Raw genomic sequence first — 57,671 nt, 5'->3', positions numbered from 1 at the left:
TTAGATTTTAGATTTTAGATTTTAGATTTTAGATTTTAGAATTGAAGCATTGACTTGCGCGAAATAAATTCGGGGGGCAAGTTTCTCGGATACAGGTTTTTTATTTCTGGGTCCTGAGTCTGCTTTCGGAATGAATCTGGGGGCTTGTATCCTGGATGCTTGATTGTCAAAAAAAAATTCAAAAAAAATTAGCTTTTCTTTGTGTATATCTCCGTTGGTATGGGTTTTCACCCTCGCAATTTACAGTCTTTTGAATCACTTTAATATCTGAAAAATAAGTAGATGGGCATCAATAAACGCAACTTATTTTTTTGCCGACGGGTACGAGAAAAGTTTAGTTTCACCCATCTACTTAGTGTTTGCCTATTTGTCGAAACTGGGGGAATTATCCGGTTGGTCTTCCGGGTATTCTACAGGTCGATACTCCACGTAGTCTGACGGCGGTGCTTCCACGTCGCGGTTGCTGGGGCGAGACCTGGATGATTCCGTAGGACGGGGTTTTTTGGTTCTCGGCGGCGTATCGGAACTGCGGTTTTCCGAAGCAGGGGGGCGACTGCTGCGGCTGCGGGTCGGTCTTTCTTCGGGGTTGTCTGAAACGTCCCAGTTGTCTGACTCTTGGGTTGGCGGGGCTTCTGGGCGAGAGGGACGTTTGCGCGAGGCTCGATCGCCCGAATCGGGCCGTCCGGTATTAACGCTGCCGTTGCGATTCGAGGGGCGGCGGCGGGGTTCGTCGTCGTAGGCTTCCCGAGAAGAACGGTAGTCTTGGCTGCCTCTGATGCGGGGACGCGGCGGATAGTCTTCCTCTGGTTCTAGCTGTTCCATGTCGGCATCGTAGCCGTCGTAACCGTAGGCGTTGCTGACCGGTCGGTCTTCATCTACGTATTGGGCGCGACTTTTGGCTTGGGCTGTGGTCGCTCCTCGCAGCTTAATGCTTTCTGCTGCAAAAAATATGGCGGAACCAGTCAACAGAAATTGACCGAATGCCAAAATTGGGTCAAGCCGCCATCCTTGAAATAACAGAATACCGCCGCACAGCAAGCCGACTGCTGCAAAAAAAATATCGTGGTCTCGGGCTAGTTTGGGACGCCACGATCGCAGAAAATACAGTCCTGCCCCTGCTACTGCTAGGATAATCCCTAACAGGCTGCTCCAGTTCAATCCTAAATTGACCATTAGCCTATCTCCTATGTCTTTCCTATGTTAGCGAGTTAGATTGTTTGAGTCGATGGAAGGTATTATCCTTCGCACCTCTCAGTTAGATCCGGACGTGCGATTTTCACCGCATCCGGCTCCCGATGTTCTTGGCTTGCGCCTTTGCTCATGTGGATATAATCGTGGCAGCTTTCGTGAACCGCTAGAAGGTTGTTAATTTTCGAGTTACTATGGTTTCCGTCTACATGATGTAGATGCACCTTTTCATCGCCTAGCATTTTTAAGCCACATTTTCCACATTTATGGTTTTGCCGTTTTAAAGCTTTAGAGGTTTCGCCGTTATAGAGTTTGCTGTTACGCTCACTCCAGTACGTTATATCTCCGTCGTAAGGTGATTTTTCCCCTTTGACATTGACAAATTTGTTTTCGGAGTAAGGAACCGCCGGGAACGCTTTTACCATCAGTTTCTTGACAGTGTAACGATTCTGTTTTGCTTCCTTGTTAAATACCTTGAAGGTTCTATTTCGGATGGAACTTAGCGAAAACCGTGACCCATCCAATTTACAGTAACGGTGGTAATTTCTCCAGCCTCTAATCACAGGGGCTAATTTCTCAGCTTTGGCTGTGGCACCATAATTCGAGTTATTGACGATGTGTTTTACCTTCTGACGGAATGCTTTAAAATTATCCACTGATGGAACGCATCTAAATTTCCCGTTGTTTTGCACTTTGAAATGCCAACCTAGGAAGTCAAACCCATCTGTCGTAGCTGTTAGCTTGGTTTTCTTTTCACTAACCTTCATCCCTCGTTCTGCCAGAAATTCGCTGACTTTATCAAGTATTGTTTTTGCATCATCTTTAGGTTTCAGAATTATTATCATGTCGTCCGCATAGCGAACTGATTGGTGTATTTCTTCAATCCCATTGAGAGCAATATTGGCTAGTAATGGACTTACCACGCCCCCTTGCGGGGTTCCTTGTTCTGGGAATTCTGGATTGACTCCTGATTTTAGACAGCGGAATATTCCGGTCTTGAGGCCCCTTGGGGCGATGAGTCGTTCCATTATGCTGGTGTGGCTTATCCTGTCGAAGCATTTTTCGATATCGAGTTCGATAACCCGTTTCTCTATTCCATAACACGTAGAGCGTAGATTCAGGAACAGAATTTTTTGTGCATCGTGCGCCGACCTTCCTGTTCTAAATCCATAACTCGTAGCGTGGAAAGTTGCTTCATGTGCTGGCTCTAGCGCGTATTTCGCGAGGCATTGCCACGCTCTGTCGGCGATAGTCGGTATCTTAAGGAGGCGGGTGCTCCCATCCTTTTTAGGGATTGGTATTGAACGTAACTTCTGGTGTTTCCAGTTGTTACTTTTGGCTCTGAGTTCTTCACTCAGGGCAAACCTTTCCTCAAATGTGAGTGAGGCTTTTCCGTCGATTCCCGCAGTCTTTTTGCCAGCATTTAGTTGAGTTACTTGACGTATTGCCAGCATTCTTGCAGCCCGAGATTTCAGAATTAGCTTTTGAAGGGACTTCGCTTTGGGCTTGTCTCCAACCTGAATCGCTTTAAACACTCGTTTTTGTAGGCGGAATAAGTCCCTTTGGAATTTCTTCCACGGTAACGTCTTCCAAGATTCACTAACATTGCTGTTGTGTCTAATCATGCTCTGCTCCAAATTGTGTTTTCTGAACACCTCAGACCAATTACGGTCTGTCCTACCCGAACTGAGGGGATTCCGCTGCTCGTCTAGCCTACGAAAGGGTTCGACTTCCCCTTGACCCTCAGTCCGTTTTTATTCGTTCCCTCGGTTAGATTGATTGTTTCTTTAGGTGGAGCCAATTTAACTACTGGATGCCCTAGACTCTTGCCGATATTATGTAAAGATTCGGCGGGAATTAACTCCAGTGGAGTCGGGATTTAGGTCTGCGTCCCGCTCTGACGATGAGTCACTTTTCTAGGCTCTATTTCACCATCGAAACCCCCCATTAGCACCAGTGCCACCCCGCATTGGATGTCTGTTTGTGCCCTGTTCCCAGCTTCACTCTCCAAGAATCGAGCTTGGTCGGTGTGGGCAGGTAGGGAGTCATACCTGAGTCTGGTAGAAGGGACTTGCACCCTTATCAGACCGAGAGTTCAGCCTTGTGGCTGGAAACGCTATGTACGGGCTTTCACCGTGATTCACGTTTCAACGAATCGCACTTACATCTATCATTAAGTCTGTCAGCCCGACGGTGCTTTCTGGGGCAGAGTCCGGTCAGGGTTTCAGCTTGGGAAGTCAGTATAATAATGAGTTTAACGGGAAAAAACCTCAGCTTGGCAGTCAACTGAAGGTTTTGCCTTGACAGTTGCTGGCAGCCGAGGTTTCTCGCATCGGGGAAATGCCCGACGTGTAGCCGAAAATTGACTTGCAGCGCCGGACTTAGAAACCCGCTGACTTTTTAGGTGCGCTTGATTTTGTCTTTTTGGCTGATGAAGATCAGGGCGATCGTTGCTGGAAGCACTACTACCACCACGCCCACCAGCAGGCTGTACAAAAAGTTCGCGAGAGAAGGAGTCATAGATTCCAAGCCTTTGTTACAACAATTTGATTTTTATTAATTTTATACTTTCGATCGCACCTGTGAAACGGTTAAAATTATGAATGGCAGACTTAACAAAACTTAAGATTTCGAGATAAGACCCATGACTGGTATTACCGTTGCAAGTTGGATTCTGGGCTCTGTCCTAGTCGTGATGACTTTGCTGTTTATTTTTCGGATCGTTCTGACTTGGTATCCCGAGGTGAACCTGAGCAAATTGCCGTTGAGTCTGATTGCTTGGCCCACGGAACCTTTTTTAGCCATAACTAGAAAGATTGTACCGCCGATCGGCGGGGTGGACATTACGCCGATTATTTGGGTGGGTATCTGTAGCTTGCTGCGAGAAATGATTCTCGGCCAGCAAGGGCTGCTGACAATGATGATGTAGAAGTTGGCGGTTGACTGTTGACTGTTGGGGGTTGACTGTTGACTGTTGACTGAAAGCAGGCTTGGTAAAAACCCCCGGATCGATCCGTGGGGTTGCTTTCTTCAATCTTTCAATCCAAAATCCAAAATCTAAAATCCAAAATCGATTGACTAATGACTATTTTGGTTCAAGAACTGTTCGACGAAATTCGTGTAAACTTCGCCGCTGAGAAACTCGGGGGAATCGAGGATTTTTTGGTGAAAGCCCAGGGTGGTAGGAACGCCGGTGATAGCGCATTCCCGCAATGCCCGTTTCATCCTGCGAATGGCTGTCGGTCGATCGCGCCCCCATACAATTACTTTACCGATTAAAGAATCGTAGTAAGCGGGTATTTCGTAATCGGTGTAAACGTGAGAGTCCATCCGCACGCCGGGGCCACCGGGAGGCAAATAACCGCTGATTATGCCGGGGTGGGGTCGGAAATTGCGATCGGGATCTTCGGCGTTGATGCGGCACTCGATCGCGTGGCCGTTGAGAATGACTTGGTTTTGCTTGATTTGCAGTTTTTCTCCTTGGGCGATGCGGATTTGTTCGGCTATCAAGTCGAGGCCTGTAATCATCTCGGTGACGGGATGTTCTACTTGGATGCGGGTGTTCATTTCCATGAAGTAGAACTTGCCCGATTTGTCAAGCAGAAATTCGACAGTGCCCGCACCCGTGTAGTTGATGGATTTGGCGGCGGCAATGGCGGCGTGACCCATTTGATCTCGCAGTTTCTGGCTGAGGGCGGGGCTGGGGGCTTCTTCGAGGAGTTTCTGGTGTCGGCGCTGAATCGAACAATCTCTCTCACCGAGGTGGATGACGTTACCGTAGTTGTCGGCAAGGATTTGGATTTCGATGTGCCGGGGTTTTTCGATGAATTTTTCGAGGTAAAGTCCGGGGTTGCCGAAGGCTGCGTCGGCTTCGCCTTGGGCTGCTGAGAATAGTTTGGGGAGTTCCGAGGGTTCTCTCACTAGCCTCATGCCGCGGCCTCCACCGCCGGCGGTGGCTTTGATCATCACAGGATAGCCGATGTCGCGGGCGATCGACAAAGCTTCGCGATCGTCCGCCAGCAATCCGTCGCTACCGGGAACTGTGGGGACTTTCACCCGCTGCATAGTTTCTTTGGCGGTGGATTTATCGCCCATCGCCCGCATTGCTGCCGGAGACGGCCCGATGAAGGTAATTTGATGGTCAGCGCAGATTTCGGCAAATCGGGCGTTTTCGGCGAGGAAGCCGTAACCGGGGTGAATGGCTGCGGCGTTGCGTGTCAGGGCTGCCGCGATGATGTTGGGGATGTTTAAATAGCTTTTGCTGCTGGTGGGGGGCCCGATGCAAACGGCTTCGTCTGCCAACTGGACGTGCAGGGCGTGTTTATCTACGGTGGAGTGTACGGCGACCGTGGCAATCCCCATTTCCTCGCAGGTCCGCAATATGCGGAGAGCTATTTCTCCCCGATTAGCGATTAAAATTTTCGAGAACCCCATCTTCGCTGCTTAATTCACTCAATATTCTGTACAATAATGCCTTTCGGTATGTTCTGGATAATCGTTTTCCAGAAATTGTTCACAAAAATTTATTTTACATTTTGCTGGTAGTGGTGCTATGATTGTAAATCGGCGGTGTCAAAGGGCAAGTTACGAGTTAAATGTCAGGAACCTCAACCTGTGAATCTTTAACTGGTAACGCAAAAATCCCGGAGATTGCCAGAAAGAGCGGATGTGGCGGAATTGGTATACGCGCACGCTTGAGGTGCGTGTGGCAATATGTCCTTGCGAGTTCGAGTCTCGCCATCCGCATTGAATATATAAAACAACTGTTGACGGTTTTGGCTGTCGGCAGTTGTTTTATTTTTGATGGGTGGGTGGGCAGAAACCGGGTTTTTGCGAGAATATTTGGTTACAGGCGAAGATTTGGTGAAAAACCCGGTTTCTTTGATTTGTGGGCGAGTACGGTAGGGTGCGGATTCATCAGATATCTTTAAGTGCGATCGAACTTCTGACAGATCCGCACCCTACAAAATACTGTTTAACTGTCGATCGACTATTGTGTTTGAATTAAAAACATAGATACAGCGGATTCCAGGTTTATAAAGTACACCCCAGAAACCGGGTTTCTTCTGGATTTCTCGCCAGAAACCGGTTTTATTAAAGAAACCCGGTTTCTCTGTACTTCACTTACCTGGAAAGTGCTGTAGTTATCGTTTGTCAAGTAGAATGGGGTTAGTTAGGTTCCGAATCCGAGAGTTGGCTGATGAAAAAGGATGGACGCTAAAGGATGTTGCCGATCGATCGGAGGTTCCGTACAGCACAGTCAGCCACTATGCTCGATCGGAAGGACTAGCAACGGTTGATATCACATCCATTCAAAAGATAGCTCGCACCCTCGATGTTTTGATTGAGGAGTTGATGGAAGTTGTTAAAGAATGAATTAATTTATCAGTTATAGTATGGGTAGAGAGCGAACACCCGCGCTCGCATGAAAATTCCTGCCGTCTGAACATCTATGGCTTACAGCAACAGCGAAGTTGAGGGAAAATCTTTCTATCAATCAGAACCTTTAATCGCCCGATTGAGGGGAATTATCCGAGATTATCCCGAAGGTGTGGGGATTCTCAAAGAATTAATTCAAAATGCTGACGATGCGAAAGCAGCGCGGGTAGAAATAACCCTTGATTGGCGGAACCATCACGTCAAATCATTGCCGGACGATCGCATGGTACTGCTAATGGGGCCGGCGATGTTAGTCTACAACGATAGCGTGTTTGCAGACAAAGATTTTGACAGCATTCGCAGCTTGGGACAAAGCGAAAAAGCGCGAGACTTGCAGAAAACGGGTAGGTTTGGTGTTGGGTTTAATGCAATTTATCACGTTACAGATTTTCCCAGTTTCGTGTCGCGCGATCGCATCATTTTTTTTGACCCTCACGGTGCAGCTATTCCCGGCACTTCTCGGCAAGAACCTGGGCGCGAGTGGAATTTGGCAGAGGCTAAATGGTACCAAAAATATCCCGATTTTATGCAAGTCTATGCAGCGGGAGGATTGCCCGTTGGAGATACAAACTTTCAAGGTACTCTATTTCGGCTGCCTCTGCGAACAACGGAAAGCGCAAAAAATAGCGAGATTCGCAAACAAGCTTTTACTGAATCAAACGTCAAGGAACTCCTAGACGAACTGAGACAGTCGGGTGAAGAACTTTTGCTATTTTTGAAATCTGTTCAGGAAATTAGAGTATACGAAATTCCTGCAAACAGTCAAGGAACTAGGCAAGAAATTCTAGCGATTGTTACCAAAAATCCGCAAGAAGTCCGCTCGGCGCGACAAAAAATCCTTGATGCAATTCCCGATAACCCCGACAAGTTGCTGGAATTGTGCCACCGCAATCATGACGGTTTAGTCTCAGTTTCTTACCGCCACGAGATAGAAACGATTAGTTGCGATCGTACTATCAAGTCAACTTGGAGAATAGTCAGTTTAATTCGCACAGACGAAGGCGGCGAATTGGCAAAAGTCATAGAAGCAATGCACCAAAGCCAAGAAAAAGTCGTGCCTTGGGCCGGTGCGGCTGCTAGAATTAATGCTGCCAGTACAGAGGGAAATCTGGCGCCTGTTTCGGGCAAAGTTTACTGTTTTTTGCCGCTTCCTCTCGAAACTGGTTGGCAGGTTCACATCAACGGTTTTTTCAACTTAAATAGTTCGCGGGATAATCTCAGTAGCGACAGCGGACAAACGGGAAAAGATAAGCCTAGAGCTATTTGGAATGGGCTACTAGCGCGCCACGTTTTGTCTCATGCTTGTGCTAACTTAATTGTCGATTTAGTGCAAGATATCGGAGTATTTGAATCAGATAAATTTTACCAAATTTGGCCGATTAGCAAAATTACTGCCAGCAAAGCTCTGGAAGAATTGCAGGGATTTGTGATGCAGTTATTGTACCACAAACCAGTTGTGCGATCGGCTGTCAAACAAATTGTATATGAGGGTAAAATTACCGGAGCAGTAATGTCACAGACAAGATGGGTGACACCTCCGACAGTCAAAAATTTACCATCTAAAAAGTGTTGGGACGAGTTATTAGCACCGCTGTGTGCCGATAATATCGATCTTCCAAATCCGCCATTGCCCGATTCGATTTTAACAGCTTTTAAAGATGCAGGTTTGCCTTTACCAACCTTCACTGCTGCCAACTTGCGAAAGCATTTAATCGAAAATAAATCCCTAGGGATTGCGCTGTCGGATGCACCGAAAGCAAGCCTGCGAAATCGGCAGTGGATTGGGAATATGCTGCGATATTGTCTCAGCGACAATTGTCAAGATTTGCGCGGTTTGCCACTTGCTATTCTGGCTGACAATACTTTGCAGGTATTTGGGTATAATGCGATCGGCACTATCTACATTGCAGATGAGGCGCAGAGGGAAATATTTGTCAGTTATCCCGAATGGTTTCTCCACCAAGATTTAACTAAATTATTGCCTGCATACAATCTAAAGGGCATCTCAGCCATGACTGCTGCGGAAGTAGCCAAGCAATTGGTTAAGTTGGTGGATTCAACTGCGTCAGAAATTGATTGGAATCCCGATGCAACGCATCCTCCTAATGCAGAATGGTTGACTCTAGTTTATGATTATTTTTACAAGATAAATCCGAGACATCTGTCGCAAGAAACAGTCGATGCCTTGACAAAAGTGCCACTGGTTCCGGGAAGTAATGGCAAGCTTTACAAAGCGAAAATTGCTGACACTCCTTTGTTGCGCGGGGATCGAATTGAGGCGGAAACAATTGCGGCGGTAGAATATTTTGGGGCAACACTTGTCAAAGCACCGGCAAAACTTGAGGGTGCGATCGCACAATTTGCCGATCGCCACAAAAATCAGTTAGTCTATTGTATCACGGGCCCGGATATCCTAGACATAGTATATTCGCGGTGCGATCGAGGTTTGCCACCTTACAACGAAAAGCATTATACATATCTGCTGAATTTCCTGGCAAGTCGAGAGCAAATAAATTACGATGAAAACCGGAAAAAGAAGCTGCGCCAACTGCCAATTTATCCAACAACTTCCGGCGAAATAGTTGACCTCTACAGTGAAAATGTCTACCTTCCGGGCGACGGATATGAACCGCCAGAAATTGCAGGTAGTTTGCGCCTTTTACGCTTAGGACAAAAACGAGAATGGCTGCCACTTTTCCAACTTTTGCAAGTACCAATACTCAACCGCGCCCGACTAATTCGTGACTGTTTGTTGCCAGAGTATGCCTCCTTTTCCCCAGAAGAACAGTTAATCGCACTAACTTGGATTAGGGATAACTTGACTAAAGCTAGCAAAGAGTTAGAAAATGCAGGAGAGAATGCTTTCGGATTCCAGGAAGAGCTTAAAAAGGCACGTCTGGTACGCTGTAGTGACAGGAGATTGAGAGCTGCCCAATTGATTTATAATCCTTTTAGTGAGGTAGTCCGAAACATTATCGGGAATGTAGCAGTGATTCCAGACATGGAATTTTACTCGCAGAATTCTGAAATTTGGCTGAAATTTTTCTCAGAGTTAGGAATGAGGCAAAATCCCGATGCTGATGACATTTTAGCCTGCGTTGACAATCTCATTCAAAGGGCAAATCGAGCGGGTGCAGAGGCTGTAGCCGATAGCTGCATTGCTATTTTTAACTACATCGTTGACAACTGGGATGCGATCAAAAATATCAGACTTGCCAACAGCAACAAGACACTACCAGAAGCACTTGTAGATAAACCTTGGCTTCCTGTCGAGGGAAATCCTCAAAAGTTAAGCCAATATTTCGGTGCTGCAAAACCTGAACCTAGATTGTACCGCGCTAAAGACTTGTGTTTCATTCAAGATGCTCCTTTAGTCGCCAGCCAAAAGTTTATATTTGCACGTCCTCAGCGGGATTTACTGAAGGTAGAAATCAAAAAGGCACTGGGTTTTGAGCCTGTAGACCCAAATACCGTTATCGACTACTTTGATGTTATCATAAAACTTTGGGAAAATGACAGTTCAAATTAAATTATCCAACAATCAAAATACACAACTGCAATCAGTCGAGGCGATTTACAAGTATTTTTACGATACTTTGGTAAAAGGCGGTATTTCGGCAGATCAAAAGCGGCAAATTCAAGAGCGTTTTGCTCATCGTCAATGTCTGTGGGATGAGTCTACGGGTAAGTTTTGGCAGCCCAAACACGTTTTTTTAGATGATGTTGGTTTTTTCGGAAATCGACGCACAACCATACCTAGTTCTAATTCTCATTGCGAAGTTTATCAGTTATTAGGACAAAGGATCTCGCCCACTGTACAAGACTACTTAGACTTCCTGGCAGAACTAGCAGCAGAGTACGGCAATAATGCTTTAAATGAAGCGGATAAAAACTGCGCGATTCAGGTACTCTACCGCCTGGAATCTCAACAGTTATTACAAGGAGTCGCAGTTAACAATATACCGATTCTTACCGCTAACAACACGCTTTGTTTGGCGGAAAAAGTTCTCATCCCTGACGCGCATTGGCGCAAGGATTATATTGACTCTAACCGGATACTGCACGATAGAGTTTCTGTCAAATTTGCTAAATCGGTTGGCTGTCTTTCTTTGTTGAAAGATGCTAGAGAACGCCCGAAAACAGTAAAAGTCGCCCGCAATACCAAAAGCTGCGATTGGTGTCTAGAATGGCAAAATACCTTAAATTCGGCAGAATTGCGATCGGGTTTGAAGCGGTTGATTTTTCACGAGTGCGAATCGGAACCAATTTTAGATTTAATCTGGTTGACCAAAGCTCAAGTTGCAGCGGCTAGTCAAATTAATGTAGATTTATTTTTGAGCGATGAAACCTGTATTGCCACAGATATACCGGGTACTCAACACTTTGACGAATTCAATAAAATTTTTCAGATTATCAGTAGTGCTAGCAGATATATTATGCTATCGTATTTAGCAGAAAGTATTAACGCTAGGCTTGGGGAATATGCCGTTAAAAATTTGCTACCCCTCGCCAGCATTATCGATGCGGAGCCATGTAATATTCACAGTTTGCTAAACGAGTTGCGAATTAGGTCTTTACCATCGCTTGTCACCGCTACCGAGCCTGAAAATCAAGAATCTAATATTAGTAAAGCGGCGACAAATTCCAAGGGCGAGTCTTCCATTTATTGGGGCGCGTTTTGAGCGGGTTTAATATTTCACACTCTCCAGATTAGACATCGGGGAATTTTGCTAATAGTTAAACTGTACTTCTATAGGAATTACGCATAAATACTAAAGAAACCGGGTTTTTGGCAGTTTATATGGGTTTTAACGAAGTATTCTCGCAAAAACCCGGTTTCTGACCACCCGTGCGTAAGTCCTAATTTTTCGCTAATTCCGGCGGCCGCCCCATCAAGCCTGTCATCAAGCGCAAGGCTAAAAACCTCACTGGGGGAATTGTCCGCAAACACCACAATCCAAAGCGGCGAAATGCTACAATTGGTAGCCAAGTATTGGAAAATAATCTGTCTAGAAAATCGGTAAATCCTAACACGATTAAATTCTCTTTTTTCCTCCAGTTGTGATACCGTTTCAATACTCGCAAGTCGCCGATGTCTTCGCCTTTTTGGTGCGCTTGCTGCAAGATTTGGCCGATCGCCCCAGCGTCTCGAATACCCATATTTAATCCCTGGCCGCCGACGGGATGGCAGCAGTGGGCGGCGTCGCCAATTAGTGCTAATCTGGGCAAAACGTAGCGATCGCTCTGCATTAACTGCACGGGAAACAAAAAGCGATCGCTTTCCAATTCCAAACGCCCCAACAGCCCGCCCGTGCGCTGTTCCAACAAAGTCAAAAACTCTTTTTCATCCATTTGTTGCAAAGCTTTAGCTTCCGCGTGAGGTGCTGTCCAAACTACTTGACAGCGGTTCCCCGGTAATGGTAAAACTCCCATCGGGCCGCTCGGCCAAAAGCGCTCAAAAGCGATATCATTGTGCGGTTTTTCTGCTTTAATAGTGATAGCAACGCAGGATTGCCAGTATTTCCACCCGCGAGTGCTGATGTTGGCTTCGGTGCGGATGCGCGATCGCGAACCGTCGGCGGCGACTAATAATTTGGTGCGAATTGTCCGAGTTTCGCCGTTTTGTTTGACTTCTATTTCGGCGCAATCGGTTAAATATTTTACCTCGACTACTTCCGCCGGACAAACCCAACTAAAATTCGGGTTTTTTGCCAAAGATTCTTGCAAAGCTGACAGCATGACTCCGTGCTCGCCAACGTAACCTAAAGCTGCTTTTGGTACGGGCAATTTGCCAGTATTTCCCAAATCCGGGCGGTGGAATTCGACCACACCGGGATAGTCGCCGTCGCAGAGGCTAATTTGCTCGAAGGTGGTGATTTGCGGCAAGATTTGCTGCCACACGCCGATACCTTCTAAGATCATTCCTGATAGCAAGGTAATTGCATAGGCTTGTTTTTTGGCTGCTGCGATTGCGGGGAGTTGGGTTTCAATTATTGCTATTTTCAATCCAGAATCTTTTAAGGCGCTGGCTAAGGTTGCCCCGACTATGCCCCCTCCGACGATGGCTATGTCAAAGTCGAGTGTCGGTGTTTGCGTCGAGGCTGTGGTTGGAGAAAGTTGGTTTACAGGCATTTTCAAGGGAATTTGTCAAGGTTAATTGGATTGTTACTTTTTTATTGTAAAGAATTATTTCGATTTAGGGCGATCGAGAAAGGGAGAGTACCGGCATTCGTGAAAATCCAGGTTTTCAGACTACGATATCCAAATGCAAGCCCAGGATGCACTCGCTACCTCAGAAACCCGGTTTCTTCCTATATTTCTCGTCACTCAACGCAAAACTCGTAGAAACCGGGTTTCTAGCCCCCCCGATGGATCAGCCCTGAAACTAATGACTAATGACTCATGACTAATGACTAATGACCGAAAGCATCCAGGATACCCGCCACGTGATTCATCCGTCCAGAAATAAAAAACCTGTATCCGAGAAACTTGCCCCTCGAATTTATCTCGCGCAAGTCAATGCTAAAATCTAAAATCTAAAATCTAAAATCTAAAATCTAAAATAGATTGACCATTTCCTTTGTGTTTTCGGTAGCCAGCGCTGATACTTCCTGGCAAATGGGAATCTCGATGACAAACTCTGCACCTTCCCCAGGCGTGGAAATACACCGCAATTTGCCTCGGTGTTTTTCAACTATAATCTGATAGCTGATTGACAGTCCCAAGCCTGTGCCTTTGCCGACTGGTTTAGTAGTAAAAAATGGGTCGAACAACTTGCCAATAACTTCTTGATTGATTCCCATCCCGTTGTCGGCAATCCGAATTGTTACTGTCTCGGAATTCGCACTGGTGCTAATCCGAATTCGGTTGTGGCGAGCATATATTTCTTTTGAAGAATGAGTGCTGTTGTACTCTTCGAGGGCGTCGATCGCATTTACTAAAAGATTCATAAATACTTGATTGAGCTGACCTACATAGCACTCTACTTTTGGAAAATTGCTGTATTCTTTGATAATCTCAATAGCGGGACGAAGTACATTAGCTTTGATCCGGTGCTGCAAAATTAGCAAAGTGCTTTCGATTCCTTCGTGAATATCTACTCGCTTCATCTGCGATTCGTCGAGTCGGGAAAAGTTGCGTAAGGATACAACTAAGTCGCGGATGCGATCGGCTCCAACTTTCATTGATTCCAAAATCTTCGTAAAGTCTTCCATTAAGTAATCAACTTCAATATCTTCGGCTGCTTCTACAATTTCTGGGACGGGATTTGGGTATTTCTCCTGGTAAAGATGGAGCAAACTGAGTAAGTCTGTGGCGTATTGGCTGGCGTGGGTAATGTTGCCGTAGATGAAGTTAATCGGATTGTTAATTTCGTGGGCGACGCCGGCGACTAGCTGGCCGAGAGAAGAGATTTTTTCGGTTTGGATTAGTTGAGTTTGAGCTTGGTGCAACTCGTGGACAGCTTTTTCGAGCTCGGCTGCTTGCACTCGATACTGTCCCTCCGACTGCTTGAGTGCTTCCAAAACTTGGACTCGATCGCTAATATCGGTGTGAGTTCCCACCCACTCGCGAACGCTGCCGTCGGCTGCCAAAAGGGGGACGGCCCGCACCCAGAAGTGTCTGTAGCTGCCGTCTGCAGCTCGCAAGCGGTGCTCGACTTCGTAGAGACTTTTTGTTTCTATGGCGCGCTTCCAAGCTTGTATTGTGCGATCGCGATCTTCTGGGTGCACTGATTTTATCCAGTAGTCCTTGTCTTCAGAACTCAAGCCCGTATAAGCTATCCAATCAGGCTGAGGCTTGTCGAAGATTCCGCTAGCGTTTGTCGTCCAAACCATCTGTGCGGTAGCCATGGCCAGCGATCGATATCTTTCCTCGCTCAGACGCACAGCTTCTTCGGCTTGGCGGCTGGCTGTCACGTCGCGCAAAATAGTTGTGAATATGATTTCGCCTGCCACTTCGAGTTTGGAAATAGAAGCTTCGGCGGGAAATTCCGTACCGTCTTGGCGGCGGGCGAAAATTTCTTTGCGGTGGCCCATTGTTCGGGCTTGTTTAACGCCTCCGCCGAAATTGCTGACGAGGTGACTGTGAGGGGTGGCAAAAGCTTCGGGCAACAGCAGGCTCAAGGATTGCCCGACCGCCTCAGCAGCAGTCCACCCAAAAATCCGTTCTGCACCTTGGTTGAACAGGATAATTTTTTGGTCAGCATCCACAGAAATAATCGCGTCCTCGGCAATTTCTAAAATGCCGGCGAAACGAGCTTGAGACAGTTGCAGCGCTTGTTCAGCTTGTTTGCGATCGCTGATGTCGCGGGCGATCGTCGAAATGTATGCGAGTTTGCCGCCCGGTGCGGAGTGGGAGATGAGGACTTGGCTGACGGGAAGTTCGAGTCCCGATGCTGACACGAAGGCTGTTTCTCCACTCCAAAAGCCCTCGGAAACAGCGGTGGCGATCGCTTGTTTCAAAGTGCTGCGGGCTGAGGCTGCCGTGAATTCTGCAACTTTTCGCTTGGATATATCTTCGTTTTCGCCTATACCCACCATTTTTCTGCCGGCTTTGTTAATGTAAATGGCGCGTCCTTCGAGGTTGTAGATACCTACAAAATCCGGGGTTGCTTCCAGAATTGCTGCTAAACTTCTGTTAGCGATTTCGGCTTGTTTGCTCTCAGTAATATCCCGCGCGATGCTAACTATACCGCTGATCTTTCCTAAGCCGTCCCGGTAAGCACTTTTTGTAGAAAGAAATATTCTCAAATTTCCTTTGACGGGCAGCTCTTCTTCGATCGCTTCCGTTGTTCCCGCTGCCATAATTGGGCGATCGGTTTTTATAATATTTTCCGCAATTTCCGGCGAAAACAACTCGCTGTCATCTCTGCCGATAATGTCGTCTACAGACTGGCCAATTATACTGGCTCCCGCAGCATTAAGCATTAGATAACGGCCCTGAATATCTTTGACAAATAGGGCTGCGGGCGTACTGTTGATTACTGTCATCAACAGATTGTAGTTTTTTTGAAGCGCCTGCTTTGTTGTTTGAGAGTCGAAAATTTGCTGTTGCAATTGCTCGTTGGTTATTTGCAGTTGGATAGTCCGTTTCTCAACTTGATTTTCTAAGTCTAATTTAGCTTTTCTCAGTCCCAGTTCCGCTCGATAGCGTTTCCGGTCTGCGCTGCAGAGAGTTTTGGCAGAATGCCAAATCAGAACTGTAAAAATAATCACGTTCAATACGCTTAACAGCGATATCCCTACCTCCGGCGTGTAGGCTTGTAACCGATCTCCCAATAGGATGAAATAACCGACTAAAGGTGGGATAATGATTGCCCGTGGCAACAAGCGCCGCGCCATGATGCCGCCCGCGCGATCGCTCGTCATTACTGCTATCAATCCTCGATCGGGACTGGCAAATAAAATGCCGCAGCTCAGCAACATAAATGCTGCGGATGTGTGCAAAGCCATCCCTGTATTATTGCCAATTTGGTAAAATAAAGCTTTGTCGTAGAAATAGCCTATCAAACCCGTAAATGCAATTAAAAATGCACAACAGCTTAAGATTTGAATCCGCAGGTATTTAGGCCGACGTTCTGACAGCAGCAGCAGCGCTGTTCCCAGCAATAAAAAAGCACCAGCAGTATTCGGTGCCATGCGTCCTGGTGTTCCGGTAATTGTCAATGTGTAACTTTCTTTAAATAGCAGTTGGTCCATGCCTAAGTCTAAATTAAAGCTATATTGAAGTAGGGTTAATAGGCTAATTAATATAATTAAAAATGAGGATAATAAAATCAATTTCTTATAATTTTTTTGAGGCTTTCTTGCTGTTAATTTGGTGCGCCTAGTCTGTTGGATGAATAGAGAAAACCCGCCCAAAATAAAGCATACCGCAGTATTGGCTTTCATGGTAACGAGTCCGGGCAGAATGCTTTTTAAGAGTTGCACATCGAATATCCAACCCAAAATGACTGTACAGCCGATCGCCATTACTGCAATACTCGCTTTTTTGCAAAAAGACTCGACTGCAGCCATTCGGGTTGAGGGCGTTTGCCGTTGTTGCGATCGTTCAAAAACTTCCAATTTCTCGCTCCCTCTAATTATTTGGTTTTTACGTATCAAAGGTAACAATAAACACTCTAGTGATATTGTTGCCTTAGATACAAAGCTGCTGAAGATTTGCTCAAAGCTGCTATGCATAAAATATGAATTATTTTACCTAACTTTAGATAGAGCGTCAAATGAAGGTGGAAGGCTCTTATGTAGAAGGCATTTGGGAGAATTGACTAATTTTTGTATGTGTAAATTTTAATAAAAAATTCCTTGTTCCTGGTTCGTTGTCCCTTCGATTTCGGAAATTGGCGCCCGATTCATCGGCAAGACGGAGTGTTTTTACTCAGTACATCGAGGGATAATGGTAGCGGATGAATCACTCTGCAACAAGATCGCTAGCATTGTCAATCGGCTGCTGTGGCTGTGGGAAATGCGATGGGCATAACAGATAAGACTCGGCGGTTGAAAACCGCTACTACATAAACTTTCGTCCCAGCAGAGAGGGACTAACCTGTGGAGCATTTAAACCACTAACGAAACCTGTAGGGTGCGTCGGCTCGATCGCTTCCACCGGCAAGGGAAACGCGGAGGCCCTCCTGCACCATACAATACTATTTTAAACGCTCCACAGCTTAACTGTTAACTGTTAATTCTTAATCTTGTTCACATAACCCCACAAACTGTAATCGCGACTCAGCCAACCCCGGAAAAAAGCCATTTGAGTCGGGTCTTCTTGTACCCGTTTGTAGCGGTAAATAATTCGTTCGTTAATCATTTGCAACGCGGTATTTCTATTATTCGCTCCTTTTAGCGCTTCCTTGGTGCGGGCATCAAAAACTCCCGTTTGCGGCAATCCTAATGCTTGCTGAAGAAAGGTAATAGAGTTATTAATACCGAAATTAACGGCAGTGTCAAACATGACGATCGCCAAAGCCGGCTGCATCGTGCCCGATAGGCTCGAATCCCAGTAATATTTATAAATTTCTAGGAGCTCTGCTTCCGACATCTGCGTCACGTCGAGGGGCGGAAGCCCACGACTGTAGCGGTAGGCGTTGTATTCCGTTTGCAAGACGCCCCGATAAGTTCTGCCGCCCTTATCGGCTGGGTGATTGCTGAATCCGCCCTCAAAATATAGGGTGAAATAAAGAGCAGTTTGAAATAATTTCTGCCGAAAGCTGGCTGTCTGCTGCTGCTGGGCGAAAGTCTTTTGGGCAAAGGGTAAGGGGATTGCTAAGGTTAACAAGAGTATCCCCAGCAGGAGGTTTGGTTTCCACTTGATGTTATGTTGGCGCTGTGTCGCTTGCTTGTCGCTCATAAATTCTCTGTGACGATCGCCCGTAGTTCCGCTAAAACTGCTACTCTGCAAAATAATATAGATTCAACCTTTAACTTGATAGCACAGATAGGCCGCCAAATGAATTCCGATTTTAGCAACCAATCCGAAACACCCCAATTTGAAGATGCTGCATCCCTGACAGTCGCTGCTGAAACCTATTACTCTCAAGGCAATTTAGCAGCAGCCGTCGCTGCTTGTCGCCGTGCTCTGGAATTGCAACCGGATTGGGCGGCGGCTTACGTGACAATGGGCAATGTGCAGCAAGCAAGCGGCCAAATTGAGGAAGCGATGCGGTTTTATTCCGAGGCGATCGCTCTGAATCCCGATTTTGCTGAGGCTTATGCTAATTTGGGCAGTATGCTCTACAAACAAGGACATTTGGTGGAGGCGGTTGTCAATTATGAAAAGGCGATCGAACTTAAACCGAATTTGGCTGCTGCTTACTGGAATTTGGCAGGGGCACTGAAGCAGCAGGGGCAGCAGGATGCAGCGGTAGCCTACGAGCAAAAAGCTCTCGAACTCAATCCCCACCTTGCTCAGGTAGATTTTCACTTAAATTTAGGAGATACATTAGCGCGGCAAGGGAAATTAGATGAGGCGGTGGCTGCATGGAAGCAGGCGATCGCATTTAAACCCGATTTAGCCGAAGCATACTGTCAAATTGGCCAAGTTTTGCGCCACCAGGGCAAATTTAAAGAGGCAATACCCAACCTTCAAAAAGCCCTAGAAATTAAACCGGATTTTATTTCTGCCCACCAACATTTGTGCGGCATCCTCAGAGATACTAGCGATTTAGCTGCCGCGCGGCAAGCCGTGCACCACTACAGCCAAATGTGTGCCGAAACAGATCCAATTATGACCGCGATTTACTTCATCAGCACCTATCAAGTGTCGGGATTAAATCAAATTGCGGGCGATCGATTTTTAGAGCTAGAGTCGTACTTGCAGCAAAACTTAGAAACCGCTAGCCCGGTGGAAATTAAATCGCTTTATGCAAACTTGTTATTCAGCACGCCCTATTTGCGAGATGACTTGGCGGCCAACTCAAAACTTTACAGATTAATTGCTCAAAAGTATATCGACCAATGTATTAAACCTAATTTTTCTCAACCCGCAAATTACAGTTTCAAACCAACGGTTCCATCCAGCCAGTTAAAAATCGGCTTTTTGTCCAATCACTTCAGCCGCCATTCTGTAGGTTGGTGCAGCGCTGACATCATTTGCGAATTGTCAAATATCACACCAAATGTGTATTTGTACGCTTCCGAAAGAATTGTTCCTGACGATCGCACTCAGCAATTTGAAAGTTTTGGCAAACTGACTTTTCCCACAACCTACCCGAACGGAATTGCAAACTCTGCCGAAATTATAGACCAAATTCAGCAAGATGAATTGGACGTTTTAGTTGATTTAGATTCTCTCAGCGTACCAGTTCACGCTGACATTCTCTACCAAAAACCCGCACCAGTTTGTGTTTCTTGGCTGGGATTTGACGCCCCTTACATATCGCCGAAAAATTACTTTCTTACAGACGGGCACTCGCACCCAGCAGACAGGGAAAAATATTATGACGAGCAGCTAATTAGGATGCCTGATTCCTTTGTAGCGGTGTCGGGTTTTCAGAGATATGGAGTCGATCCCGTTGCATTGAGAAGATCGCATCGGATCGGTTTGGATCAGATAGTTTACCTGTGCGTGGCTCCCGGCAGAAAATTTAATCGCGAGTTGGTAAAAGCACAAATTGCCATTCTCAAAGAAGTGCCGAACAGTATCTTAATTCACAAAGCTTTAGGCGATGCTGCGGTGTTTGAGGCTGCATATCACCAAGCTTGCGAAGCTGAGAAAGTGAGCAAGCACCGAATTAAGTTTTTGCCGAGGTTTGCTACTGAGGAAGAACACAGAATTATCTATTTGCTGGCAGATGTGTTGTTAGATTCTTATCCTTACAACGGAGGAACTCAAACTTTAGAGGCTTTGTGGTCTAATTTGCCGGTGGTGACTCGCACAGGAGAGCAATTTTTGTCGAGAATGGGTTATTCGTTTTTGCAGACTTTGGGAATTGAAACAGGTGTGGCTTTGTCTTTGTCGGAATATGTGGAAGTTGGTGTAAAATTGGGTAAAGAGCGTGAATTGAGAAATGCCATTAAATCACAGTTGGTGAAATCTAAAGATCCAGCCAATTTGTCGCCGCTGTGGAATCCGAAAAAGTTTGCGGGTGATATGTATGCGGTCTTGGAAAAATTATGTAAAATAGGATAACGCGCTAATTATAGGATAAGGTGCGTCAGGCCAAACAATCCGCAATGTGAGAAAACATCATAAGGAATGAGAATTAAATAACTTCCACAAGTTTGTGGGATGGGCGTCCCGCCCGTCATGAGTGGACGGGCTTTCAGGCCCATCCCACAATAACAATTAAAATTATAAGTTATTTAATTCGCGATCCTAACCTGACGCACCCTAAAATGACTAATCTAAAGTCTAAAATCTGAAATCTAAAATGGTATGACTTCAACACTGCCAACTATTAAGTTTTTAAAACAGCCGACTTCGGAAGCTTGGGTGGAACAGGCGATCGCCCATTTGGATACAATCTTATTAGACCATTCTCACTGCGAGCGGAAAGCGGCGGGAGTAGCGTTAAATTTAATGTTTCGCTACCCAGCAAAGGAAAAATTGGTGAGGATGCTAACGGGGATCGCCCGCGAAGAATTAGAGCATTTCGAGCAAGTCAACCAGCGGTTAGAACAGCGCAGCATTGCTTTGGGCCCTTTGGCTGCACCTCCCTATGGTGCCGGTTTGTCCGCCCAAATTCGCAAGCAGGAACCGGAGAGACTTTTGGATTCTTTGTTGGTTTCTGGTTTGATAGAAGCGCGCAGTCACGAACGGTTGGGGCTGCTGGGCGATCGCTGTCCCGACGCCCAATTAGCTAAGTTTTACCGCAGTTTGATGGCTTCGGAGGCGCGCCATTACGGGGTATATTGGATTTTAGCAACAACTTATTTCGATCGGGATATTGTGATGCAGAGGTTGGAGGAATTATCATTAGTAGAGAGCGAGTTGCTCGCAAGTCTTCATCCCGAACCGAGAATTCACAGTTAAAAGCTAGGTGCATTTAAAAACTGTAAAACACAAAAAATGAGTAAGTTTACAGTTGCTAAAGTCAAAAAATAAATATACGTTGCAATAACCAATGAAAACCCAACATCTGGATTTTTTAATTCGTTCATGGGAAACCCGCGATCGCGCTGAGGCGTTCTATTTAATTAGGGATGTTTTAGCAGAGTACGGTTTAAAATGCGAACCTCACGGGGCAGATCGAGATGTCTATGATGTAGAACTACATTATCATAATCAAGGTGGCGAATTTTGGGTAGTTGAGCGGCAGGATAAAATAGTCGGTACGGCGGCTTACTATCCGATTGAGCGCGGAAATAATGCTGTGGAAATTCGCAAAATGTATATTTTGCCAGCAGCAAGAGGACAGGGTTTGGGTAAATTTTTACTGCAAGAATTGGAAAGTAAAATTATCGCTCGCGGCTTTGATGAAATCTGGATAGAAACTGCTAGCATTCTCAAAGAAGCTGTAAAAATGTACGAAAATAGTGGATATCTACCGACAACTGGTGTGGAGACGCCAAGGTGCGATCGGGTTTACGTAAAATATCTAGGTTAGAAGCAAAGTCTAAGAAACCGGGTTTCTGAGAAAATGTCGGTTGGGTGGCAAAATATCTCGGAAGAAACCCGGTTTCTGGGAATTTTGCATTGGGTTTTAATTTATTTTTTGCTGCAGAGGAATCTCGATCGCAAATTCGGAACCTTCTCCCACTACAGAATTGCAAGAAAGCTTGCCGCCGTGTTTTTCTACTATAATAGAGTGCGAAATAGCCAATCCTAAGCCAGTTCCTTTGCCAATGGGTTTAGTAGTGAAAAACGGGTCAAACAAGCGCTTTTGCACATCTTCGCTCATCCCAGGGCCGCTGTCAGCTATCCAGATGGCAACGCTGTTATTGTCGGTTACTTGGGTGCGAATCGTAATTGCGAGATTTTTGTCGGTGCGATCGGATTTCTTCATCTCCATTTCCAATGCGTCTAGCGCATTGCTCAACAAATTCATAAATACTTGATTTAACTGACCGGGATAACATTCAACTAAAGGCAAATTACCGTATTCTTTAATCACATTAATTGTCGGGTAATCGGCTTTATGTTTCAGGCGGTTTTGCAAAATCAGCAGTGTGCTTTCAATGCCTTCGTGAATGTCAACTTGTTTCTTTTCGGCTTCGTCAAGTCTTGAAAAAGTTCGCAGGCTCAAAACTATGTCGCGGATGCGATCGGCTCCGACTTTCATAGATGCTAAAATTTTAGGTAAATCTTCAATGAGATAATCAATTTCTAAGTCATCCCTTGCATCTACAATTCTTGCGCTAGGCTGCGGGTATTCTTTCTGGTAAAGTCGCAGCATTTTTAGCAAGTTTTGAGTATATTCGCTGGTGTAGCTGAGATTGCCATAGATAAAATTAACCGGGTTGTTAATTTCGTGGGCGACACCTGCTACTAACTGTCCCAAACTCGACATTTTTTCACTTTGAATTAATTGAGTTTGGGTGCGTTGGAGTTCGCGCAAAGTTTCTTCTAGCTGTTGAGTTTGAGCTTGAGCTAGTCGGGCAGCTTGGCGGGTTTGGGTGTAAAGTTCAGCGTGGTCGATCGCGATCGCAATTTGAGCGACTACCGCTTGCATCAGTTCGACTTCCGATTCGCTCCAATTTCGCATGGAGATAGCCTGATAGCAGGTAATCACCCCAATATCGCCTGCTGCAGTATGAATTGGCAGCGACAGCACAGAGTTAAAATTTGAAGCCTGGAAAACTTCGCGCAATTCTACATCTTCAAAAGTGCTGACATCATCAATTCGCAGAATTTCTCGCCGCAAAATCTGTCGCACTGCGAGACTAGATTTGTCCTCTACAGGATAAGTGCCAAGCATACTTGGCAAATCTGCATTCTTCGCTTCGTAAGTTACTTCCCAAACCGGAGGATTGGTGTTGGGGCGATACCAAGTGAAGATGCACCAATCTAGGTGCATCAGATTGCGAATTTCTTCAACTGCGGTTGCTACAATTGTGTCTAAATCTAAAGAAGTGCGGATTTGGTTGGCAATTTGATTGAGCAGTAATTCTCGCTGAGCTTGCTGTCTGAGGGCTTGTTCCGATCGCACTAAAGTTTCTTCTGCAAGTTTGCGATCGGTTAAATCTTGGATCACTACTTGGATAATTTTTTCATTTCCCACCTCGATGACTGTCAGCACCACTTCTGCGGGAAAATCAGTACCGTCTAAGCGCTGGTGAACCCAATCAAAACGGTGCTTTCCCCGCTCAAAGGCGATCGCGATCATTTCGTGGGCCAAGCTCAAAGAATCTCTGCCGTTGGGTTGAAAAGGAGGCGAGAGTGTGCCAGGGTTTTGGCCGTACAACTCTTGCGGGGTAGTGCAGCCAAATAGTTTTAGGGTGGCTGTGTTGGCATCGGTGATGGCATTGTCACATAACATAAAAACAGGCAAACTGGTTAATTCGTAGAGCGATCGAAATTTGGCTTCCGACTGCTGCAATGCGGCTTCTGTTTGCTTGCGATCGGTAATGTCGGCAACCATTGCCAAAGCGCCCATATAGCGTCCCTGTTTATCTACCAAGGAATTAGTAGAAACCATCGCCCACAAGTCCCTGCCGTCTCGGCTACGGAACTTAAAATCGAGCTGTTCGCGAATTCCTTCACGGCGGCGTTCGAGGCTGATTTGTGCGATCGCGATGCCTTCTGCATCCATGAAAGCAAATAGCGACTTTCCGATCATTTCCTCTGGAGTGCAGCCGAGCATATTAGCCATTTTTTGGTTAACAAAAGTAGTTTTACCCTCCGTATCTATCATCCAAATTCCTTCGTCTGCTGTCTCGACAATGCACCTGTATTTTTCCTCGCTTTCTCTGAGCGCTTCTTCTGCTAACTGGCGAGCCGTAATATTTTGAGTCATTAGCAATCCGCCGATAATTTCTTGCCGTTCGTTTCTGACTGGCAAAGTATAACCGACGTAGACGCGATCGCTGTAAATAAATTCTGTAACAACTGTTTCTCCTGCCAGTGCCGCCCGATAATTTGGCTCGACAGCAGCGCAAAAATCTGGCTCGAATACTTCCCAGATTGTCTTGCCTTCCATCAATTCTTTTGCAAGTCCCACGGCGGCTAATTCTGTACCTTCTACCAGCGTGTAGCGCATTTCTGGATCGAACAACATCACCGCACCATTAGGAATGTTGCTTGCCATAGTGCGGTAAAGCTGTTCGCTTTTTTGCAGCGCAGCTTCTGCTTGTTTGCGATCGCTAATGTCAACTACAACTGCACCGATGCCGATCGCCTCGCCATCTTTGTCTAGCAAGGGAAAATAAGAGCCTGTTAGGTGTCGGACAAACCCAGGCTTTCTGGGGTTGTCACCACTCATCTCTATGTTAATTAATGGTTGTTTTGTCCTCAAAATTTTTTCGTACAAAGGCTCTATTATGGGAGCGATATTTGGCAATATTTCGCGTACAGTCTTGCCGATGTGAGCTGCTGGACTCAGGCAATTTATTTCTGCTAAAAATTGATTAATTTGCACGTAGCGCAACTGCGAGTCCAAAATACAAAGTCCCGCCGGAGCCTCCTTTAAAAACGCATCAAATAGTCCTTGTCTTTGTGCTAATTCTTGTTCTAAAGCTTTGCAAACGCTGAGATCGGTTAAAGATCCCATCATCCCCACAACTTCTCCCATTTTGTCTTTCAATAGCGAGAGCATCAGGTGCGAGTAAAATTTTTCTCCAGATTTACGGCGTGTTATAACTTCTATTTCATGCTCGCCTTTTTCTTGTAGCGGTTTGATGACTTGCTGTAACAAAAATTCGTGTTCTTCTGGCGGGTAAATTAGAGAAATGTGCTGTCCGATAGCCTCAGTTGCTTCATAGCCGTATAACTTTTGGCAGGCTTGATTCCACATGGTGATCGAGCCGTCCATATCTGTAGAAATTACCGCCTCGTGAATTTGGTCGATAATTTGACTTTGGAGACGCAATTTTTCTTGAGTTTGCTCCAGTTCGGCGATTTTTTCTTCGAGTAGTTTCTGAGTTTTTTCCAGTTCCGCAGTCTGCTTTGTCAGCAATTTTTCTAGATGTGAATTGCTGTGTGGCGACGCTGATTCTAGGGGAGCGCTATTTTGATCCCGATTATTAAAGATTTCTTCAACACTTAGCCAAATCGCGGACAGTCCCTCTGTTTCAATTGCCCGCTCGGAAACTCGCACGGGTACGAGATGCTGGTTTTTATGTTTGTATGCTGCTTCGCACAGGTGCGTGTGGCTATTTTTTGCTTGACATTCTAGATATTTTTCTGGGCCCGCGCACTGTGTTTGCTGAATTTCCCAGTAGTTGAGGTGGAGAGTTTCTGCAACTGTGCGGCCGATAATACTTGCAAAAGCTGGATTTACGTCGAGAAAAGTCCCGTCCGTCCGGCACAATGCCAGCCCTATCGGGCACAGTTCTAACAATTGGCAACGGGAGCGATTGCGCTTGGCTTTTCCTAACTGGCTTTGCATCTGACCTAGCTGGACTTGGTTTATTTAATTATATCTTTATTATCTTGTTTATTGCTGTGAGTTTTATCCTTAATTAAAAAAGAGGGAAGAAGGAAGTTCGGCAACGATCCCTCTACGGGATTTAACAAATGTAACGGATAGATGCTGAGCTTGGAGGGAAGAAGGAAGAGATTGGAGGTTCGAGGTTCGAGGGAAGTTCGGCAACGATCGCGCGATCGGGATTTAACGGATGGATGTTGAGGAAAAAGACAAGATGGGGAAACAAAAGTGAGTAATAATCACCGGGGAGGAGGAAAGAGGGAATGAGAAGAAACCCGAAAAATCACAAAAGAAGAAGTACAAAACTGGTACAAAGACCATTAATTTATACATGGTATCTTCCCTCCAACCTTCTTCCTTCTTCCCTCTTCCGACGGACATCCATTACATCCGTGACATCCGTGACATCCGTCGAGCGAATCCGTTGCCGAACTTCCTTCAATTAATCGCGGGCAATACCTTCGGATCGAGCGGCCAACTGTACTGCACCGGCGACAGCAATGGCAACTCTTTCGTCAAAAACCGAGGGTATAATGTGCTCTTTGTCAAGCTGAGAAGGACTGACTAAAGAGGCGATCGCATAAGCTGCTTCCAAGTACATAGTGGGCGTAATCGTGGTCGCTTTGCAGTCCAAAGCGCCTCGAAATATCCCCGGAAATGCCAAAACATTGTTAATTTGATTCGGGTAATCGCTGCGTCCGGTTGCTACGATCGCCGCATCTTCCATAATTAATTCTGGCTGAATTTCGGGAATGGGATTTGCCATTGCAAAAACAATGGGATTTTCGGCCATCGAACGCACCATAGATCGGGTGACTACGCCGGGGGCGCTGACGCCTAAAAATACATCGGCACCGGCGATCGCATCTTCCAAAGTACCGCTCGAAGCCACGGCAAATTCTAGTTTTTCTGGGTTCATATCCGTGCGGTCTTCGGAGAGGACGCCTTTGGAGTCGCACATGATGATGTTTTGGGCACCTGCTTTACGCAACAACCGGGCGATCGCGACTCCGGCCGCACCGGCTCCGTTTATCACGATACACACTTCTGAGATGGTTTTTTTGACGATTTTCAAGGCATTAATTAATGCTGCCAAACTAACAATCGCAGTGCCGTGCTGGTCGTCGTGAAAAATCGGAATATCTAAGGTTTCCCGCAATCTTGCTTCGATTTCAAAGCAGCGGGGAGAAGAAATATCTTCGAGATTAACGCCGCCAAAAACCGGGGCGATATTCTGCACTGTGCGAATAATTTCCTCAGTATCTTGGGTATTCAAACAGATAGGAAAGGCGTCAATACCTGCAAATTCTTTAAATAGCATGGCTTTGCCTTCCATAACTGGCAGTGCGGCGGCAGGGCCGAGGTTTCCCAGTCCCAAAACTGCGCTACCGTCGGTAACAATGGCAACAGTATTTTGTTTGATTGTGAGGTTATAAACTTGTTGCGGGTCATTGGCGATCGCCGTGCAGATGCGGCCCACTCCTGGAGTGTATGCCATAGCTAAATCCGACTGGCGTTTGAGGGAAATTTTGCTAACTACGCTGATTTTTCCGCCGCGGTGCAAGTTGAAAGTGCGATCGTACACGTCGATCACTCTGATATCTGGCAGTGCTTTCACTGCTTGCACTATTTCTTCGTTATGCTCGAGGCTGTAAGCATCGACGGTGATATCGCGAACGGTAGTGGCGCGGGTTTGCTCGATCAAGTCGATTTGGCCGAAGTTGCCGCCGACAGATGCGATCGCGCTGGTGACTCTTGCGAGCATTCCCGGCTGGTTCGGCAGAGCAACCCGAATTGTTAAACTAAAGCTGGGATTGGGTGTCAGTTTTACCATGATGTCTTGATTTCAGATTTGAGAATTTCAATCTTAGATTTTATCGCCAATGTTAGGCATAAAATTTAATAATTCAAATTTTCAACTGAAATTTTTAACAAATTCTATGAGCCTGTGGTGCGATCGCTCTGCACTGCCAGGGGTGTGGCTGGAAAACTAATCTTTTTTTGAGTAAATCTGTGCTCTGTTTCTAGCTTGTTACCAGGAATTTCTTCATGTGGTACCCGCCACGTGATTTATCCGTGGAATCAATCCAAAATCTAAAATCAAAAATCCTTGCGTCCCCCGCATTTATCTCGCGCAAGTCAACCTAAAATCTAAAATCTAAAATCTAAAATTGATTGACTCTCCCACAAATAGCCTATTTTTTGTCAATTTCCCCGCGAACCGCGAATATGAAGCGCGGATGTAAAAACCTGGTTTATGAGGTCAATCGATTTTAGATTTTAGATTTTAGATTTTAGATTAAAGAATTGAAGCATTGACCCCAGGGATAAATTCGGGGACTTCTTTATCGGATACAGGTTTTTTATTTCGGGACGGATGAATCCGGGGGCTTGTATCCGGGATGCTTTCGGTCAACCTGCGGAACTATTATCTATTTTTGAGAATATTTCTGCTTATTCTGAACATCAGCAGATATTTCGCAAAAATCTATTTTCTAGCGATACCGCCTAATTCCTGCTGCTGTCTTTTGAAGCGAGACACCCAGGAGAGTTGATGCGGCTTTTTGGTGGCCTTTATGGGGAATGTAAAAAGTAGATGCACGGCTGTTTGAGCCGGCAGGTAAAAATCTGAGCGACTGACAAGCGGGTCTTTGATATATATTTTGTCTGGTTTAACACTTGCCAAAGATTGCGACTGCAACCTTGCAAACGCTCTAAATTACCTGCACGCTTTGCCCGATAATTCCAGGGAGTGTAACTAACAGACAATCTACCCCGCGCCGACACAGGCACAGCTTGGGCCGAACCCTGTTGAGTAGGTGGTTGCTAACTGTCAATTTTACCGATCGGCTGCAGCATCGGCCCATATAATTGTAAAGAATTTGCAAGCCAGACAATCTGGGGGAACTTTTTCTAAGTCTTGCATATCTACCGGTTGCTCTGCTTCGCTGCCGGGGGGAACTATGCACAGAGCAACTTGTCCGACTCCAGCCATGAGTTCGGCAACTCGCTCCAAAATACTGTCGATTTTTTCCATTAGTTGCTCTGCTGCATCGAGACTTGGCGCGATGATGAAAAAGGTTTTGACTCCATCGGGACAAGGAGCGAAGCCAAGGGTACACTCTCGTAATAGTGCTTGGGTGGAGAGACTGAAACCGTCGTAGAATCGAGCGATTACTGCTTGATAAAAGGCGATTGTCAGAGAGCGATCGCCAAAAATAGGTTGAGGTAACATAACTACTTCCTTTCGTAGGATTTTTGGGAGCATTGAAAAAATTTTAACATACCTTAATGTAAGCGATTTAACAAATGATCTAGCGATCGAGATCATTGACTAGATGTGACATTTTTTAATGTGTGTAGCGATCGCAAATGTGATAAAATGTACTGTGTGTTAGCGTTGCCAGTGATTTTGATCCGATCGGCAGCTCAAAGCTAAGTACAAAATTTCCTAGTAGGTGGTCCGATGGTCCGAGGGAGAGGCTCCGAGGGAGAGGGTCCGATGGGGAAATTACCTAAGTAGTAAGTATTATTGGCAAAAAGTGCTTAATCTAGAGTTGAAAATAAACATCCAATCAAAATATTTAAGATGAACTCGATCGCCCAACAGTTAAAAGCAAAATTTGAAAAAGCATTCACCGCTGCATTCGGCGAAAGTTATGCAGGTGCAGATCCGATGCTAGCCGCCGCCAGCAATCCCAACTTTGGGGACTTTCAGTGCAACGCGGCGATGAGTTTGGGGAAAAAGTTAGGAAAGCCGCCACGGGCGATCGCCTCGACAATTATCGAAAACCTAGATATTACTGACATCTGCGAAACCCCAGAAATCGCCGGGCCCGGTTTTATCAATTTGAAGCTGAAACCGGCTTATTTGGAAGCGCAAATTAGTGCGTTAGCGAAGCCCTCGAAGAGGATCGCCGCCGACTCGCGTTTGGGGATTGAACCCGCGAAAACGCCTCAGACAATCGCGATCGACTTTTCCAGTCCGAATATAGCCAAAGAAATGCACGTCGGACACTTGCGATCGACAATCATCGGAGATGCGATCGCCCGCATCCTCGAATTTCAAGGCCACGACGTACTCAGAATCAACCACATCGGCGACTGGGGCACCCAATTCGGAATGCTGATCGCATACTTGCGCGAAGTTCACCCCGAAGCCCTCACAACCGCTGACGCCCTAGACTTAGGCGATTTAGTCGCATTTTACCGCCAAGCAAAACAGCGCTTCGACGCAGACGAAACCTTCAAAGAAACCGCCCGCCAAGAAGTAGTAAAACTGCAAGCAGGCGCCGAAGACACCCGCCGCGCTTGGAAATTGCTGTGCGATCAATCGCGCCGCGAATTCCAAGTAATCTACGACTTGCTCGATATCAAATTAACCGAACGCGGCGAATCGTTTTACAATCCATTATTGCCCGCAGTAGTCGAAGATTTAACCAATCTAGGTTTGCTAGTAGAAAGTGACGGCGCGAAATGCGTTTTTGTAGACGGTTTCACCAACAAAGAAGGCGAACCACTGCCGCTAATTGTCCAGAAAACCGACGGCGCCTACAATTACGCCACAACAGATTTAGCAGCAGTGCGCTACCGCATCCAAAAAGACAATGCAAAGCGCATAATTTACGTCACCGATTCAGGACAAGCAAACCATTTTGCCCAAGTATTTGCAGTAGCCCGAAAAGCCGGTTGGATTCCTGAAGATGTCGAAATTGTCCACATTCCCTTCGGTTTGGTATTGGGAGAAGACGGCAAAAAACTCAAAACTCGTTCTGGGGAAACAGTGCGGTTGCAGGATTTGTTAGATGAGGCGATCGTCCGCACGCGCCAAGATTTAGAAGAGAGATTAAAAGTCGAAGAAAGACAAGAAACTGAGGAATTTATTGCTAACGTATCTCGAACAGTTGGTTTGAGTGCCGTTAAGTATGCCGATTTAAGTCAAAATCGCGCCAGCAACTATATTTTCAGTTACGACAAAATGCTCGCATTGCAAGGAAATACCGCTCCTTATATGCTGTATGCTTATGTGCGCGTGCAGGGAATTCGCCGCAAAGGTGAGATTGATTTCGAGAATTTAGATGCTGGTGCAAAAGTAATTTTGCAGTCTGATGCAGAGTTGGTTTTAGCCAAACATTTATTGCAGTTTAGTGAAGTAATAAATGCGGTTGAGGGCGATTTGTTGCCGAATCGAATTTGTCAGTATTTGTTTGAATTGAGTCAAAAGTACAATCAATTTTTTGAGCAGTGTCAGGTGTTGAAATCTGAGGAACCGTTGCGGACTTCGCGGTTGATTTTGTGCGATTTGACGGCGAGGACTTTGAAGTTGGGTTTGGAGTTGTTGGGGATTAAAGTATTGGAAAGAATGTAAGCGGTAAGGGTTGCGGGGCGCGCACCCTACATTATTTAGTTGCGGTGCTCCGTGCGCTACATTATTTAGTTGCGGTGCGCCGAAGCGCACCCTACATATTTAATTCGCTAGCCCATTTCTCCAATTAAGTTTAGCGCATTATTTCCAACTTTCTAAGATGTCTTGAAACATCTTTTTAGCCATCGGGTGATCGTTGCGAGTTCTCACAAAAATTTCCAAGTTGCGCGCAGATTTTAGTTAAGTTTAATATTTTTTAAACACAACTATTGCATCGGTAACAAACTTATAGTAAATTTACAATTTATCGGGGAATGCACAGCCATTACCTATTAAGGCATCCTCGATAAAAATTAAAAACATGAACGAAACAAAAGTTTTCGGAATGCCAGCAGAAAAAGGCCGCTGGTTGTTCGTTCCGCTGGGAATCACGGTCTTGCTTTGTCTGGGTACAGTTTATTCTTGGAGTATCTTTAGAAAGCCGCTAGAAAAGCAGCTCGATATCGGTGCAACGGATAGTTTATTGCCGTTTACCGTATTGTTAGTAGTTTTTGCCGTACTGATGCCAATTACCGGCTTTTTTATCGATCGCTACGGTTCTCGCACCGTGACCGCAGTCGGCGGCGTCGTGACGGGAATCGGCTATATTTTATCGGCATTTGCACCTAATATTACTGTCCTGGTACTCACCTATGGAGTTATCGCCGGTGCCGGGGTGGGAATTGCTTACGGCGTACCGCTAGCAGTAGCAGCCAAGTGGTTTCCCGATAAAAAAGGATTGGCAGTTGGGCTAACAGTAATTGGGTTTGGTTTGTCGCCTTTAATTACCGCACCGATTGCCAAATATTTAATCGATACCTATCAAATAGCGCAAACATTTCTGATTTTAGGCATCGCTTTTACCGTCATTATTTTGGCAATTTCGACCGTTTTGAAAATGCCGCCAACTGGATGGACGCCTGCGGGATTTGCGGCCGCCCGATCGCGAACAGCGGTAAATAGCCAGAGCGCACCGATGATGAAATCTCCCGCATTTTACGGGCTGTGGGTGTGCTACACAATTGGCACGCTGGTGGGATTGGGCGCGATCGGAATTTCTTCTTCCGTGGCGCAGGAAATTATTAAATTAGACGCGGGAACGGCTGCGGCAACGGTTTCTCTGTTTGCCATATTTAACGGTATGGGGCGTCCGATGTTTGGTTGGATAACCGATCGATTTAAGCCAAAATATGCCGCAATCGCCAACTACATTCTCATCTTAATCGCATCGATTATGATGACTCAGGCGGGCGTTGGACAAGTCGCAACTTATATCATTGCGTTTTGTTTGTTCTGGCTGTCGTTAGGAGGATGGCTGGCGATCGCGCCCACGGCAACTTTAACTTTATTCGACCCCACAGACTACGCGAAAAACTACGGCATTGTGTATACAGCCTACGGAGTTGGAGCGTTTTTCGGTACAATTGCTGCGGGGAAAATTCGCGATACTTTTGGCAGCTATACCAACGCTTTTTACATTACGGCAATTCTTGCGGTTGTTGGCATCATCACCGCCGTGTTTGCGCTGAAGGGAGGGGTTAAAATTGCAGCCGAAGCCGATGTTTCTTAATCGGGACTTGCACACCCCCGATCGCAGAAACCGGGTTTTTTAGGAAAATATGGGATTTGAGCCGTGAAGATCGGTGAACAACCCAGTTTCTCGGCTTTTCCAATTTTCTAAAATATCTTTAAACATCTTTACAGCAATTTGGCGATCGTTATCTCTCACAAATATATCGTAATTGGGGCTTGAGTTAATTTCAATCAACCAATATGCTCCTTTTGTATCTAGCGCGATGTCAAACCCAGCATAATTAATCGCAATTTCTGCAAAAACAGGTTTAACAAAATCTTCAATCTCCGACATGAGATTGGGGTTAATTATATGTTTAGCTTTTGCACCTTCCCAGTGCAGCGGGCTTAAATTGCCCGCAAATTTAGCCTGAGATTTGTCTTTCTCGTACAGCAAAACTAGCTTTTCTTTGCAGAATACAGCCCGATATTCGTGGGCAATTTCGATATATTCTTGAGCTATGGCCACGTGGTCATAATCTTTGCTGTTGACATTAAATATAATTTCTAGGGCTTCTTTAATTTGCTCTCTAGTTTCACACAAAAAAACATTGTTGCCACCAGCACCGCGATTTCTTTTGAGAATCACCGGGAAAGCGAATTTTTTGTTTACTTCTAAAACTATTGATTCAATATCTGGGAAACTCAAATACTTTTTATACTTCTCCTCGCAGTGAGGCGAGACAAAACCGAGAGTTCTGGGAGTATTTATTTTGCCGTTTAATAGTTGATAGGTATATTCTTTGTCTTTAAAAATCTCTGCTACTGACGCGCTGTTAAATGCCGTCATGTAATTGACAAAATAATATTCTTCGCCGCCCTGTTTGAGTCTAATCAAGTTTTGGGAAGGATGCAGGATTTCGTAAGGGATATTTAATTCCTCACAAGCCGCCAGCAGGATTTCAATATTGGTTAGCATAAAATGTAATTTAACTTGTGACTTTTAATTTTTTCTGTACGCTCAGTCAATATCTCGCCAGTGACGAGCATCCACAAATCGCGACAAATGCCCCACATTTGTTGTAGCAATAACAACCGCTTCTCCACCGCCACGAAGCAGCAAAGCTTGAGCTGCTAAAATCACATCTCCATCAAGTTCTTTGGGATCTGCTGTCGGCATTCCTGCCTGACGCGATGCCGCCCACAAATCGGCCGCTTTGAGAATTACTGGCGTTGTTATCGGCAAGTATTCCAGCCAGCGAGATTTGCATTCGTTAAGGCGTTTGATACCTGCCAACTTATTTGCCCGCAATAACTCGCGCCGCACTTCATAATCTGCTATTTCAGGTAAAATCATCCTGTAGCCTTTAAATAGCAAAGATTCTACCCAAAGTTGGCACTCTACAGTCACAGGTGGCCCCTTGGGATTTGTTAATATTCCCAGAGGCCCAGAATCCAATAAAACTATCATTTTTGTTGCACAAATAACGGTCGGTTCGACGAAAGCCTGTCTTCGTCTAATACTTTTTGCAAATATTCAAATGTCTCTGTTTGTTCCTCGGCGTCTCCTTCTTCTCGCCACTTTTGCAACCACTCTATTGCTGCTAAATTCCTCTGCATTTGTTCTTCCTTCGTCCTTTGCGGAACTAGGGGCAAGGTATTGCTATTGAAAGGATTTATCCATTGGCTTAACCGCATATCGATCGCTTCCGCAATTATCGCTTTCAATTCTCCAACGGTCAAGTCTGATACTCGTTTGGTTTCGAGAATTATCGCTTGCAGTTCTTCAACTGTCAGGTCTGCTACTCGTTTGGTTTCCATTTTGCAACCTCATTCTTTCAAACTTATCTGAAAAAGTTGAGATTCGAGAATCTCTCTCAAACCTCAAATTCTATCAAATTCTATCCAAACAATCGCTGCTGCCCGTTTGCAGCATCTTTCCCGGCATAAATCTCGCGCGTTCCCTTGGGAATGTAAATCCAATCGAATTCTTGCAAGCGGTTTGTCAAATTGGAAATGCTCACTCCCAATTCATCTCTCATTTTATATAAATGCGACCACTTAGTTAAATCCCGTCCCTGTCTTTTTTCCTCCAAAATACACCGAGGCATCAACAAACAGCTTGCAAAATATTGCGCTTGCCATTCGATCGACAAAACCTTATTCTCAGCACTCGCACCCCGACAAACAAACGGTTCCTCGACATCAGACGCCGTTTTTCCTTCATTCCCTAAGTTTAATTCCAACTGTTCCACAGTGCCGTCTGCTTCGTCTTGATTGACGTGTAGCACCCAGTGGCCGATTTCGTGGGCGATCGTCGATTCGATGAAGCCTGGGGGTTTTTCGAGAATCTGTTCGTTGATTTCGATTAACCGCTGCTGCGGCAAAATCCTCGCCGCGATCGCACCTTCTTCATCCGGCTCAATGCACTCCCAAACTACGCCCAAATCCAGAAAATCAGCAACCGTTGTCGCATCAAAAGGCCATCTCGGAGCAAAATTTTGCGTTTTCTGCATCTGCATCAAGATGTCCGAAGCCAAACGCTCGATCGTTTCTTTGGGATAGAAGCAATACGGCTTAAAAATACTCACTATGAGGGGCCTCTCTTACGCTTCAAAAGACTGTTTGAGCCAATCGGGATTTTCTTGCATCCGGCGGAAAAGAGCCTGCATTTCCTTCGGATTCTGCTTCAGCAGCGCTTCGTACTGCTGCGGCAGCCTCCCCGCCAAGAAAATCAATTCCTCTTCGTTTATGTCTAGATTCCGCGCTAATGCTCGGATTACCTCCTCTTTTGGCGCATAATCCGCTCGATCGTTCTCCAACTTCGACAAATAAGTAAAGTCCACACTTAGCATAGCTGCTAGCTCACGTTGTGAGTAAGCTTTGTCCTTGCGAGCTTGACGGATCAGTCTTCCAAATGTTTGTTCCACGGTTTTTTGCCTCCTGACAAGCATTCTAGCCTGTTTTGATGAAAAGTTCAACAAAATACTTGACGGGAAAATCAACCCGCGCTACCATGAGGTTAGTTGACGGTTTAATCAACCAATTAACCCGGACTGGTAGGGTTAAGGGTGCAAATTAGCCTAGCTCACACGCTACATATAGCGTCGTCAACTTCAGAGGAGTGAGAAGCGCTGGGCGTCAAAACGCTTGTACGCAGCAAATAAGGAGGAGCAGATCGCAAATGCTGAGAACCTGGACAGACACGCATTACAAGCTCGAAGACGATGACTGGCTATACATCGCCACCCACGAAGAACAAAGCTCAGCCTCACTGGTTTGTCCCGGGTACGCGCGGGATGGTGAAGGCTTCAGCATCCACTTCACCCCAGCGCACCTAGAAACGTTAGAGCATTTGCTCGCCGCGCTGCGGATTATCAAAGCTCAACAAGAGGCGAGGCTTGAGTATACCTATCCAGAACCAAAAGCGACAACACATCTCATTAGGTAATCGAAGTTCAGCCGCGAGCAATGTACGAGATTTAACGGATTACCAATTCCCCGTAAAACAATAAAGAACTAAGGAAAAACGAACAATGACTAAAACACAAGAAAGACCGACATTTTCAGTATTTGGTGCCAAACCGAGCAATGCTTTGCTAGTACCGGAAATCCCGATCGCCGTCCGCAATAATTGCCAAAGTGGCCAGTGGGCGATCGGCGATACAGACTACGGTTCCAAGTGTTCCATGACCATCCTCAAATTCTCCAAATTCTTCGGTTCCCTCGGTCAAACTTCGCACACATTGTGGGGTCAACTCTGGTTTGTCGCAGAAAGTGGTGAATTGCCGCAAGGAGTTGTCATGGTGACATACATCAAAAACCGCAGCTTGAACGATTTTAACCGCTTGGTAGCATCAGTTCAATCTCGCGGCGTAGAACCTGCAACCGGGATTTTCATCCCCGAATTTGTCAAACATTCCGGTCAGAAACCAGATGACAGCGGAGTAGTAAAACCGATAAACTACTACAGCTTGAAATGGTCTTGGAACGAGCGGAAAGATTGGGCGGTTATCGACCAAGCCGCAGCAGTTTTGTCCGATTCTAGCAATCAATCGCGGATGATTGACTTAGAAGGAACAAGGGCTATGGTGTGTTTAGATAACCTGCCGGCGCAGCAAGTTGCCTGCTTGATGGCCGCTCACGCTGGCGGTGAAAGCGATGCTATGGCTTTGAATTCCAACGGCGGTATTTCGCTACCGCCAGCCGAAGAGCAATTAACGGCTGACTTGTTCTAATTTTGTTGTAAAGGCGCGATTAAATCGCGCCTTTACCATAACTGTTACAACAGACTGAAATGAAGAAATTAACCAAGCTAAAAACCAAACCAAACCTGCAAGAAAGCCGTTTGAGAGAGAATCTTGAGCTGCTAGACCAAATTCGGACAGACGCAGTTAACGACATCGAAAGTCTCACCGAAGACTTCCAGCACATGACTTTAGTTGCCGAATCAGTCCAGCGGAATTACCGAGCTTTGTTAGCCGAAAATCAATTGCTAAAAGGCGCACTTTTGAGTATAATTGATGAGTGCGCCTGCTGGGAAGGAAATCGGTGCGATCGCTGCTGGAAAATTCTCAGAACTCTAGCCAGCGCCAATCCCGAAGAAAAACCCGACGCAGCCAGAAAATACCAAGCTATTCTCAGCCAACTCCGCAACTTTGAATAACTGAAAACGTTTCACTAAAAAATCTCGAAAAATTAGAATCAGGAGAAGCAAACATTATGACAATAGCAACTGCCAAGGATAGCAAAGCCCAAATTTTGCAAAACTTTCAGCAGATTTTAGCAGACAAAAAAAAGATCGAATCCAAAGTCGAAACCAAAGAACAGTCAGCCGAAAAAGCCAAAAACAAACAACTCCTCGAAGTCGCTTCCACCTACACAATTGACAGCATCGTCAAAGGCTTGGCCGACTTGCAATTAGATTTCGGCAGCATCATCAGCGGACTTTCCGAAAAACTAAAGGCGGAATCTTCCAAATTAGACGAATTAAAACGCGCGATCGAAATCGAAGCCCAACAATTGCAAGAGTTGCAGCAAATCAGAGTTGTAGCAGACGCCCTCCACATTTTAACTCAAGAGCACCGAGAAAAATTGACACTGCTCGAACAAAACGCTGCTAACCAACGCGAAATTATCGAAAAAGACACCACCCAAAAACGCAAAAATTGGGAAAAAGAACAGCAAGAATTTGATGCAGCAGTTCAAGAAGAAACTGCACTCCTGACTAAAAAGCGCCAAGAAGAAACAGCAGATTATCAATACGAATTACAGCGCACTCGCAAAATCGAAACCGACGAATACGAAGAAACGAAGCGCAAACTAGAACGGGACTTGCAAGAATCTACCCGCGAAAAAGAGAAAAATTGGGTGGAACGGGAAAAAGTCCTCAGCGACAATCAAGCGGAGTTTGAAGAGAATCAAAGAAAAGCCGCCGGATTTGAGGAAGAACTCAAACAGGCTTATGTCAAAGCCAAAGAAGAAGCAATTCAAGAAGTTTCCCGCGAAGCTAAAGTCAAGGCAGATTTAGTGGATAAAGAATGGGAAAGCACTAAGCAAGGATATGAATTGAAAACGCAATCTTTGCAGCAGACAATTGAGCGACAAACCGAACAAATTGCCGAAATTTCCGCGCAACTGCAAGCCACGATGAAGCAAGCGCAAGATTTGGCAATGAAAGCTTTTGCCAGCAAAGCTTAAAACCCAGTAAGGTGTGCAATGCCCACCTTACGAAAAAATGACAGAAATTTTCCCAACAATTAAGGAATGAAAAGTCATGAACAAAAAAGTTAGCGACAAAAGCACCAAGGCTGAAATTTTAGAAGCGTACAAGGAAGCAGCGCAAGAAAAAGCGCAGCTAGAATCGCAAATCCAACAGCTAAACGCTTCCCAAAAGCAAAAACCCGCCCCAGAAAAACCTATTGTGGAGGCACACAAACCAATGGCTTTAACTCAAAATCCACAAAAAATGCAGTCTACAATCGACAATTTAATCTTACTGCAATTTGGCTTTGGTGGGGCTGTCAGCGAGTTGTCGGAAAAATTAACTTCAGAAGCTGCTAAAGTCGAAGAATTGCGGCGCACTGTGGGCGAGGAAATTCAACAACTGCAAGAGTTGCACAGTTTAGAAGATGTTGCAGAAGATACGCTGGACAATTTAATTCAACAGTACGAAGAAAGCGCGAAAACTTTTGCTGGCGAACTCAGCGAACAGCGCGAAACTGTTGAACAGGAATTGTTGGAACGCCGGCAAGCTTGGGAAAAAGAGCAGGAACTGCAAAAGTTGGCCGTTAAAGAACGCAATGAGAATCACCAAAAAGCTCGCGATCGGGATGAAGAGTTGTATGATTATGATTTGAATCTTCAGCGAAATCTAGACATCGAAGAATACGAACAGCGCCAGAAAAGGCTGTATCAAGAAATCGAAGAGTTTCAGCAAGAACAGGAGAAACAGTGGGCGGAACGCGAAAAATCTATTTCGGAACGGGAAAAGCTGTATGCTGAGGTGAAAGCGAAGGTAGAAGCTTTCCCGAAAGAACTGGAAACTACTATCAAGAACGGGAAAGATAACGGCCGCAATATTGGCAATTATCAAGCTAAAGTTAAGGCTGATTTGTCTGCTAAAGATATCGAAGGGCAAAAGCAAAATTATGAACTGCAAATTCAAGGGATGTTGCAGACTATTCAAAATCAAGATGCGCGCCTTGCTAGCTTGTCGAAACAACTGGATTCTGCTTTGAAACAGGTGCAAGATTTGGCGGTAAAAGCGATTGAAGGTGCGTCGAATTTGAATTCGTTCCAAGCAGTGAGGGAAATTGCGATCGAACAAGCGAAGACTCAGCAGAAAAATAAGTAGATAAGTAAGATAAGTAGAAAAGCTGTTGTGCGTTTAAATGGAATATTCCGGGCGGGCTAGAAGCCCACCCCACAATAGTTTCAATAAACAGTTCAAATTAAATGCACAACAGCTTAAGATAAGTCGGCGGTTGAAACCGATCCTAGACAAACTTTCGTCCGCGCAACACGAGACTAGGAGAAGCTTACTACACAGGTCGTCTCCTGTGCGTACTGGGTGCATTACGCTATTTTGAGAAAAAACAAGCTTTCCTTAGTCCTGTTTTAAAACTGTCCACTCGCTGCGAGTCTTCCTTGAGGCTCAAACCCTATCTACAGCGTTTTAATTTTTAGTAAAAAGTTCGATCGCACTGTTCACTTATCGAAACTGTCCCCTGCTCTCCTGACCGCTTCACTCACGCTTTCTATGCTTTAAGTTAATCCACCAAAAGATATATTTGACTTAGAGGCACTATGCAGAAACAAATCATACGCCAAAAAGATACTAATGCTTGGATACTTCAGTGCTGGGTTTCTTTTATTCTTGCGCTTTCCGCCACTACTGTAGGTATCATTTATTTAGAGGTAGACCCCTGGCAAAAAGCTTTTATGGGTATGGGTTTAACTTTTTCAGTCGGCTCGTCTTTTACTTTAGCAAAAACCATTCGGGATAACAACGAGGCAACAACATTAACTGCCAGAATCGACGAAGCTAGAGTTGAGAAAATTCTCGCTGAGCACCATCCTCTCAAATAAATTTGACTATACAATGTATACAAAAAACAGCCCGCGCGGGCTGTTTTTGTTGTTTGAGCCACAGGTTTCAAGCTGCGGATGTGAATTGGGGATTTCAATGGCTACCTTTGAACTTACGATCGCCCAACTTATTCTTTTGTCGCTGGCGAATACCAGCCTTAACTGTCGCCATATCCACCGGAAAGCCAACGACAGGAATCACCTGATCCTTGCGTTCCTCTTCCAGATTCTTGAGTTCGGTGTAATCAACCCAGTGAATGCAATTCACCGGACAAGTATCGATCGCCTCAGCAATCAACTCTTCAGAATCCCCGTCTTGTCGAACTACGCGCGATCGACCGTAATCCGGTTCAATATAAAAAGTATTGCGAGCAACATGAGCGCAGTGCTTGCAGCCAATGCAGGTAATCTCATCAACATAGACACCTTTTTGGCGCAACACCCCGCCCAACTCCGGTTCCAAACCAGAGCGATCGGGCGCATCCCGCAAAAAACCCCCCAACTCCGGCTCTAAACCAGAGCGATCGATTGCTGTATCTATTCCGAGTCCAGAAAGCTCAGACATTTAGACCCCCACAATAGTAAATAAGTCCGCGCAGGCGGACTTTGATGAAACAAGATTGCAAAAATCTCGAAAAATTATTAAGCGCACCAGCGTTGCACCACCAAGCGGAGCGAACCGTCTTGATTTTGCTTTTGCTCAGAAATTTGGAAACCCTGCTTAGCGCTTTCATTCACCACAGTATGGTAAGCGTAGCGCTGAGTCACCTTATTGAGAAAACGGTCTACAGACCAAGCTTGCTGCCAAAACTGCAAGTCAGCCACCAATTCATACTCAGTCCCGTTCCAGCTAAAACCTACGTCGTAGCCGTTTGTTTGCTCAATCACGACCTCAGCGGTGCTGGTTAGGCCGCGATAGCCACGCACCTCAGTCGGGCCAGACTTCCAGTCAATACCCAAGTCAGTTAAAGCAGCTTCCAAAGAATTCAAATTGCGGATCTGGGTCTTAATTTGGCTAAAGTGTGACATGGTGATTCCAAAAAAATTTAAGTGAACTCAACAAAAAAAATTACCAATCGCTAAAAGCCACTTGGGCCGTCGCTTCGGCTGACTGATGCAGCGCTTGCGTGAAATATTCAGATGTTGACTCTTGGTGAAGCACCACGCCGAGCTGAGCTTCAATTGCAGCCGTTACCTCAGCACAGGAAGCACCGACAATGCCGGTGACTGTTTCCTGTACGCGGCCATCTGGATAGATCACAAACTCTAGTGTTTCCATAATGCGGGCTGACTGAATAGGAATATTGAGAACAGACACCGACACCAGCAAGCCAGGGACGATGCCTCCTGAAGTAGCTTCTTGAGAGTTGGCTGACTGACAAAGCGCTATATCAATTTTGACTAATTGATAGGTTTTGAGTCACAACTTAACAGAAGTTATTAATATGTAGAAGCAATACATCAGTTGTATGTAAAGTTTCGCGTAGATCGTGACAGCAGTCAAGTCGGTCGATTTTAGATTTGAGATTTTAGATTTTAGAGGGAGGAGGAAGGAAGAGGGCATGAACCGCAGAGGGCGCAGAGGGCGCAGAGGGCAGAAGGCAGAAGGTAAAAGGCAGAAGTATAAATTCCCCACTTCCCCTCTAATTCCCTCTGGGGTCTAAAACGTCTCGCAGGCCATCTCCCAAAAGGTTGAAACCAAGAACAGTCAAGGTAATCAGCAAACCTGGAAACACGATCGTCCAAGGAGAAGAAAGAGCGTATCCGCCCTTAAAAGCATCAGAAAGCATTGTCCCCAACTCAGGAACCGGCGGCTGTGCGCCCAAACCCAAAAAACCTAAACCGGCAGATTCTAGTGTCGCCGTACCAGTCGAAAGAGTTGCTTGTACAACTAGAGGCGCGAGACTTCCCGGCAAAATGTGGCGAAAAATAATCCGCAAGTCGCTGGCGCCCAAGGCTTTGACAGCCAAAACAAATTCTTGTTCCCGCAGAGACAGCACCATACTGCGAGTTAAGCGGATGTAAATTGGAATTTGCACGAGGCTGACGGCGATAATTACGCTTTGCAGGCTCGGCCCGGTGACGGTAACAACGCCGATCGCCAGTAAAATCGAAGGAAAAGCTAACAAAATATCCGCCAAAGTGCCGATCGCCATTTCCAGCAACCCCCGAAAATACCCGGCCACCAGCCCCAAAAGCGCTCCCACAATTAAACCCGCACCCACAGAAACCAGGCTGACGAGTAAAGATATCCCCAATCCGTGCCACACCCGCACCAACAAATCTCGCCCCAAACTGTCGGTGCCAAACCAATGTTTAGCGCTAGGAGCCACTAAGCGCGACAAATAATCTCGATCGACCGCCGGATCGTAAGGGGAAAGTAGGGGGGCCAACAGTGCCGCGATCGTCAGCGCTACAGTCAAAATTAAGCCGATTTTCCCCGAAGTCGATCGCCAAAATCGTTGAAAAGCCGGCTGTGGAAATATTAAGTTTTTATGCAATTTTAGATTTTCCATCGAATGCTGTCACAAAAAAAACTCAGGACTTATTGCCAAACCTTTCAGGACTGAGATGCCTGTGGTGCCCATAAACTGATTAATTCATTGACAAGGGCGAGCAATTCAGATACAGACTCATTGGCTTCGGGCGCTTCAAATCCATGAATAAATCGGTTTCTTACGCTTAAAAGTAGCATGGCTCGATCGTACTCTTCGATTGAAAGTTCTCCTTGGGAATACATATGTTTGATCAGAGATACAGTTGGAAATCTTTCAATGGGAATAGTAACTTCCTCAGCTCGTTTACGCAGGAGTGCTTCAATTGTTCCCCAAAGTGATAAAAACGCGCCTTCATTTTCTCCTAATGAAATTAGACGTTCACCCTGTGTTTTTCTACTAAAAATCTGTTGCCAAGATAATAGATTTACTTCCTTGGCGTTCTCTTTCAGTAAAGCATCTTCTTCAGTAATCAATAAAAAACGCCAGCCTATATTTTCAGAAACAATTTCAGCAATTTCTTTCAACCTGTCTATGGATGTTTGTCTGGCAGAACGTTTGAATTCGATTATGTAACCTTCGGCTTCGTTCTTTTTTACAATCAAATTTGGACGATATGTCCCTAAATCGAAAGGGATGTCTTCTGGTTCAGGGTCAACCAATACTGTATAGCCTTCTTGTCGGTATTTTTCGGCAATTTGAGATACGGATTTGTCGTGTATTAATTTAGCGGTCATAGATAACTCTCTAATGCTTTTGCTGAATTTATTCTAACGTAAACGCACTCACTGCCAGATATTATGCCACGGACCAACAATGACGGACATAAAGCAACGTCAAACGTGTCACTAAGCGAGCGACGATGCGACTCCACATCTGTGACAAGTGAATCATCCTCATAAACTAACCCAATTAGTGCATCCTGTATGGGCTTTATGATATTGTCAGTGTCAACTGGGTCAGCATCATAAAGGTATACTAAAGTTAAATGAACGTTTCCTGAATAAGGAGTTACTACCCAAGTTTTTGACGCTTCTGTACGCACAAATGCTTGCCAATCCTGTAGCTTGCTTCTCTGCCTCGTTTGCAAAGATACAGGGCGTTTTGGAATCAGAAACTCAAATTGCATTTGCAACTCCGAAAATTGAATGCGAAAAGAAGGGATTAAAGGCTAAATTCAAACTAGACTATAACTTGCAACTTTTAACAAATCAACTTTTGTTTTGTCGATCGCACAGATTTCTCATAACCCTCACGCCCTCAGCGCTCTCGCATTTCGCGTGAAGCGAAGCTATCCCGTTCGCGAAGCGTTCCCGAAGGGTAGGGAATCGCCCCCGACAACATCCCCAGCAACCATCAGCCGTGGGATCAATCTAAAATCTAAAATCTAAAATCTAAAATCGGATGACCCTTTAAGATATAAAGAACAAGATAAATTTAAAAGCACAATGACATCCACCCTACTCAAAACCTCCGCTCGATCGCCCCTCAACGCCCCAACAATCCGCCATTTCCCCAACGGCCTCACCGTTATAGCCGAACACTTGCCGGTCGATGCTGTTAACCTCAGCGTGTGGCTCAATTTAGGCTCAGCCGTCGAACCAGACGACATTAACGGCATGGCTCACTTTTTAGAACACATGATTTTTAAGGGAACTCCCAGCATTCCCAGTGGCGAATTTGAGCGCGCGATCGAGCAACGCGGCGCTGTCACCAATGCTGCCACCAGCCAAGATTACACTAACTATTACATCACCACAGCTCCTAAAGATTTTGCCGAACTAGCTCCTCTGCAAGTCGATGTGTTGCTCAACGCCAGCATTCCCGACGACGCCTTCGATCGCGAACGGCTGGTAGTCTTAGAAGAAATTAGACGATCGGAAGACAATCCTCGCCGCCGCACCTATCAGCGATCGATGGAATTAGCCTTTGAAGTCCTGCCCTACAAGCGACCGGTACTCGGCCCGACTGCGGTAATCGAACAGTTGACAGCGCAACAAATGCGGGATTTCCACAGCAGCAGATATCACCCAGGGGCCATGACAGCCGTAGCTGTCGGCAATTTGCCAGTCGATCGACTAATAGAAATTGTCGCAGACAGTTTTGCAGCAAAAAGTACAGCACACAACAACAAAATAAATGTGCCCGCTGTCGGCAACTTTCACCCAGAATCCCAAACCCTGAACTACGGTCAAGAATCGCCATTTACAGAAACAGTCCGCCGCGAATTTGTAGACTCTTCCCTTCAGCAAGCCCGACTGATCGTGATGTGGCGAGTGCCAGGTTTCATGGAAATGTCCGAAACTTATGCCCTCGACGTTTTGGCGACAATTTTGGGACACGGCCGCACAACTCGCTTGGTTCAGGATTTGCGCGAAGAAAAAGGGCTAGTTTCGTCAATTTCGGTCAGCAACATGACTCAGCGACTCGGCGGTGTATTCTCAATTTCCGCTCAACTACCGACAGAAAACTTGGCAGCAGTGGAAGCTGCGATCGTCCAACACATCCGCACTCTCCAAACCGAACTGGTGACAGATGCCGAAATTTCCCGCATTCGCACCCAAGTAGCCAATCGGTTTATCTTTGGTAACGAAACTCCGAGCGATCGAGCAAGTTTGTACGGTTACTATCAGTCGATGGTAGGAGATATCGCTCCCGCCCTCAACTATGCCGCCTGCATCCAAGCTCAGACTGCCGAGGATCTCCGAGAAGCCGCTGTCAAATATCTGTCTCCCGACGCAATGGGTGTTGTGGTAATTCGCCCGGACGAAGCATAAATCGGACTTCGCCTCAACAGGGCAATTCTGCTATCCTTCTGCTTTTGAGTCATCCAACAGCATTCGGAATTCGGCAGAAACAATGTCAACGCGCACGAGGGATTTTTAGTCAATAGTGCGTGAAATTCGATCGGCTCTCGCCTTGAAGGTTTTGTATCCAATAATTAGTATGAAGCCTTTAAGGTACGGGCGATCGGCAAAATTACCGTAATTTTATGAGACGATAAACTGGGAATTATTGACGAGCCAGCAATTTAGTCTAGGAAAACCGGGTTTATTGGCGATCGTAATTCTAAAATCTAAAATTTAAAATCTAAAATTTAAAATCGATTGAGCGACAAAATTACCGTAATTTTATGAGACGATAAACTGGGAATTATTGACAATCAAGCAATTTAGTCTAGGGAAACCGGATTTATCGGCGATCGTAATTCTAAAATCTAAAATCTAAAATCGATCGATCGGTAAAATCACCGTAATTTTATGAGACGATAAACAGGGAATTATTGACAATCAAGCAATTTAGTCTGGGGCCACCTGATTTATCTGCGGTCGTAATTGTCAAATCTAAAATCTAAAATCTAAAATCTAAAATCGACTGACAGGGCACGCAAGCATGAAATTACAAAACTTTCTCAACTCAAACATTAGGTACGATGCCAAAGCAATCGCTGCAGACGACGAACTCAGTGGCCAAATTCAAAGTCGCCTCATTGACCTAGGTTTACTGAAACCTCCCGTAGACGGAATTTTTGGCCCTCTCTCTACCGCCACCCTCCACCGATTTCAAACTCTGATGAAGTGCGGCGAAGCGGGTTTTTTGGGAGCAGTCACAGCCAAAAAGCTGATCGAAACCAAACCAGAGGACATTCCCACACAGCCCCTGATCCTGAAAACGCTCAGAGACACCATTTTTAAATCAAAACCGGTCGCGTCTTCTCAACTTCAGGACTCAGAAAAACAAGTAATACCAGCCGGAAAAGAGTTGGAGATCCTGGCTTTTGCTCCGGCTCGCTGTCACATCAGAGTTGCTCTCCGCAACGAGTCTTTCAAAGGTTCAGGGGTTTGGTATGTTTTCGGAGGACACGCTCAAATTACTCAAGACAGCATTCTGCTTTTTCCGAAACCGAATCCCCCAACTGTCAGGCTGGGCATTCCTTATCTATCGCAAATGGATAACTTGAATAATCCTACAGGTTCTTGCAATGTAACTTCATTAGCGATGTGTCTGGACTTTTTGAAGGTGCCACGGCGCAAACAAACCGGGCAATATGAAGACGAACTTTACGAATATGCGATCGCCAAAGGTTACAGTCGCTGGGACCCCTACGATTTAGCAAAGATTGTTAGAGATTACGGCGCTCAAGATTTCTTTACCGAGAATGCAACTATTGATGACGTTCAAGATTGGCTAGCCAGCGGAAATCCCGCTGTCATCCACGGATACTTCACGTCTTTCGGTCACATTATAGTTGCATCAGGCTACGACAGCGAGGGATTCTTCGTCCACGATCCCTATGGCGAGTGGTTCCGAACTGGCTACGATACAAGTGTCAGCGGTGCTTACTTGCACTATACTTACCGCTTAATCCGCAGCCTCTGTATACCTGACGGGCATTTTTGGGTTCATTTTATCTCTAAGTAGTAATTTGTTAGTAGTTAGTGGTTATTGGTTATTGGTTATTGGTAATAACTAACCAATAGTTAACAGTTGACTCTCAGCAAGGTCGGACACGGCCTTGCCCATTGGTATCAACTTCAGCCGAAATATCGATCGGGCCCCAAATACCGCCAGGGGTTTAAACCCCTGGCTCATAGCGAAAGTCCTCTAAAAGAGGACTGAATAATTCATTAGACTTCTCCCGAAATTAGATTTTAGCTTAGGCTTGACTTGGGTTTCAAGTTCTTTTTTGGAGATGTCTATTAGTCCTCTTTTAGAGGACTTCAGCTTTGAGGCAGGGGTTTAAACCCCTGCCGGACTGCGGGTATTACTATTAATTTTCATACTCAAATCCAGCCAAGTCGATCGCGTAATCGGAGCACTGGTAGAAATATAGTCAACTCCGGTTTCGGCTACACTTCTAATTGTTTCTAAAGTAACATTGCCGGAAGCTTCAATTTTTACCCGATCGCTCTTTTGGCGAATTATTGCCACAGCCTGCCGCATCAAATCAAAGGACATATTATCTAACATGATAATATCGGCTTTGTGCTGCAAAGCTGTCTCTACTTCGGCGAGAGTTTCTGTTTCGACTTCGATCGTCAGCGGATAGGGGATAGAATTGCGAATTAGGGCGATCGCCTCTGCAATTCCCCCAGCCGCCGCAATGTGATTGTCTTTAATCATCACCGCGTCATCTAAGCCCATCCGGTGATTGCTAGCACCACCGACTTGAGTCGCGTATTTTTCCAACAATCTCAATCCCGGCGTCGTCTTGCGGGTATCCACTAATTGCACGGACAAATCGGCAATTTTGTCAACATATTTCTGAGTTAAAGTAGCGATGCCACTTAAACGCATTGCCAAGTTTAATGCTACTCTTTCTCCGGTTAGCAGCGCATCGAAATTGCCGGAAATCTCGGCAATTACTTCTCCTTTTTCGCACAGTTTCCCTTCTGGTACTTGGGGGATGAAACTGAGGCTGCTGTCTAAAAGTTTAAATGTGCGATCGGCAATTGGCAATCCAGCAATGACTCCAGCTTCTTTGACAATCCATTTAGCCGTACCCTGGATGCTGTTTGCGGGAAATAAGGCCGATGTTGTGCGATCGCCCCTACCGATATCTTCTAGTAGCCAGTTGTGCAATAGGGAGTCTAAAACTATCCAAGGCGGTAATATTGCTGTCATGTTTTTGTTGGTTGTTATATCAAGATGATATCTACTAGGAAGAATAGTCGATCGGGTAATTTTAGGCAAGTTGCAAAATAATCTGGCCACGCGGATGTCCTTGTTGGCTTAATTACAGTTTGCTAAACAGGCGCAGTTTTGTAGTCAAGCACCTGTTGACAAAGTTGGGTGTCGGTGATTTAATAGAGTGAGTTTGCTTTGTCGCAAGGAAAATTGGCGCCAAAGAAACAAGCTCATCTGATTTATGAGCAAGCAGAGGCTTTGGGGTGGGCCACTAGGGCTAAGGGTAAGTTTGCTAGTAAATTTGGAAGTAACGAAATTGATAAATTAGAGTTCGGATTTGATTATTTCGCCTAAAAACTACATTCAAGCTACAAATACTCAGTTATGACTCACCTAAATATTTCTCCTCTCAACCGTCGCTCTTTTCTTAGTTATGTTGCTTTAGGTACTTTGGGTTTATTGACAAAAGACTTGCTTGATCCAGCTAGCGCTATGGCTGATAGCGAGGGATTAGGCAAAAATTTCTCTACCTTGGAGAACTATCATATTTTTGTTCCTTATACCACAGCTCGAGTAGGAGGAAAGCAAACTTTTACTTTGCGATCGGGAGAACCTTGCCCGGTGGAAATTCCCTCCAAAGCTCAAGATAGCCAAGAGATTACCATCAAAGGGCGCGGTCAAGACGGTAAAGATATTACTGTAGTTTTGCATACCTTATACGATAGACAACTCGGAATAAAAGAGGAAATTTATCAAGAAATTGACAAAAAGACGCAATTTGTCGAAGAAGCAAGCAAAGCGAAATGCAAATTTGTTTATGAGCAAGTTGAAGATGGTGAGTACATTGATGATCTGATCGCCTTGGATTTTCTGGATTATGTTATATATTCTTCCAAACTGGGCAGCCAAATTCAAGAGCGTTACCAAATCGCCAGTACCAATTCACGCCTGGTCGGAATTTGGCAAGCCATTGAATCGACATTGGCTCAATCTAAACTGACTGAGGCAGAGAAGAAACTAATCAGAGGAACTTTTGCATACGTCCGCGCCGGCGAACCTGTTCCTGACTTTAAAGCACTCACAGATATTGACTCAATCGTGGCAAGTTCGGCGCTGCCTTTAGAAATAAAACAGAGTTACTCTTTGTCCAGTGCCAATTCAAGAGGCTTAACAGTTGATTTTATTCTGGTCAAACAAATTAATGACAGCCAATTGAGTGCTGAACAAAAGCAAAATTACCAGTCAATATATCAGCAGGTGCGCGACGGCAAGAAAGTGGAAGATGCAGCAACTTTGAACTCGCTAGACTCCTTCATTAACAAAGCCAAAATCCCAGAAAATGCTAAAGCTGTTTACTCAATAGCAAGGAAACAAAATTTAGAGAATCAAATTGCTTCTGGTGAAAAAGCCGATGCTTTTGTCCAAACTGCTCAAGCATTTAAAGAGCAACTGACGGATGCTAAAGACAAAGGAGCAGCAATTGTTCCACAAGCTACGAGAATGTTGAGTACACTTGGAGCAGAAACAGCAACGGGTGTTAGTATTAGCAGTTTATCTGGGGCGGCTGCAACCAATGCGACTTTAGCTGTTTTAGGTGGTGGTTCTGTCGCGGCTGGTGGTTTAGGAATGCTGGGTGGTTTAGCAGTAGCAACAGGAGGAGCCGCGCTAATTGGAGCTGCAGGATTGCTGTCTATTGCGTTAGTCTCGGAAATGGACAGGGAAGACCAAAAAAATCTGGGAATTGCAATTGGTACAGGAACAGTCGCCGGTACTGCAACTATTTTAGCTGCTTGGACTGCTGCGAGTGCTTTGGGAGCAGCAGGTACATTGTCCGGTGCTGCTGCTATCACTGCTACCATCTCGACTATTGGTGGACTCAGTGTAATGACTGGCGGCGCTGCTCTCGTTGCATCAGGTACAGCATTTTTAATTTGGTCATTACTCAAAGGTGGAAAGAATCGCGATTCATCCGTGCTGCACCAATTAGAAACTCGAACCTACACCTATACTGAAAATATCATTGCGGATGATTTCGGAAAATTTTTACAAAAGAATGTAAGTCAAACAAATGGTATTAAAGATGGATTTTCTGCTCCTAATATTCCATTAGATAAACTATCCAAAGCGCTGTCTTCATGGCTATCTCTTGACTCTGGAGAAAAAGTAATTGCTTTGATAGACAACAGTGTTTTTAAGGATGCAAAAGAGGGGGTTGTATTTACAAACGCAAAAATGGCTTGGAAAATAATTCTTTCAGAAGCTGATGCCATTAACTATGAAAATTTAGCAAAATTTGTCAAGACGGAAAGCAAATTAACTTCACTGCTATCTGACGCGAAGCAGAAACAGGAGTTGTCTAAGTTGAAAAAGGTAGTAGATATTTTGTCAGACGAGAAATACTCTACCAATTTATCTAAGTTGCAAGAGTTAGTAACTATAGTGGGGAGTGACAAAAACTTATCGGATCTGGTTTCTAATGAGAAGTATAAAAACAAGTTGCCACAATTAAAATATGCAGTAGCTATTTTATCAGACGAGAAGTACAGTCAGAACTTGTCTAAGTTGAAAGATGTTGTAGATGTCTTATCTAATGAACCTGATTTAGTAAAATTTTTCTCGTCGCAATTAGTGTCACAGCTATCTGACAAAAACTATACCAATGACTTGTCTAGGTTAAAAGAGGTAGTAGATAGGTTTTTAACTGAATCTGACAAGGACAATTTCACTAAATTGCTTCGCCAAATTAGCCAAAAATATAGCACAGTTTAGGCAGCAACTTTTGCCCGCGATTGGGGCTATGAGGAAGGCGGAAGGCGATCGCCCACTCTTGACTGCTAAAATAAGGGCGATCGCTGGTTATGATTGTATTAAATGGTTCGATTCCCCCGCAATTCTAGCTTATTTGAAAACAGTCATTCAAACATCACATAACCATCATGCAAACCAAAACGATCGCAATTCGCGTTAATGCTGAAGTTGCTAAGATATTTGAGGCTGCTTCTGAAGAACAGCGTCGTAAATTAGAGGCATTACTTAGCCTGAAACTTAGTGATGCAATTCGACGCAAAAGACCCCTAGAGGAGGTAATGAGTGAGATTAGTCGGAATGCTCAAGCGCGAGGATTGACCCCAGAAATTTTGGATTCAATTCTTTTTGAGGAGTGAGATGCGCTACGTTTTTGATACAAATACAATCATCAGTGCGATTCTGTTTGATAACAGTAAACCCGATCGCGCCCTTCGATATGCTTTAGCAAACGGAGAGATATTACTATCACTTGAACTGCTAGAAGAATTGAATGAGGTATTGGGGCGCGAAAAATTTAATCGGTATGTCACAAGTGAAGAAAGGGAGGAATTTTTAGCCGCTTTGGTGGAAAGGGCAGTTCTAGTGGAGATAATTGACAATGTGCAAGAGTGTCGCGATCCAAAAGATGACAAGGTTTTGGAGTTGGCATTAAATGGAGAAGCGAACTATATCATCACTGGTGACAGGGATTTGCTCGTATTGCACCCATTTCGTGGTGTGGTAGTAATCACAGCAGACGAGTTTTTGAAGACGATCGAATCTGAGTAGTTTTGATTTGGGATACGAGTTACCGATCGCCCTTAAAGAAAAAAACTAATATCAACTTGGAAAAAATCAGCTAATTTCCTAGCTTCATCTATTTCGATATCCCTTCCACTAACAAAAACTTTCTCAACCTCTGTTTCCGTTCCCAAAACAGGAATCAGATCGGATTTGTCCAAATCCCTCGCATCCATTAAATGTTGCAACATTGAAGCAGCATTACCTGCAGGAATTGGATAATTTTCAGATTCAAATTTTTCAATCAGCGTTATCAAAAGCTCCAGAAATAGCTCTTCCTCCAGCGATCGCATAGGGGCGTGTTCCAGTTCGCAAGCGAGAGCGATCGCGGCCTCGTTTTCTGCTTCATTTGCGATCGGTTTTGGTTGATAGCGAACAAGTAAATCTGTATAAGATTTTGCATCAAAAGTACGGATCATTTTTCCACACATCCTTACTTATCTTTACACAGGTAGCGATTGATTTCCCTATTTAAGCTACAGTAAAAGCTATATTTTCTAGCACTACATTAGGTACATTTCCACTACCTAAAACCTGTGTAGCATCTAAAACTTCTATCCCTACCAATAACTCATTTTCCCCAATATTTAAAGCAATTTCGTCAGTTAACTCTAAAGTGCGACACTGATGCTTACCTTCTACAAGTCTAATATAGAGAGCATCAATTTCGGAATCATAACTAATCTTCATAAATTTTTACCTCTTATTATTCAGTCCGCGTCGGCCGACTTCGTTTGTTTAGTAGCGGTTTCAACCGCTAAGCCATAAAGAGAATGACTAATAACTCACCAAAAAACTAAAGCCCTTTTCCGTTGTTGCGGGAAAAGAGCTTTAATTTATTATTAACCTGGCACTGAGCTATTTTACCGGGCAGTGACCCGCCGAGTATCTTCGCCATAGCAACGTTTAACAACCGAGTTCGGGATGGATCGGAGTGGTTCCATTACATCATAAGCACCAGGAAAGCTTTGAAAACTTTTAATCCTGTGTCTGCATTAAGCTTGATGCGCTGCATCTCTTTTGCTCGACTTAATTACCTTATCAAGTTTTCCCTAGGCTGTCAACCCCTTTGTCAAAACTTTTTTTCGATCGCCCGAAACCGCCCCCAATAGCCGAGCTTCTGTCGCAATTTGCCTCAAAGACCGCAAAGACGCCACCACCCTATTCGTAAAAAAGTGTTCAAAACTCGCATCAAGTTCGATCGACCCAAAATCTGTTCCTGGCCCAGAATATTGAGATTTCTACAAAGGGCGCAAGACTTGCTGTGGTGTAGATGAGTAATAACTCACCAAAAAACTAAAGCCCTTTTCCGTTGTTGCGGGAAAAGAGCTTTAATTTATTATTAACCTGGCACTGAGCTATTTTACCGGGCAGTGACCCGCCGAGTATCTTCGCCATAGCAACGTTTAACAACCGAGTTCGGGATGGATCGGAGTGGTTCCATTACATCATAAGCACCAGGAAAGCTTTGAAAACTTTTAATCCTGTGTCTGCGTTTAGCTTAATGTTAAGCTTGATGCGCTGCATCTCTTTCGCTCGACTTAATTACCTTATCAAGTTTTCCTTTGTCTGTCAACCCCAAAGTCAAAACTTTTTTTTGATCCCCCGAAACCGCCCCCAATAGCCGAGTTTGACGTATTATTTGCCAGATGGGCCGATCGACCTTTAACTCACAAGTCCAAAAAAGCCGCCTCAGTTCCCTGTTCTCTGCGAATCTTCCCGTCCTTCACAAACCACGCCACGACCTGCTTAACTGTTAATTGTTCGATCGGGCTTTCAGATTCTGTCGCAATTTGCCTCAAAGGCCGCAAAGACGCCACCACCAAATTCGTAAAAAAGTTTTCAAAACTAGCATCAAGTTCGATCGACCCTTTAATACTCTCATCATTCTTAATCCAATCCATCACCTGCCCATTAGTCACCTCAGCCACCGGCTTCCCAGTCTCCCCAGCAATTTGCTTGAGCACCCTCAAAGCATAAATTGCCACCCGCGCCGAAAACTTTTCCTTCGACGACAGCAGCGCCATATCAACTTCCGCACACTCTTCCGGCTTTAAAAAATCTGCTAGCGGTTCCATATATTAAAAATTAGTAATTGCTAATCGGTCATCGGTAATCGGTAATCCCTGATATCCGTGACATCGGTTACACTCATCCGTTGTCGAACTTCCATGCGTGACATCCGTTAAATCCGTTACAAAATCCGTTGCCGAACTTCTTCCTTCCTCCTTGCAATCAAATAACCGCAGCGGTGTTCCCCATCAATAATCCAGTGAGTTCGCTCCACAATACAATCCGGCAAAACCGCCGCAAACATTTCCAACTCATTGCCACAAACACTCGGAAAAGTTTCAGCAACATTAGAAATCGCGCAATTGTGTTCCATCAACACAAATCGATCGCCCAAACCAGCGCGATCGCCGATCCCAACCTCTACAGATTCTACAGGATAACACTCAGCCATATAACCTTCAGCCCTGCGAAGTTCCATTAGCTTAGTCACCCTCTCTTGCAGCGAACCCGCACCCACCAGCCGCCGATACTCCGTCGCCTTGCGCTGCCACTGTTTTTGCAAGATAGTAATCACTTGCTCGCGGCCGACGGTTTCCGCCAACGTATCCAGGAAAGAGACAGCAAAATCACCATAACGATTCGGGAATCGATCGCGCCCCAGACTGGTAAGCTCATAAATGTGCTGCGGCCGCCCCATCCCAGCCTGAACCGACTGATACTGAATCAGCCCCTCCGCTTCCAAATCCTTCAAGTGACGGCGAATCGCCTGCGGACTGATATCCAAAGACTCCGCCAACTCAAGAGCCGTCCCCTGCCCCCCCTTGAGCAAATATTGCAGGATGTCTTGTTTCGTGGAAGTCTGCTGAGTAGTCTCCATCATCTTCACAAAAAATTATTAATTTGACTTTGACAATATCACTGTTGTTAATGTAGCTTAAAATATACTAAAGCAACAAATCTGTTGTTTAACTTCCTTGCAGCAGCCCCCAGAACTCGCCGGGCCCCCGACAGTTCCGCGTCTGCCATCTTTGAGAGACATATCCAGAACACTCGAAAGCGCAAAATTAATGAGCTCTACAGTCACAACCCTAGTCAACCAGCCGTATAAATACGGTTTCGTCACCGACATCGAGTCAGACACCATCCCCCGCGGCTTGAGCGAAGATGTAGTCCGCCTGATTTCCGCCAAGAAAAACGAACCGGAATTCATGCTGCAATTCCGCCTCAAAGCATACCGGAAGTGGCTGACAATGACCGAGCCCACCTGGCCCCACGTCAACTATCCCGCGATCGACTACCAACAAATTATCTACTATTCCGCCCCCAAACAAAAGCCCAAAAAGCTCAACAGTTTGGACGAAGTAGACCCGACACTCCTAGAAACCTTCGAGAAACTAGGCATTCCCCTCTCCGAACAAAAACGGCTGGGAAATGTCGCCGTCGATGCCGTTTTCGACAGCGTTTCAATTGCCACAACATTTAGAGAAAAGTTAGCCAAAGATGGCGTTATTTTCTGTTCCATCTCAGAAGCCGTCAAAGATTATCCCGAATTAATAGAAAAATATCTCGGCAGCGTCGTACCAGTCGGCGACAACTTTTTCGCAGCCCTCAACTCCGCCGTATTCAGCGACGGTTCCTTTGTTTACATTCCCAAAGGCGTCAAATGCCCAATGGAATTGTCAACCTATTTCCGCATCAACAACGGAGATTCCGGCCAGTTCGAGCGCACCCTAATTGTTGCAGAAGAAAACAGTTCTGTGTCTTACCTAGAAGGCTGCACCGCGCCGATGTTTGACACCAATCAACTGCACGCCGCCGTAGTCGAATTGGTAACAATGGACAATGCCGATATCAAATACTCCACAGTGCAAAACTGGTACGCTGGCGATGCCAACGGCAAAGGCGGCATTTACAACTTCGTGACGAAACGGGGTTTGTGTCAAGGAGTCAATTCTAAGATTTCTTGGACACAAGTAGAAACCGGTTCAGCGATTACTTGGAAATATCCCAGTTGCGTGTTAGTCGGCGACAACTCGGTGGGCGAATTCTACTCAGTAGCGCTGACAAATAACAAGCAGCAAGCTGACACCGGCACCAAAATGATCCACGTGGGAAAAAACACTCGCAGCACGATTATTTCTAAGGGAATTTCTGCCGGAAATTCATCCAACAGCTATCGCGGCTTAGTGAAAATGGGGCCTAACTCTAAAGGCTCTCGCAATTACTCTCAGTGCGATTCCATGCTGATTGGCGACAACGCTCAAGCGAATACTTTCCCTTATATTCAAGTGCAGAACCACACTGCTAAAGTCGAACACGAAGCTTCTACTTCTAAGATTGGGGAAGAGCAATTGTTCTTCTTCGCACAGCGGGGAATTTCCGCAGAAAATGCTATTTCGATGATGATTAGCGGTTTCTGTAAAGATGTTTTCAATCAGTTACCGATGGAATTTGCGGCGGAAGCTGATAAGCTGTTGAGTCTGAAACTCGAAGGAAGTGTCGGATAATTTTCGCGGCCGATAAACCCTTCCAGGCCGAGTCCATCGGTGACAACTTAAGCTCCCCGTCCGCCAGGGAATGAATTCCCTGGCTAATAGCTAAAGTCCTCTAAAGAGGACTAATGAGTTTAAAAGTTTTCTTCTCAGTCCTCATAGCGAGGACTTTAGCTTTGAGACAGGGAATTCATTCCCTGGCGGACTATCGGTTTAACGTTAAATTGTCACCAATGGGTACAGGCTAGCAACGAGAAAAAAACTGTAAAGTGCATTGAGGAAAAGGACAAAAATAGATGATTGTTGAAAATAGTCAAGTGGTGCTATCCGTCCGCGATTTAACTGCGAATGTGGAAGATACCCAAATCCTGAAGGGTTTGAATCTGGAAATTAAATCGGGTGAAATTCACGCGATTATGGGCCCGAACGGTTCGGGGAAAAGCACTTTATCCAAGATATTGGCGGGTCATCCTGCTTATACGGTAACGGGCGGAGAAGTTACTTTTCTCGGTCAAAATTTGCTGGAATTAGCGCCGGAAGAACGCTCTTTGGCTGGCGTGTTCCTCGCTTTCCAATATCCTTTGGAAATTCCCGGTGTTAGTAATCTGGATTTCTTGCGCGTGGCTTACAATGCTCACCGCAAACATCGCGGCTTGGAAGAATTAGATGCTTTTGATTTCCAAGATTTAATCGAGGACAAGCTGGATATTGTCAAGATGAATGATTCTTTTTTAGGCCGCAGTGTTAATGAGGGTTTTTCCGGCGGCGAGAAAAAGCGGAATGAAATTTTGCAAATGGCGCTGTTGGAACCGAAGTTAGCTATTTTGGATGAGACTGATTCGGGTTTGGATATCGATGCTCTCAAGATTGTCGCCGGCGGTGTGAATCAGTTGTCAACTGCTGAGAATTCGATGTTGGTGATTACTCACTATCAGCGGTTGCTGAATTACATTATTCCTGATTTTATTCACGTCATGGAAGCCGGTAGAATTATCTTGACTGGCCCGAAAGAGTTGGCGCTCGAATTGGAAGAGCGCGGTTATGACTGGGTTGTGGAAGAGGAAGCAGCAGGAGTGGGCGCGCGATGATGAATACGCAAGTTGCTAGTAGGGAAATGTTTTTGACTGATTTGGTGAATCAGTGCGGCAAGTTGGGCGCAGCTAATAAGGAAAGTTCTGCTTACGGGTTGCAGGATTTGCGGGATGCGGCGACTGAATACGTGCTTTCTTCGACTTTTCCGACGGTGAAGGATGAAGAATGGCGCTTTACTGATTTGTCGTCGGTGTTGCAAATTCCTT

The 57,671-nt window shown here is 45.3% G+C and carries 49 protein-coding genes, 1 tRNA gene and 2 rRNA genes (1 of these 52 only partly in view); 24 read left to right on the top strand and 28 right to left on the bottom strand.

The window, feature by feature from the left end; genetic code table 11:
• Nucleotides 1-363: 363 nt before the first annotated feature.
• The 3 genes from QUB51_RS10650 to psbX all read right to left on the bottom strand — a co-directional run bounded on the left by QUB51_RS10650 (nt 364) and on the right by psbX (nt 3,708).
• Nucleotides 364-1,173 (bottom strand): Ycf66 family protein, encoded by an 810-nt coding sequence (locus QUB51_RS10650; RefSeq protein WP_333207718.1) that lies wholly within the window; start codon nt 1,171-1,173, stop codon nt 364-366.
• A 62-nt stretch (nt 1,174-1,235) separates the two neighbouring features.
• A complete protein-coding gene (locus QUB51_RS10645) occupies nt 1,236-2,813 on the bottom strand; it encodes a reverse transcriptase domain-containing protein (protein WP_333259868.1) in 1,578 nt (525 codons plus the stop codon).
• A gap of 775 nt (nt 2,814-3,588) precedes the next feature.
• Entirely contained in the window at nt 3,589-3,708 is a 120-nt protein-coding gene (psbX, locus tag QUB51_RS10640; protein ID WP_333051895.1) for a photosystem II reaction center X protein, read from the bottom strand.
• 124 nt (nt 3,709-3,832) lie between these two features.
• Between psbX and QUB51_RS10635 the strand changes: the two genes are divergently transcribed.
• The gene (locus QUB51_RS10635; protein WP_333051898.1) at nt 3,833-4,117 is read left to right on the top strand and encodes a YggT family protein; all 285 of its coding nucleotides are present in this window, start codon (nt 3,833-3,835) and stop codon (nt 4,115-4,117) included.
• Nucleotides 4,118-4,266: 149 nt separating this feature from the next.
• On the opposite strand, the gene accC is transcribed toward QUB51_RS10635, so the two are convergent.
• On the bottom strand, nt 4,267-5,622 hold the full coding sequence (gene accC, locus QUB51_RS10630) for an acetyl-CoA carboxylase biotin carboxylase subunit (protein ID WP_333051901.1): 1,356 nt from the start codon (nt 5,620-5,622) through the stop codon (nt 4,267-4,269).
• A 228-nt stretch (nt 5,623-5,850) separates the two neighbouring features.
• Here accC and QUB51_RS10625 point away from each other — a divergent pair.
• From QUB51_RS10625 to QUB51_RS10610, 4 genes are all read left to right on the top strand, one after another.
• Nucleotides 5,851-5,934, top strand: a tRNA-Leu gene (locus QUB51_RS10625).
• A gap of 417 nt (nt 5,935-6,351) precedes the next feature.
• Entirely contained in the window at nt 6,352-6,564 is a 213-nt protein-coding gene (locus QUB51_RS10620) for a helix-turn-helix transcriptional regulator (RefSeq protein WP_333051904.1), read from the top strand.
• A 76-nt stretch (nt 6,565-6,640) separates the two neighbouring features.
• The gene (locus QUB51_RS10615; protein ID WP_333051906.1) at nt 6,641-10,156 is read left to right on the top strand and encodes a sacsin N-terminal ATP-binding-like domain-containing protein; all 3,516 of its coding nucleotides are present in this window, start codon (nt 6,641-6,643) and stop codon (nt 10,154-10,156) included.
• Complete coding sequence (locus QUB51_RS10610; RefSeq protein WP_333259863.1) at nt 10,140-11,309, top strand: hypothetical protein; 1,170 nt, start codon at nt 10,140-10,142, stop codon at nt 11,307-11,309. Before QUB51_RS10615 ends, QUB51_RS10610 begins: the two co-directional genes overlap by 17 nt.
• Nucleotides 11,310-11,487: 178 nt before the next feature.
• Here QUB51_RS10610 and QUB51_RS10605 read toward each other — a convergent pair whose 3' ends face one another.
• From QUB51_RS10605 to QUB51_RS10595, 3 genes are all read right to left on the bottom strand, one after another.
• Complete coding sequence (locus QUB51_RS10605) at nt 11,488-12,759, bottom strand: FAD-dependent hydroxylase (RefSeq protein ID WP_333259860.1); 1,272 nt, start codon at nt 12,757-12,759, stop codon at nt 11,488-11,490.
• Between the two features lie 425 nt (nt 12,760-13,184).
• Nucleotides 13,185-16,691 carry a PAS domain S-box protein gene (locus QUB51_RS10600; protein ID WP_333259857.1) on the bottom strand — a complete coding sequence of 1,169 codons (3,507 nt, stop codon included), beginning with the start codon at nt 16,689-16,691 and terminating at the stop codon, nt 13,185-13,187.
• 616 nt (nt 16,692-17,307) lie between these two features.
• On the bottom strand, nt 17,308-17,976 hold the full coding sequence (locus QUB51_RS10595; protein ID WP_006634869.1) for a glycoside hydrolase family 108 protein: 669 nt from the start codon (nt 17,974-17,976) through the stop codon (nt 17,308-17,310).
• A 99-nt stretch (nt 17,977-18,075) separates the two neighbouring features.
• On the opposite strand from QUB51_RS10595, the gene QUB51_RS10590 reads away from it, so the two are divergent.
• The 3 genes from QUB51_RS10590 (at nt 18,076) to QUB51_RS10580 (ending at nt 21,673) form a co-directional block, all read left to right on the top strand.
• Nucleotides 18,076-20,256 (top strand): tetratricopeptide repeat protein, encoded by a 2,181-nt coding sequence (locus QUB51_RS10590; RefSeq protein ID WP_333259854.1) that lies wholly within the window; start codon nt 18,076-18,078, stop codon nt 20,254-20,256.
• A 246-nt stretch (nt 20,257-20,502) separates the two neighbouring features.
• On the top strand, nt 20,503-21,099 hold the full coding sequence (locus QUB51_RS10585) for a tRNA isopentenyl-2-thiomethyl-A-37 hydroxylase MiaE (RefSeq protein ID WP_333051921.1): 597 nt from the start codon (nt 20,503-20,505) through the stop codon (nt 21,097-21,099).
• 91 nt (nt 21,100-21,190) lie between these two features.
• Nucleotides 21,191-21,673 (top strand): GNAT family N-acetyltransferase, encoded by a 483-nt coding sequence (locus tag QUB51_RS10580; protein ID WP_333051923.1) that lies wholly within the window; start codon nt 21,191-21,193, stop codon nt 21,671-21,673.
• 96 nt (nt 21,674-21,769) lie between these two features.
• Here the strand turns inward: QUB51_RS10580 and QUB51_RS10575 are convergent, their stop codons facing one another.
• The 3 genes from QUB51_RS10575 to QUB51_RS10565 form a co-directional block, all read right to left on the bottom strand.
• Nucleotides 21,770-25,612 carry a PAS domain S-box protein gene (locus QUB51_RS10575; RefSeq protein ID WP_333051925.1) on the bottom strand — a complete coding sequence of 1,281 codons (3,843 nt, stop codon included), beginning with the start codon at nt 25,610-25,612 and terminating at the stop codon, nt 21,770-21,772.
• Nucleotides 25,613-26,093: 481 nt separating this feature from the next.
• Nucleotides 26,094-27,485 (bottom strand): malic enzyme-like NAD(P)-binding protein, encoded by a 1,392-nt coding sequence (locus QUB51_RS10570; RefSeq protein ID WP_333051927.1) that lies wholly within the window; start codon nt 27,483-27,485, stop codon nt 26,094-26,096.
• 1,005 nt (nt 27,486-28,490) lie between these two features.
• Nucleotides 28,491-28,886: a hypothetical protein gene (locus QUB51_RS10565; RefSeq protein WP_333051930.1), complete on the bottom strand. Its 396-nt coding sequence runs from the start codon at nt 28,884-28,886 to the stop codon at nt 28,491-28,493.
• A gap of 354 nt (nt 28,887-29,240) precedes the next feature.
• Here QUB51_RS10565 and argS point away from each other — a divergent pair, with 354 nt between their 5' ends.
• The gene (gene argS / locus QUB51_RS10560; RefSeq protein WP_333259851.1) at nt 29,241-31,019 is read left to right on the top strand and encodes an arginine--tRNA ligase; all 1,779 of its coding nucleotides are present in this window, start codon (nt 29,241-29,243) and stop codon (nt 31,017-31,019) included.
• Between the two features lie 358 nt (nt 31,020-31,377).
• Nucleotides 31,378-32,625, top strand: a complete 1,248-nt coding sequence (locus QUB51_RS10555; protein ID WP_333051935.1) for an L-lactate MFS transporter — start codon at nt 31,378-31,380, stop codon at nt 32,623-32,625.
• 39 nt (nt 32,626-32,664) lie between these two features.
• On the opposite strand, the gene QUB51_RS10550 is transcribed toward QUB51_RS10555, so the two are convergent.
• From QUB51_RS10550 to QUB51_RS10530, 5 genes are all read right to left on the bottom strand, one after another.
• Nucleotides 32,665-33,546, bottom strand: a complete 882-nt coding sequence (locus QUB51_RS10550) for a YheC/YheD family protein (RefSeq protein WP_333207723.1) — start codon at nt 33,544-33,546, stop codon at nt 32,665-32,667.
• A gap of 42 nt (nt 33,547-33,588) precedes the next feature.
• Nucleotides 33,589-34,038, bottom strand: a complete 450-nt coding sequence (locus QUB51_RS10545) for a nucleic acid-binding protein (protein ID WP_333207724.1) — start codon at nt 34,036-34,038, stop codon at nt 33,589-33,591.
• Nucleotides 34,035-34,388, bottom strand: a complete 354-nt coding sequence (locus tag QUB51_RS10540) for a hypothetical protein (protein ID WP_332983381.1) — start codon at nt 34,386-34,388, stop codon at nt 34,035-34,037. The genes QUB51_RS10545 and QUB51_RS10540 overlap by 4 nt, the downstream gene beginning before the upstream one ends.
• 80 nt (nt 34,389-34,468) lie before the next feature.
• Entirely contained in the window at nt 34,469-35,158 is a 690-nt protein-coding gene (locus QUB51_RS10535; RefSeq protein ID WP_333259848.1) for a Zn peptidase, read from the bottom strand.
• 15 nt (nt 35,159-35,173) lie between these two features.
• Entirely contained in the window at nt 35,174-35,497 is a 324-nt protein-coding gene (locus QUB51_RS10530) for a helix-turn-helix domain-containing protein (protein ID WP_006634885.1), read from the bottom strand.
• Nucleotides 35,498-35,751: 254 nt separating this feature from the next.
• On the opposite strand from QUB51_RS10530, the gene QUB51_RS10525 reads away from it, so the two are divergent.
• The 6 genes from QUB51_RS10525 (at nt 35,752) to QUB51_RS10500 (ending at nt 40,157) form a co-directional block, all read left to right on the top strand.
• Nucleotides 35,752-36,018 carry a hypothetical protein gene (locus QUB51_RS10525; protein ID WP_332959099.1) on the top strand — a complete coding sequence of 89 codons (267 nt, stop codon included), beginning with the start codon at nt 35,752-35,754 and terminating at the stop codon, nt 36,016-36,018.
• Nucleotides 36,019-36,103: 85 nt separating this feature from the next.
• Entirely contained in the window at nt 36,104-36,805 is a 702-nt protein-coding gene (locus QUB51_RS10520; RefSeq protein ID WP_333259845.1) for a hypothetical protein, read from the top strand.
• Between the two features lie 59 nt (nt 36,806-36,864).
• Entirely contained in the window at nt 36,865-37,233 is a 369-nt protein-coding gene (locus QUB51_RS10515) for a hypothetical protein (RefSeq protein ID WP_333259842.1), read from the top strand.
• A 56-nt stretch (nt 37,234-37,289) separates the two neighbouring features.
• The gene (locus QUB51_RS10510; RefSeq protein ID WP_333259839.1) at nt 37,290-38,267 is read left to right on the top strand and encodes a hypothetical protein; all 978 of its coding nucleotides are present in this window, start codon (nt 37,290-37,292) and stop codon (nt 38,265-38,267) included.
• A gap of 76 nt (nt 38,268-38,343) precedes the next feature.
• Nucleotides 38,344-39,423, top strand: a complete 1,080-nt coding sequence (locus tag QUB51_RS10505) for a hypothetical protein (RefSeq protein ID WP_333259836.1) — start codon at nt 38,344-38,346, stop codon at nt 39,421-39,423.
• Nucleotides 39,424-39,875: 452 nt separating this feature from the next.
• Nucleotides 39,876-40,157, top strand: a complete 282-nt coding sequence (locus QUB51_RS10500; protein ID WP_333244299.1) for a YiaA/YiaB family inner membrane protein — start codon at nt 39,876-39,878, stop codon at nt 40,155-40,157.
• Nucleotides 40,158-40,251: 94 nt separating this feature from the next.
• Here the strand turns inward: QUB51_RS10500 and QUB51_RS10495 are convergent, their stop codons facing one another.
• The 6 genes from QUB51_RS10495 to QUB51_RS10470 all read right to left on the bottom strand — a co-directional run bounded on the left by QUB51_RS10495 (nt 40,252) and on the right by QUB51_RS10470 (nt 43,781).
• Nucleotides 40,252-40,722 (bottom strand): ferredoxin, encoded by a 471-nt coding sequence (locus QUB51_RS10495; protein WP_333084753.1) that lies wholly within the window; start codon nt 40,720-40,722, stop codon nt 40,252-40,254.
• Nucleotides 40,723-40,799: 77 nt separating this feature from the next.
• Nucleotides 40,800-41,186, bottom strand: a complete 387-nt coding sequence (locus QUB51_RS10490; protein WP_333051955.1) for a DUF1257 domain-containing protein — start codon at nt 41,184-41,186, stop codon at nt 40,800-40,802.
• A 40-nt stretch (nt 41,187-41,226) separates the two neighbouring features.
• Nucleotides 41,227-41,436: a DUF2997 domain-containing protein gene (locus QUB51_RS10485; RefSeq protein ID WP_015176940.1), complete on the bottom strand. Its 210-nt coding sequence runs from the start codon at nt 41,434-41,436 to the stop codon at nt 41,227-41,229.
• A gap of 364 nt (nt 41,437-41,800) precedes the next feature.
• Complete coding sequence (locus tag QUB51_RS10480; protein ID WP_333051956.1) at nt 41,801-42,673, bottom strand: ABC transporter permease; 873 nt, start codon at nt 42,671-42,673, stop codon at nt 41,801-41,803.
• 44 nt (nt 42,674-42,717) lie between these two features.
• Nucleotides 42,718-43,389, bottom strand: a complete 672-nt coding sequence (locus tag QUB51_RS10475) for a hypothetical protein (RefSeq protein WP_333051958.1) — start codon at nt 43,387-43,389, stop codon at nt 42,718-42,720.
• Nucleotides 43,386-43,781 (bottom strand): RusA family crossover junction endodeoxyribonuclease, encoded by a 396-nt coding sequence (locus tag QUB51_RS10470; RefSeq protein WP_333051961.1) that lies wholly within the window; start codon nt 43,779-43,781, stop codon nt 43,386-43,388. Before QUB51_RS10470 ends, QUB51_RS10475 begins: the two co-directional genes overlap by 4 nt.
• 319 nt (nt 43,782-44,100) lie before the next feature.
• Between QUB51_RS10470 and QUB51_RS10465 the strand changes: the two genes are divergently transcribed.
• Both QUB51_RS10465 and QUB51_RS10460 read left to right on the top strand, forming a co-directional pair.
• Nucleotides 44,101-45,429 carry a pitrilysin family protein gene (locus QUB51_RS10465; RefSeq protein ID WP_333259831.1) on the top strand — a complete coding sequence of 443 codons (1,329 nt, stop codon included), beginning with the start codon at nt 44,101-44,103 and terminating at the stop codon, nt 45,427-45,429.
• A gap of 616 nt (nt 45,430-46,045) precedes the next feature.
• Nucleotides 46,046-47,074, top strand: coding sequence for a C39 family peptidase (locus tag QUB51_RS10460; RefSeq protein WP_333259828.1), 1,029 nt, complete (start codon nt 46,046-46,048; stop codon nt 47,072-47,074).
• 318 nt (nt 47,075-47,392) lie between these two features.
• On the opposite strand, the gene nadC is transcribed toward QUB51_RS10460, so the two are convergent.
• Nucleotides 47,393-48,277, bottom strand: a complete 885-nt coding sequence (gene nadC, locus QUB51_RS10455; RefSeq protein WP_333259825.1) for a carboxylating nicotinate-nucleotide diphosphorylase — start codon at nt 48,275-48,277, stop codon at nt 47,393-47,395.
• 387 nt (nt 48,278-48,664) lie between these two features.
• On the opposite strand from nadC, the gene QUB51_RS10450 reads away from it, so the two are divergent.
• From QUB51_RS10450 to QUB51_RS10440, 3 genes are all read left to right on the top strand, one after another.
• Nucleotides 48,665-51,049, top strand: coding sequence for a hypothetical protein (locus QUB51_RS10450; protein WP_333259823.1), 2,385 nt, complete (start codon nt 48,665-48,667; stop codon nt 51,047-51,049).
• Nucleotides 51,050-51,216: 167 nt separating this feature from the next.
• On the top strand, nt 51,217-51,444 hold the full coding sequence (locus tag QUB51_RS10445) for a hypothetical protein (RefSeq protein WP_333259820.1): 228 nt from the start codon (nt 51,217-51,219) through the stop codon (nt 51,442-51,444).
• 1 nt (nt 51,445) lies between these two features.
• Nucleotides 51,446-51,856 (top strand): putative toxin-antitoxin system toxin component, PIN family, encoded by a 411-nt coding sequence (locus QUB51_RS10440; protein ID WP_333259817.1) that lies wholly within the window; start codon nt 51,446-51,448, stop codon nt 51,854-51,856.
• A 32-nt stretch (nt 51,857-51,888) separates the two neighbouring features.
• Here the strand turns inward: QUB51_RS10440 and QUB51_RS10435 are convergent, their stop codons facing one another.
• From QUB51_RS10435 to sufR, 6 genes are all read right to left on the bottom strand, one after another.
• Complete coding sequence (locus QUB51_RS10435; RefSeq protein ID WP_333259814.1) at nt 51,889-52,287, bottom strand: transcriptional regulator; 399 nt, start codon at nt 52,285-52,287, stop codon at nt 51,889-51,891.
• Nucleotides 52,288-52,339: 52 nt separating this feature from the next.
• Nucleotides 52,340-52,558: a DUF2283 domain-containing protein gene (locus QUB51_RS10430; protein WP_333207739.1), complete on the bottom strand. Its 219-nt coding sequence runs from the start codon at nt 52,556-52,558 to the stop codon at nt 52,340-52,342.
• Nucleotides 52,559-52,713: 155 nt separating this feature from the next.
• Nucleotides 52,714-52,830, bottom strand: a 5S ribosomal RNA gene (gene rrf, locus QUB51_RS10425).
• A 383-nt stretch (nt 52,831-53,213) separates the two neighbouring features.
• Nucleotides 53,214-53,330 (bottom strand): 5S ribosomal RNA (gene rrf / locus QUB51_RS10420).
• Between the two features lie 208 nt (nt 53,331-53,538).
• Nucleotides 53,539-53,946 (bottom strand): hypothetical protein, encoded by a 408-nt coding sequence (locus QUB51_RS10415; protein WP_333160838.1) that lies wholly within the window; start codon nt 53,944-53,946, stop codon nt 53,539-53,541.
• Between the two features lie 116 nt (nt 53,947-54,062).
• On the bottom strand, nt 54,063-54,761 hold the full coding sequence (gene sufR, locus QUB51_RS10410) for an iron-sulfur cluster biosynthesis transcriptional regulator SufR (protein WP_333231597.1): 699 nt from the start codon (nt 54,759-54,761) through the stop codon (nt 54,063-54,065).
• A gap of 187 nt (nt 54,762-54,948) precedes the next feature.
• On the opposite strand from sufR, the gene sufB reads away from it, so the two are divergent.
• From sufB to sufD, 3 genes are all read left to right on the top strand, one after another.
• Entirely contained in the window at nt 54,949-56,388 is a 1,440-nt protein-coding gene (sufB, locus tag QUB51_RS10405; protein WP_333231595.1) for a Fe-S cluster assembly protein SufB, read from the top strand.
• A gap of 281 nt (nt 56,389-56,669) precedes the next feature.
• Nucleotides 56,670-57,461: a Fe-S cluster assembly ATPase SufC gene (sufC, locus tag QUB51_RS10400; protein WP_333051994.1), complete on the top strand. Its 792-nt coding sequence runs from the start codon at nt 56,670-56,672 to the stop codon at nt 57,459-57,461.
• Nucleotides 57,458-57,671 carry the 5' end (the start) of a Fe-S cluster assembly protein SufD gene (gene sufD, locus QUB51_RS10395; protein ID WP_333207743.1) on the top strand. 1,130 nt of this gene lie beyond the right edge of the window, so only the first 214 of its 1,344 coding nucleotides appear in the window; its start codon is at nt 57,458-57,460; its stop codon lies beyond the right edge, outside the window. Before sufC ends, sufD begins: the two co-directional genes overlap by 4 nt.

Origin of the sequence: Microcoleus sp. AT8-A3, from assembly GCF_036705675.1 — a bacterium.
GTDB lineage: Bacteria > Cyanobacteriota > Cyanobacteriia > Cyanobacteriales > Microcoleaceae > Microcoleus.
This window is presented reverse-complemented; position numbering and strand designations above follow the sequence as displayed.

Coding starts and splice junctions, on each gene's coding strand:
- QUB51_RS10650 (WP_333207718.1), bottom strand. CDS start 1,173: ATGGTCAATTTAGGATTGAACTGGAGCAGCCTGTTAGGGATTATCCTA.
- QUB51_RS10645 (WP_333259868.1), bottom strand. CDS start 2,813: ATGATTAGACACAACAGCAATGTTAGTGAATCTTGGAAGACGTTACCG.
- psbX (WP_333051895.1), bottom strand. CDS start 3,708: ATGACTCCTTCTCTCGCGAACTTTTTGTACAGCCTGCTGGTGGGCGTG.
- QUB51_RS10635 (WP_333051898.1), top strand. CDS start 3,833: ATGACTGGTATTACCGTTGCAAGTTGGATTCTGGGCTCTGTCCTAGTC.
- accC (WP_333051901.1), bottom strand. CDS start 5,622: ATGGGGTTCTCGAAAATTTTAATCGCTAATCGGGGAGAAATAGCTCTC.
- QUB51_RS10620 (WP_333051904.1), top strand. CDS start 6,352: ATGGGGTTAGTTAGGTTCCGAATCCGAGAGTTGGCTGATGAAAAAGGA.
- QUB51_RS10615 (WP_333051906.1), top strand. CDS start 6,641: ATGGCTTACAGCAACAGCGAAGTTGAGGGAAAATCTTTCTATCAATCA.
- QUB51_RS10610 (WP_333259863.1), top strand. CDS start 10,140: ATGACAGTTCAAATTAAATTATCCAACAATCAAAATACACAACTGCAA.
- QUB51_RS10605 (WP_333259860.1), bottom strand. CDS start 12,759: ATGCCTGTAAACCAACTTTCTCCAACCACAGCCTCGACGCAAACACCG.
- QUB51_RS10595 (WP_006634869.1), bottom strand. CDS start 17,976: ATGAGCGACAAGCAAGCGACACAGCGCCAACATAACATCAAGTGGAAA.
- QUB51_RS10590 (WP_333259854.1), top strand. CDS start 18,076: ATGAATTCCGATTTTAGCAACCAATCCGAAACACCCCAATTTGAAGAT.
- QUB51_RS10585 (WP_333051921.1), top strand. CDS start 20,503: ATGACTTCAACACTGCCAACTATTAAGTTTTTAAAACAGCCGACTTCG.
- QUB51_RS10580 (WP_333051923.1), top strand. CDS start 21,191: ATGAAAACCCAACATCTGGATTTTTTAATTCGTTCATGGGAAACCCGC.
- QUB51_RS10575 (WP_333051925.1), bottom strand. CDS start 25,612: ATGCAAAGCCAGTTAGGAAAAGCCAAGCGCAATCGCTCCCGTTGCCAA.
- QUB51_RS10570 (WP_333051927.1), bottom strand. CDS start 27,485: ATGGTAAAACTGACACCCAATCCCAGCTTTAGTTTAACAATTCGGGTT.
- QUB51_RS10565 (WP_333051930.1), bottom strand. CDS start 28,886: ATGTTACCTCAACCTATTTTTGGCGATCGCTCTCTGACAATCGCCTTT.
- argS (WP_333259851.1), top strand. CDS start 29,241: ATGAACTCGATCGCCCAACAGTTAAAAGCAAAATTTGAAAAAGCATTC.
- QUB51_RS10555 (WP_333051935.1), top strand. CDS start 31,378: ATGAACGAAACAAAAGTTTTCGGAATGCCAGCAGAAAAAGGCCGCTGG.
- QUB51_RS10550 (WP_333207723.1), bottom strand. CDS start 33,546: ATGCTAACCAATATTGAAATCCTGCTGGCGGCTTGTGAGGAATTAAAT.
- QUB51_RS10545 (WP_333207724.1), bottom strand. CDS start 34,038: ATGATAGTTTTATTGGATTCTGGGCCTCTGGGAATATTAACAAATCCC.
- QUB51_RS10540 (WP_332983381.1), bottom strand. CDS start 34,388: ATGGAAACCAAACGAGTAGCAGACCTGACAGTTGAAGAACTGCAAGCG.
- QUB51_RS10525 (WP_332959099.1), top strand. CDS start 35,752: ATGCTGAGAACCTGGACAGACACGCATTACAAGCTCGAAGACGATGAC.
- QUB51_RS10520 (WP_333259845.1), top strand. CDS start 36,104: ATGACTAAAACACAAGAAAGACCGACATTTTCAGTATTTGGTGCCAAA.
- QUB51_RS10515 (WP_333259842.1), top strand. CDS start 36,865: ATGAAGAAATTAACCAAGCTAAAAACCAAACCAAACCTGCAAGAAAGC.
- QUB51_RS10510 (WP_333259839.1), top strand. CDS start 37,290: ATGACAATAGCAACTGCCAAGGATAGCAAAGCCCAAATTTTGCAAAAC.
- QUB51_RS10505 (WP_333259836.1), top strand. CDS start 38,344: ATGAACAAAAAAGTTAGCGACAAAAGCACCAAGGCTGAAATTTTAGAA.
- QUB51_RS10500 (WP_333244299.1), top strand. CDS start 39,876: ATGCAGAAACAAATCATACGCCAAAAAGATACTAATGCTTGGATACTT.
- QUB51_RS10495 (WP_333084753.1), bottom strand. CDS start 40,722: ATGTCTGAGCTTTCTGGACTCGGAATAGATACAGCAATCGATCGCTCT.
- QUB51_RS10490 (WP_333051955.1), bottom strand. CDS start 41,186: ATGTCACACTTTAGCCAAATTAAGACCCAGATCCGCAATTTGAATTCT.
- QUB51_RS10485 (WP_015176940.1), bottom strand. CDS start 41,436: ATGGAAACACTAGAGTTTGTGATCTATCCAGATGGCCGCGTACAGGAA.
- QUB51_RS10480 (WP_333051956.1), bottom strand. CDS start 42,673: ATGGAAAATCTAAAATTGCATAAAAACTTAATATTTCCACAGCCGGCT.
- QUB51_RS10475 (WP_333051958.1), bottom strand. CDS start 43,389: ATGACCGCTAAATTAATACACGACAAATCCGTATCTCAAATTGCCGAA.
- QUB51_RS10470 (WP_333051961.1), bottom strand. CDS start 43,781: ATGCAATTTGAGTTTCTGATTCCAAAACGCCCTGTATCTTTGCAAACG.
- QUB51_RS10465 (WP_333259831.1), top strand. CDS start 44,101: ATGACATCCACCCTACTCAAAACCTCCGCTCGATCGCCCCTCAACGCC.
- QUB51_RS10460 (WP_333259828.1), top strand. CDS start 46,046: ATGAAATTACAAAACTTTCTCAACTCAAACATTAGGTACGATGCCAAA.
- nadC (WP_333259825.1), bottom strand. CDS start 48,277: ATGACAGCAATATTACCGCCTTGGATAGTTTTAGACTCCCTATTGCAC.
- QUB51_RS10450 (WP_333259823.1), top strand. CDS start 48,665: ATGACTCACCTAAATATTTCTCCTCTCAACCGTCGCTCTTTTCTTAGT.
- QUB51_RS10445 (WP_333259820.1), top strand. CDS start 51,217: ATGCAAACCAAAACGATCGCAATTCGCGTTAATGCTGAAGTTGCTAAG.
- QUB51_RS10440 (WP_333259817.1), top strand. CDS start 51,446: ATGCGCTACGTTTTTGATACAAATACAATCATCAGTGCGATTCTGTTT.
- QUB51_RS10435 (WP_333259814.1), bottom strand. CDS start 52,287: ATGATCCGTACTTTTGATGCAAAATCTTATACAGATTTACTTGTTCGC.
- QUB51_RS10430 (WP_333207739.1), bottom strand. CDS start 52,558: ATGAAGATTAGTTATGATTCCGAAATTGATGCTCTCTATATTAGACTT.
- QUB51_RS10415 (WP_333160838.1), bottom strand. CDS start 53,946: ATGGAACCGCTAGCAGATTTTTTAAAGCCGGAAGAGTGTGCGGAAGTT.
- sufR (WP_333231597.1), bottom strand. CDS start 54,761: ATGATGGAGACTACTCAGCAGACTTCCACGAAACAAGACATCCTGCAA.
- sufB (WP_333231595.1), top strand. CDS start 54,949: ATGAGCTCTACAGTCACAACCCTAGTCAACCAGCCGTATAAATACGGT.
- sufC (WP_333051994.1), top strand. CDS start 56,670: ATGATTGTTGAAAATAGTCAAGTGGTGCTATCCGTCCGCGATTTAACT.